The 57,671-nt window shown below is 51.5% G+C and carries 39 protein-coding genes, 17 tRNA genes and 2 rRNA genes (1 of these 58 running past the window's edge); 14 read left to right on the top strand and 44 right to left on the bottom strand.

Translation table 11 applies throughout. The annotated features are described in order from the left end of the window. The 8 genes from EYB31_RS36060 to EYB31_RS36025 all read left to right on the top strand — a co-directional run. A protein-coding gene (locus tag EYB31_RS36060) for an ATP-binding protein (RefSeq protein ID WP_165452796.1) crosses the window boundary here: on the top strand, positions 1 to 72 show its end. 996 nt of this gene lie to the left of the window's left edge; the window shows 72 of its 1,068 coding nt (coding positions 997–1,068); its start codon lies beyond the left edge, outside the window; it ends in the stop codon at positions 70 to 72. A 49-nt stretch (positions 73 to 121) separates the two neighbouring features. Next, the gene (locus tag EYB31_RS36055; protein WP_131018409.1) at positions 122 to 1,483 is read left to right on the top strand and encodes a glutamate-1-semialdehyde 2,1-aminomutase; all 1,362 of its coding nucleotides are present in this window, start codon (positions 122 to 124) and stop codon (positions 1,481 to 1,483) included. A 436-nt stretch (positions 1,484 to 1,919) separates the two neighbouring features. Further along, on the top strand, positions 1,920 to 6,473 hold the full coding sequence (locus EYB31_RS36050) for a glutamate synthase-related protein (protein WP_240763186.1): 4,554 nt from the start codon (positions 1,920 to 1,922) through the stop codon (positions 6,471 to 6,473). A 156-nt stretch (positions 6,474 to 6,629) separates the two neighbouring features. After that, positions 6,630 to 8,885, top strand: a complete 2,256-nt coding sequence (locus EYB31_RS36045) for a helix-turn-helix domain-containing protein (RefSeq protein WP_131018408.1) — start codon at positions 6,630 to 6,632, stop codon at positions 8,883 to 8,885. Positions 8,886 to 9,068: 183 nt separating this feature from the next. Further along, the gene (locus EYB31_RS36040; RefSeq protein WP_131018407.1) at positions 9,069 to 10,019 is read left to right on the top strand and encodes an ABC transporter permease; all 951 of its coding nucleotides are present in this window, start codon (positions 9,069 to 9,071) and stop codon (positions 10,017 to 10,019) included. Between the two features lie 22 nt (positions 10,020 to 10,041). Then, positions 10,042 to 10,917, top strand: coding sequence for a carbohydrate ABC transporter permease (locus EYB31_RS36035; RefSeq protein ID WP_131018406.1), 876 nt, complete (start codon positions 10,042 to 10,044; stop codon positions 10,915 to 10,917). Positions 10,918 to 10,947: 30 nt separating this feature from the next. Then, on the top strand, positions 10,948 to 12,594 hold the full coding sequence (locus EYB31_RS36030) for an extracellular solute-binding protein (protein ID WP_131018405.1): 1,647 nt from the start codon (positions 10,948 to 10,950) through the stop codon (positions 12,592 to 12,594). A 16-nt stretch (positions 12,595 to 12,610) separates the two neighbouring features. After that, complete coding sequence (locus tag EYB31_RS36025; RefSeq protein WP_131018404.1) at positions 12,611 to 13,696, top strand: CapA family protein; 1,086 nt, start codon at positions 12,611 to 12,613, stop codon at positions 13,694 to 13,696. A gap of 169 nt (positions 13,697 to 13,865) precedes the next feature. Here EYB31_RS36025 and EYB31_RS36020 read toward each other — a convergent pair whose 3' ends face one another. The 10 genes from EYB31_RS36020 to kduD form a co-directional block, all read right to left on the bottom strand. Next, positions 13,866 to 15,134 (bottom strand): beta/alpha barrel domain-containing protein, encoded by a 1,269-nt coding sequence (locus EYB31_RS36020; protein WP_131018403.1) that lies wholly within the window; start codon positions 15,132 to 15,134, stop codon positions 13,866 to 13,868. Positions 15,135 to 15,146: 12 nt separating this feature from the next. After that, entirely contained in the window at positions 15,147 to 16,604 is a 1,458-nt protein-coding gene (locus EYB31_RS36015; protein WP_131018402.1) for a response regulator transcription factor, read from the bottom strand. Between the two features lie 65 nt (positions 16,605 to 16,669). Further along, complete coding sequence (locus tag EYB31_RS36010) at positions 16,670 to 17,959, bottom strand: hypothetical protein (RefSeq protein ID WP_131018401.1); 1,290 nt, start codon at positions 17,957 to 17,959, stop codon at positions 16,670 to 16,672. 57 nt (positions 17,960 to 18,016) lie between these two features. Next, positions 18,017 to 19,564, bottom strand: coding sequence for a type 2 periplasmic-binding domain-containing protein (locus tag EYB31_RS36005; RefSeq protein ID WP_131018400.1), 1,548 nt, complete (start codon positions 19,562 to 19,564; stop codon positions 18,017 to 18,019). 38 nt (positions 19,565 to 19,602) lie between these two features. After that, positions 19,603 to 20,472 (bottom strand): carbohydrate ABC transporter permease, encoded by an 870-nt coding sequence (locus tag EYB31_RS36000; RefSeq protein ID WP_165452795.1) that lies wholly within the window; start codon positions 20,470 to 20,472, stop codon positions 19,603 to 19,605. A gap of 31 nt (positions 20,473 to 20,503) precedes the next feature. Then, entirely contained in the window at positions 20,504 to 21,535 is a 1,032-nt protein-coding gene (locus tag EYB31_RS35995; protein WP_240763185.1) for an ABC transporter permease, read from the bottom strand. A 53-nt stretch (positions 21,536 to 21,588) separates the two neighbouring features. Then, on the bottom strand, positions 21,589 to 23,367 hold the full coding sequence (locus tag EYB31_RS35990) for a cache domain-containing sensor histidine kinase (protein WP_131018397.1): 1,779 nt from the start codon (positions 23,365 to 23,367) through the stop codon (positions 21,589 to 21,591). Between the two features lie 113 nt (positions 23,368 to 23,480). Next, a complete protein-coding gene (locus EYB31_RS35985) occupies positions 23,481 to 24,146 on the bottom strand; it encodes a bifunctional 2-keto-4-hydroxyglutarate aldolase/2-keto-3-deoxy-6-phosphogluconate aldolase (protein ID WP_131018396.1) in 666 nt (221 codons plus the stop codon). A 31-nt stretch (positions 24,147 to 24,177) separates the two neighbouring features. Continuing rightward, a complete protein-coding gene (locus EYB31_RS35980; protein ID WP_131018395.1) occupies positions 24,178 to 25,152 on the bottom strand; it encodes a sugar kinase in 975 nt (324 codons plus the stop codon). Positions 25,153 to 25,450: 298 nt separating this feature from the next. After that, positions 25,451 to 26,206, bottom strand: coding sequence for a 2-dehydro-3-deoxy-D-gluconate 5-dehydrogenase KduD (gene kduD / locus EYB31_RS35975; RefSeq protein WP_131018394.1), 756 nt, complete (start codon positions 26,204 to 26,206; stop codon positions 25,451 to 25,453). Positions 26,207 to 26,449: 243 nt separating this feature from the next. Here kduD and EYB31_RS35970 point away from each other — a divergent pair, with 243 nt between their 5' ends. Together EYB31_RS35970 and EYB31_RS35965 are read left to right on the top strand one after the other, a co-directional pair. Then, positions 26,450 to 28,015 carry an extracellular solute-binding protein gene (locus EYB31_RS35970; RefSeq protein WP_131018393.1) on the top strand — a complete coding sequence of 522 codons (1,566 nt, stop codon included), beginning with the start codon at positions 26,450 to 26,452 and terminating at the stop codon, positions 28,013 to 28,015. A gap of 97 nt (positions 28,016 to 28,112) precedes the next feature. Beyond that, a complete protein-coding gene (locus EYB31_RS35965) occupies positions 28,113 to 30,440 on the top strand; it encodes a glycoside hydrolase family 95 protein (RefSeq protein WP_131018392.1) in 2,328 nt (775 codons plus the stop codon). An 83-nt stretch (positions 30,441 to 30,523) separates the two neighbouring features. Here EYB31_RS35965 and EYB31_RS35960 read toward each other — a convergent pair whose 3' ends face one another. Both EYB31_RS35960 and EYB31_RS35955 read right to left on the bottom strand, forming a co-directional pair. After that, entirely contained in the window at positions 30,524 to 32,347 is a 1,824-nt protein-coding gene (locus EYB31_RS35960) for a cache domain-containing sensor histidine kinase (protein ID WP_131018391.1), read from the bottom strand. Then, positions 32,344 to 33,360: a response regulator gene (locus EYB31_RS35955; RefSeq protein ID WP_131018390.1), complete on the bottom strand. Its 1,017-nt coding sequence runs from the start codon at positions 33,358 to 33,360 to the stop codon at positions 32,344 to 32,346. The genes EYB31_RS35960 and EYB31_RS35955 overlap by 4 nt, the downstream gene beginning before the upstream one ends. A 265-nt stretch (positions 33,361 to 33,625) precedes the next feature. Here EYB31_RS35955 and EYB31_RS35950 point away from each other — a divergent pair, with 265 nt between their 5' ends. Next, complete coding sequence (locus EYB31_RS35950; protein ID WP_131018389.1) at positions 33,626 to 34,582, top strand: ABC transporter permease; 957 nt, start codon at positions 33,626 to 33,628, stop codon at positions 34,580 to 34,582. Between the two features lie 65 nt (positions 34,583 to 34,647). Beyond that, entirely contained in the window at positions 34,648 to 35,475 is an 828-nt protein-coding gene (locus EYB31_RS35945) for a carbohydrate ABC transporter permease (protein ID WP_131018432.1), read from the top strand. A 139-nt stretch (positions 35,476 to 35,614) separates the two neighbouring features. Here EYB31_RS35945 and EYB31_RS35940 read toward each other — a convergent pair whose 3' ends face one another. The 12 genes from EYB31_RS35940 to EYB31_RS35885 form a co-directional block, all read right to left on the bottom strand. Beyond that, positions 35,615 to 37,315, bottom strand: coding sequence for a methyl-accepting chemotaxis protein (locus EYB31_RS35940; RefSeq protein ID WP_131018388.1), 1,701 nt, complete (start codon positions 37,313 to 37,315; stop codon positions 35,615 to 35,617). A gap of 40 nt (positions 37,316 to 37,355) precedes the next feature. Continuing rightward, entirely contained in the window at positions 37,356 to 38,321 is a 966-nt protein-coding gene (gene pyrF / locus EYB31_RS35935) for an orotidine-5'-phosphate decarboxylase (protein ID WP_131018387.1), read from the bottom strand. After that, a complete protein-coding gene (locus EYB31_RS35930; RefSeq protein ID WP_131018386.1) occupies positions 38,312 to 39,253 on the bottom strand; it encodes a dihydroorotate dehydrogenase in 942 nt (313 codons plus the stop codon). Before EYB31_RS35930 ends, pyrF begins: the two co-directional genes overlap by 10 nt. Further along, on the bottom strand, positions 39,250 to 40,038 hold the full coding sequence (locus tag EYB31_RS35925) for a dihydroorotate dehydrogenase electron transfer subunit (protein WP_240763184.1): 789 nt from the start codon (positions 40,036 to 40,038) through the stop codon (positions 39,250 to 39,252). The genes EYB31_RS35930 and EYB31_RS35925 overlap by 4 nt, the downstream gene beginning before the upstream one ends. Continuing rightward, positions 40,007 to 41,320 (bottom strand): Zn-dependent hydrolase, encoded by a 1,314-nt coding sequence (locus EYB31_RS35920; RefSeq protein WP_131018385.1) that lies wholly within the window; start codon positions 41,318 to 41,320, stop codon positions 40,007 to 40,009. Before EYB31_RS35920 ends, EYB31_RS35925 begins: the two co-directional genes overlap by 32 nt. 204 nt (positions 41,321 to 41,524) lie before the next feature. Further along, entirely contained in the window at positions 41,525 to 42,298 is a 774-nt protein-coding gene (locus tag EYB31_RS35915) for an ABC transporter permease (RefSeq protein ID WP_131018384.1), read from the bottom strand. Between the two features lie 15 nt (positions 42,299 to 42,313). After that, positions 42,314 to 43,348 (bottom strand): ABC transporter substrate-binding protein, encoded by a 1,035-nt coding sequence (locus EYB31_RS35910; RefSeq protein ID WP_131018383.1) that lies wholly within the window; start codon positions 43,346 to 43,348, stop codon positions 42,314 to 42,316. Between the two features lies 1 nt (position 43,349). Next, a complete protein-coding gene (locus EYB31_RS35905; protein WP_131018382.1) occupies positions 43,350 to 44,138 on the bottom strand; it encodes a nucleoside phosphorylase in 789 nt (262 codons plus the stop codon). A 35-nt stretch (positions 44,139 to 44,173) separates the two neighbouring features. Next, positions 44,174 to 44,944 (bottom strand): ABC transporter permease, encoded by a 771-nt coding sequence (locus EYB31_RS35900; RefSeq protein ID WP_131018381.1) that lies wholly within the window; start codon positions 44,942 to 44,944, stop codon positions 44,174 to 44,176. Next, positions 44,944 to 45,717 carry an ABC transporter ATP-binding protein gene (locus tag EYB31_RS35895; RefSeq protein ID WP_170318297.1) on the bottom strand — a complete coding sequence of 258 codons (774 nt, stop codon included), beginning with the start codon at positions 45,715 to 45,717 and terminating at the stop codon, positions 44,944 to 44,946. Before EYB31_RS35895 ends, EYB31_RS35900 begins: the two co-directional genes overlap by 1 nt. A 248-nt stretch (positions 45,718 to 45,965) precedes the next feature. Then, positions 45,966 to 47,243, bottom strand: coding sequence for a dihydroorotase (locus tag EYB31_RS35890; protein ID WP_131018380.1), 1,278 nt, complete (start codon positions 47,241 to 47,243; stop codon positions 45,966 to 45,968). 113 nt (positions 47,244 to 47,356) lie between these two features. After that, positions 47,357 to 49,027, bottom strand: a complete 1,671-nt coding sequence (locus EYB31_RS35885; protein WP_131018379.1) for a PucR family transcriptional regulator — start codon at positions 49,025 to 49,027, stop codon at positions 47,357 to 47,359. Between the two features lie 248 nt (positions 49,028 to 49,275). Here EYB31_RS35885 and EYB31_RS35880 point away from each other — a divergent pair, with 248 nt between their 5' ends. Beyond that, positions 49,276 to 50,469: a carbamoyl phosphate synthase small subunit gene (locus EYB31_RS35880; RefSeq protein WP_131018378.1), complete on the top strand. Its 1,194-nt coding sequence runs from the start codon at positions 49,276 to 49,278 to the stop codon at positions 50,467 to 50,469. Beyond that, positions 50,456 to 53,647 carry a carbamoyl-phosphate synthase large subunit gene (carB, locus tag EYB31_RS35875; protein WP_131018377.1) on the top strand — a complete coding sequence of 1,064 codons (3,192 nt, stop codon included), beginning with the start codon at positions 50,456 to 50,458 and terminating at the stop codon, positions 53,645 to 53,647. The genes EYB31_RS35880 and carB overlap by 14 nt, the downstream gene beginning before the upstream one ends. Positions 53,648 to 53,762: 115 nt before the next feature. Here the strand turns inward: carB and EYB31_RS35870 are convergent, their stop codons facing one another. From EYB31_RS35870 to EYB31_RS35775, 20 genes are all read right to left on the bottom strand, one after another. After that, a complete protein-coding gene (locus EYB31_RS35870; RefSeq protein ID WP_131018376.1) occupies positions 53,763 to 55,208 on the bottom strand; it encodes a stalk domain-containing protein in 1,446 nt (481 codons plus the stop codon). Between the two features lie 99 nt (positions 55,209 to 55,307). Then, positions 55,308 to 55,381: transfer RNA gene (locus tag EYB31_RS35865), tRNA-Arg, on the bottom strand. A gap of 6 nt (positions 55,382 to 55,387) precedes the next feature. Then, positions 55,388 to 55,461, bottom strand: a tRNA-Gly gene (locus EYB31_RS35860). 52 nt (positions 55,462 to 55,513) lie between these two features. Further along, positions 55,514 to 55,590, bottom strand: a tRNA-Pro gene (locus tag EYB31_RS35855). Positions 55,591 to 55,600: 10 nt separating this feature from the next. Further along, positions 55,601 to 55,683 (bottom strand) — tRNA-Leu (locus tag EYB31_RS35850). A gap of 20 nt (positions 55,684 to 55,703) precedes the next feature. Continuing rightward, positions 55,704 to 55,780: transfer RNA gene (locus tag EYB31_RS35845), tRNA-Arg, on the bottom strand. Between the two features lie 3 nt (positions 55,781 to 55,783). Continuing rightward, positions 55,784 to 55,858, bottom strand: a tRNA-Gly gene (locus tag EYB31_RS35840). Between the two features lie 82 nt (positions 55,859 to 55,940). Then, positions 55,941 to 56,015: transfer RNA gene (locus EYB31_RS35835), tRNA-Gly, on the bottom strand. 17 nt (positions 56,016 to 56,032) lie between these two features. Beyond that, positions 56,033 to 56,105, bottom strand: a tRNA-Lys gene (locus tag EYB31_RS35830). Positions 56,106 to 56,116: 11 nt separating this feature from the next. Beyond that, positions 56,117 to 56,188 (bottom strand) — tRNA-Gln (locus EYB31_RS35825). A gap of 16 nt (positions 56,189 to 56,204) precedes the next feature. Beyond that, positions 56,205 to 56,280, bottom strand: a tRNA-His gene (locus tag EYB31_RS35820). An 8-nt stretch (positions 56,281 to 56,288) separates the two neighbouring features. Then, positions 56,289 to 56,374: transfer RNA gene (locus EYB31_RS35815), tRNA-Tyr, on the bottom strand. A 9-nt stretch (positions 56,375 to 56,383) separates the two neighbouring features. Continuing rightward, positions 56,384 to 56,458, bottom strand: a tRNA-Thr gene (locus EYB31_RS35810). A 164-nt stretch (positions 56,459 to 56,622) separates the two neighbouring features. Next, a tRNA-Asp gene (locus EYB31_RS35805) sits at positions 56,623 to 56,699 on the bottom strand. A 17-nt stretch (positions 56,700 to 56,716) separates the two neighbouring features. Further along, positions 56,717 to 56,793, bottom strand: a tRNA-Met gene (locus EYB31_RS35800). A 17-nt stretch (positions 56,794 to 56,810) separates the two neighbouring features. Beyond that, positions 56,811 to 56,886: transfer RNA gene (locus EYB31_RS35795), tRNA-Val, on the bottom strand. 46 nt (positions 56,887 to 56,932) lie between these two features. Beyond that, positions 56,933 to 57,021, bottom strand: a tRNA-Ser gene (locus EYB31_RS35790). Positions 57,022 to 57,060: 39 nt separating this feature from the next. After that, positions 57,061 to 57,136 (bottom strand) — tRNA-Asn (locus EYB31_RS35785). Positions 57,137 to 57,181: 45 nt separating this feature from the next. After that, positions 57,182 to 57,298: ribosomal RNA gene (gene rrf, locus EYB31_RS35780) — 5S ribosomal RNA — on the bottom strand. Positions 57,299 to 57,443: 145 nt separating this feature from the next. After that, a 23S ribosomal RNA gene (locus tag EYB31_RS35775) occupies positions 57,444 to 57,671 on the bottom strand; the annotation flags it as partial.

Genomic DNA, 57,671 nt, shown 5'->3' with positions numbered 1-57,671 from the left:
CACAACGGCAAACTGTACATCACCAGCGAAGCCGATTCCGGTGCCACTGTACATATTGAGCTGCCGGAGTAAAAATCGGCATCCTCCCGCATGTCCGGCAGCAATTGATGGAGGTCCACACATGGATAAATTACATACGCATAACCGCAAGCGCTCCGAGCAGCTTTATGGAGAAGCGCTTGAACATATCGTCGGAGGGGTCAACAGCCCCTCCCGTTCTTTTAAGGCGGTCGGCGGCGGCGCGCCTGTTTTTATGAGCAGAGGGCAAGGCGCTTATTTCTGGGACACGGACGGCAACCGCTATATCGATTATTTGGCGGCTTATGGGCCGATCATCCTCGGCCATGCGCATCCGCATGTCACCGAAGCGATCTGCCGGGCGGCACAAACCGGTACGTTGTACGGGACGCCGACCGAGCTGGAAATTCATTTTGCCCGCATGCTGAAGGAAGCGATTCCGTCGCTGGATAAAGTGCGGTTCGTCAACAGCGGCACCGAAGCCGTCATGACGACCATTCGGGTTGCCAGAGCGTTCACCGGACGAAGCAAAATCATTAAATTCGCCGGCTGTTATCACGGCCACTCGGATCTGGTGCTCGTAGCGGCCGGTTCCGGCCCGTCTACGCTGGGCATTCCCGACAGCGCGGGCATTCCGGTATCGATCGCGCACGAGGTCATCACCGTGCCGTTCAACGATCCGGCGGCCCTGCAAGAAGCGCTGAACCGCTGGGGCAGCGATGTCGCAGCGGTTATGATCGAGCCGATCGTCGGCAATTTTGGCATGGTGATGCCGCAGCCGGGTTACTTGCAGGAGCTGTGCGCGGCCGCCCGCCGGAACGGCTCGCTGGTGATCTACGACGAAGTCATTACCGGCTTCCGCTTCCATTATGGAGCCGCGCAAACCTTCGCCGGACTGGCCGAGCAGGAAGCCGGGGAAGCAAGCAAGTTGTATCGCGAGATCGAACCCGATTTGACGGCGCTTGGCAAAATTATCGGCGGCGGCCTGCCGATCGGAGCTTATGGCGGCCGCAAGGAAGTGATGGAGCAGGTCGCTCCGCTGGGTCCGGCTTACCAAGCCGGTACGATGGCGGGCAATCCCGCCTCCATCGCCGCAGGCATCGCTTGTCTCGAAGCGCTCCGCGAGCCCGGTCTCTACGACCGGATGGACCGGATGGCCGCACGTCTGGCGGGCGGCCTTGGCGAGAGCGCGGCGCATTATGGAATTCCGCTGACGGTCAACCGGATCAAGGGTGCGTTCTCCACCCATTTTTGCCAGCACCCTGTCACCAATTACGATGAAGCCCAAGATACCGACGGCGAACAATTCGCCCGGTTTTTCCGCTTGATGCTGGACCGCGGCATCTGCCTCGCCCCTTCCAAATATGAAGCATGGTTCTTAACTTCCGCGCATACCGATCAGGATATCGACCTGACATTAGACGCCGCAAGGGACGCTTTTCGCGAAATGAACGAAAACAGATAAATAGGTTTTATCAGGATAATCACGAACTATTATCAGCCATTGATAATAGTTCGTTCGTCTTTCTAGAGCAGAAAATTTCGCCAATTTTCTACCTTTATTCACCAATATACACAAAAGATAGCGCTTACATGCGTGATAAATCCGTAAACTTCTATTGTATCCATGAGTTTTTCATGGTATTCTATATTTACTTTACACTTTTTTGAAAATCGGTATTTTATAAGGATTTCACGAAAAGACGGTCATGCCGTTCGCTTTTTACGGCAGAGGCCGCGTTATTTTTTTGTCTCCGATCCTGGGATGGACTGCAGGTAATATTCAGCGATAATGTATAATTATTCAATGTTTTCCTGTGTTGTAATTGAGTCCGTTTATACCCAAAAAGGACTGTTATAAATATTATAGGAGGTGACGGTCAGCCCGCTGACCAAACAAAATGAATGACGTAATGCGCAATGAAGGCCGTTTTCAACACTTGCTGTCCACTGAGCATGACAGCTGCGGAATCGTATGTATTATTGAAAAAGACGGATTCCCGTCCCGCGACAACATTCAAAAAACGATCGATGCCCTTGTGAAAATGGAACATCGTTCCGGTTTTATCAACGGCGAAGGCGACGGATGCGGAATTTTAACCGATATACCTAGAGCGCTTTGGGAAAGCAAGCTGACTGCAGCGGGCCTTGACGGCAAACTCGCGTACGATGGTCGGTTTTCGGTAGCACACATCTTCGTGCCGCGTAAGCTTGAACTGACCGTTGCTGAAATTCAACAGCACATTCGCGACATGTTCAAGCAGCAAGATGTTACTATTTTAATGGAACAGGAAAATCAAACCGACAGCAGCGTTCTCGGACCAAACGGTCTGAACGACGAGCCAACCTTCTGGCAGATCGCAGGCCTCTGCGAAAGACCGGACGTGAATGTCGCAGACCACTTATTCGAACTTCATATCGCTATCGAATCTCGCTTTTACGTGCACGTCGCTTCCTTAAGTAATGTCACAGCCGCTTATAAAGTGATGGGTGCAGCCTCGATCCTGCCCAAATATTTCAACGACACCCGCGACCCGCTATTCCAAGCTCAAGTCACGATCGGTCACAACCGTTACTCTACTAATACACAATCCAGTTTCTTCCGCGTTCAACCTTTCTCTCTGCTAGGACACAACGGCGAAATCAATACCGTCAAAAAGATGCGTTTGGAAGCCGATATGGTGGGCGTACCGCTTGTAGACGGCGGATCCGACTCCCAAGACATGAACCGCACCATTGAGACATTCATTCACCGCTTCGGCCTCAGCTTGTTTGAAGCAATGGAACTTGTATTTCCGCCGATTATTAATGAAATGAAGCAATTCCGTCCGGAACTTCAGGACTTATACGTTTATTTCCGTCAAATTTGGGGCCATTATGCTCAAGGTCCGGCCGGTATCGTCTCCCGATACGGCAATGAGTGCATTTTCAGCGTTGATGCGCTTGGTTTGCGTCCCGTATGGATGGTCGAAAGCGAAACTTCGCTGTATTTCTCCTCCGAGCAAGGCGTTATTACCGCCTCGGAAATGGTGGCCGATCCGAAACCGATCGCACCGGGCGAAAAAATCGGCATATTGCTGACACCAGGCGAGCATATTCAAGTGCTCCCGTACACCCGTGTACAAGAGCTTGCTCTTGAGCGCGCCAGCTCGCGTATCGATTTCCAAGGCATGCGCAAGCATTTGGCCGGCGACAAAAGCGGCTTGACCGACGTTGCCGTTCGCGAGGACGCGAAAATGGCCGACAATGTGTACAGCGCATTTGGCTGGGACCGCGACGGGATCACGATGATCGAAACAATGGCCGAAACCGGCGCGGAGCCGATCCGCTCGCTTGGACACGACAGCCCGCATGCCGCGCTGAACGTGGAACGCATCAACATTCCGGACTTTATTAAGGAAAGCGTTGCTGTCGTAACGAACCCGGCGATCGACCGCGACCGCGAGATGGAGCATTTCTCGACCCGGATCATTGTCGGACAGCGCCCTGTTATTTACGGCCAGCCTTCCGTCGGTCAACGTTTGGAGCTGCTCGGACCGCTTGTGCTTGAAGGTTCCAACGGGATCGACTCGGAACAAGAGATTGGCCAGATGTCCTTTGACCAATTGGTCGCATATTATTCCAATATAAGCGAGCAATCCGCCGCTGTGCTTTCGACGACGTATGCCCGCGGCACTTCCTTAGCGGCGGCGCTGGATAAACTGGCAGCCGATGCGATTGCGGCTGTTGAACAAGGCGCTCAACTGCTTGTGCTGGACGATGCCGGCGCTCACGAGAACGACCGCCTGTGGCTGGATCCGCATTTGGCCGTATCCAAGGTGGACATCGCGCTTCGCGGCGTGAAGCTTGGCTCGGGCGACAACCTGCGCCGCCACGCTTCCGTTGTACTTCGCAGCGCATCGATCCGCAGCCTGCATGATATCGCTGTCGCTTGCGGACTGGGCGCTGACATTATTTCGCCGTACGCGCTGTTTACCACCGCCGCTTCGGCACATGGCGCTTCAGCTGCACGTAAAGTACACTCCGCGCTCAGCAAAGGTTTGGAAAAAGTCATTTCGACGATCGGTACTCATGAGCTGCGCGGTTACACCCGTTTCTTCTCCGCGATCGGCCTGAAGCCGGAAGTGGCGGAAGTGCTTGATATCGTTAACTATTTAGGCAGCGAAAAAGGCGGCACCGGCTTTGCCGAGCTGGAAGCCGGCGCAGAAGCCCGTTACAACGATTTCACCAATGCCAAAGCCAAGGCGTCCCGCAACTTCCGCTTCTTCCAGCGTATGTGGAAGGCGCTCGGCGACGCAGCTTCAGGAACGGCGCCATACAGCGACTACCGCGATAAACTGCGCGAAGAAGAGAAGAAAAATCCGATTTCCATCCGTCACGTTGCGGATTTCAATTTTGCAAAAGCGTTGTCCGACGGACGTAAGCCGCTGGATCCGTCCCAAGTGGATATTGGAATCGACGGTTACTCCTTGCCGACGCTGATCTCCTCGATGTCGTTTGGCTCGCAGAACGAAACGGCTTTCCGCGCTTATGCCGAAGCCGGCGAACGCCTTAACATGGTATCGATGAACGGCGAAGGCGGCGAAATCAAAGACATGCTCGGCCGCTACAAACGGACCCGCGGCGCGCAAGTCGCATCCGGACGTTTCGGGGTCAATGTCGAGCTGGCGAACGCTGTCGCATTCCTTGAAATCAAAATCGGCCAAGGCGCAAAGCCGGGCGAAGGCGGTCACCTGCCTGGTTCGAAAGTTACGGCAAAAATCGCCGCGGCGCGTAATGCGACGATTGGCTCCGACTTGATCTCGCCATCCAACAACCACGATATTTATTCGATCGAGGACTTGGCGCAAATCATCTCCGAGCTGAAAGAAGCAAGCGGCCGTAAAGCGAAAATTATCGTTAAAGTGCCTATCGTACCGGGTATCGGCACCATCGCTGTCGGTGTTGCTAAAGCCGGCGCGGATGTCATCACCCTCTCCGGTTTCGACGGCGGTACGGGCGCTGCGCGGATTCATTCCATTACACATGTCGGCCTGCCGACGGAAATCGGCACCAAGCTCGCTCACGTCGCTTTGATCGAAGCCGGCCTGCGCCACAAAGTGGAATTGTGGTCCGACGGCGGTATGAAATCCGGCGCTGACGTTGTGAAAATGATTATGCTTGGGGCCAACCGTGTTGGTTTCGGCAGTATCGCAATGCAATCGATCGGCTGTACCACTTGCCGCGGCTGTCACCTTGACACCTGTCACGTAGGTATCGCTACGCAAATCGACTCGATGGAAGAAGCCGAAGAAAAAGGATTGCGCCGTTTCGTGCCTCGCGTGTACGACACTGCTGTTGAAAGCCTTGTTCGTTTGTTCTCCGGCATCGGCGAAGAAACCCGTGAAATCGTGGCGCAGCTTGGCTTTAAACAACTTCAAGAGCTGGTCGGACGTTCCGATCTGCTGGAGCAAACGAGCCACCTTGAAAAAATCGATCTTTCCGATATTTTGCGTCCGGCTCCGCTTGAGTTTGTTTCTAAGGAGCAATCGCTGGCCGAAAGCGAAGCAGCCGTCGCCTCCTCTGATATCAAAATCGCTGCAGGCGCGGAAGGACAACAGTTCTTCCCGGATTCGCTTGATTGGAACAGCGCCGTTGAGCGCAACTGGACAAAAGTCGATGCCGAATCGCGCATTATCGGCAGCCGCTTCTCCAGCCATCGCGTACGCGACCGTTTCGACGGCAGCTACGACAGCTTGCCTGAAGCTCGCCTGACGCTTAACGATTCCGTTCCGGGCAACGGCCTTGGGGCCTTCAACGCCAGAGGCGTGAACATTACCGTTCACGGCGGCGCAGAGGACGGCGTAGGCAAGATGTCGCTCGGCGGTAAAGTCGCCATCTTGAAAGCACCGGGCAAAAACAAACAGTACATCAACGGTTCCGTTGGTAAATCGTTTGGTTACGGCGCGCAAAAAGGCTTGTTCCTGATTCAAGGCGGCGCAGACTCCCGCGCATGCATTCGTTTCTCCGGCGCCGATGTCGTATTCGGCGGCGAAGTAACGACACCGCTGCGCGACGAGCTCGGCAGTATTGCCAGCCGCGCTAACCTGAAGGGCTTTGCTTTCGAATACATGACAAACGGCCGTGCCGTCGTTATGGGCGATCCGGGCCCATGGATTTGCGCGGGTATGACCGGCGGCGTTATTTACCAACGCATTGCTCCTGAGATGGGGCTTGACGAAGCGGCTATCAACCGCCGTATCGCCAAAGGCGCTAAAGTCAAAGTCGAGAAAATCGGGCAATCCAGTATTCGCGACTTGAACGAGCTGCTTGGCGCATACCGCGACGAGCTTGCTATCTCCGGTCAATCGGAAGCAGCGGCTAAGATCGAGCACCTGCTCTCCGATCTGGAAAGCAACTTTGTGCGGATCGCACCGGTTCATCTGCAAGCCGATCAATCGGTAGCTACCGAATAATCGAATACGTCATATGGACTATAACCCCTTGAGAGCTCGTAACCGAGCTCCAGGGGTTTTTTTCATGCGAAATTTGTCACTTTAAGGCAGGAAACCGGACATCAGGAACCGAACACATTAAAGACGAGTACGTCAATGCCTCTTAAGGAGAAATAAATGAAGACCAACCGCTGGTTTTATCGAATGCTCTTATCGTATTTGCCGGTGTTCCTTGTCTCCATTACGCTTGTCATGGTGCTGTCTTTAGCGTCGCTTGGGATTGTCTCCAAAAGAATGGCTCTGAAGATGAACGAAGCTTATACCAACTATGCCATGGAAGTAATAGACGGTACCCTGCATTCCATTGAACAGCTGATCTACAAGGAGATCGAAACCAACTCCAAGCTGAAGCAGTTTTTTTACCACTCCCAATGGGATAATACTTACTATACGATCCGCGAGCCCTCCCAGAAAATGCTGGAAATCATTACAACTATTCCAATGATCGATTCCATCTATTTAATTCGCATCGACGACAACACCGTGTTAAGTCAGAACATGTCCTCCTCCCTGGATCAGTTCGGGGATAAAGCATTTATAGAATCGATGATCGGGCGAAATTTCCCTGAGCTATGGACTTCCCGCAGAACGTTCTCCGAATTCCCCGGACAGGAGAAGCAGAAAACCGTCGTTTCCCTTGTCAAACGGGTTCCGCAAATATCCGGCGGTCAAGGAATGGTCGTCGTGAATGTCAACACGGATGAAATTGAGAAAATCATTGCCGGACTGACGCATTCGGACACCGTGTATTTCAAACTGGCCGATGGAGACGGCCATCTTCTGAACAGCAGCGGAGCCGCCGGAGATCTGCCTGCGGAAACCGCCGAAGCAGCCAAGACGCTTTCCAAAGTGAAGTCCGATTATACGGGCTGGGAAATATACAGCGGTCTCAAAAATGCAGGGCAGTTCGACTTTGTCATTCGATCGACCTACATATCGGGATTGGCCGGCATCGCCGCTCTGGTCATCGGTATGGTCTGGATTATTATCGTAACCAGGCGCAATTACAAGCCAATCGAGTCGATAACTGCGCGTATCCAGGCTTATATCGATGAAAAAAACGGCTCGCCGCTGGAATCGCCGCAAAAAGACGAATTTCAGTTTATCGAATCGACAATGGACCGGATGATCGAACAATCCCACCGCCATATGGCGGAACAGCAAAAATATATGTCGCTGAAAAGACAAAGCGATATCCGTCACTTGTTTGAAGGTGGCGAGCGGCTTCCTATTGAAGAATGGCGCACATCCGGCATATGGAACCCGGCTTGGGAACAAGGAAGCTCCATTGTTGCGTTAGTCGAAATCGACCATGCGTATACGTTTAACCGCACTTATTCGGGGCAGGACAAGCTGCTTTTCAAATTCGCCTTAGCAAATGTACTGAAAGAGATCGCCGAAACCCGCTTCAGCGAAGTATGGGCGGAATGGATTACGGACCGGTGCTTAGGGGCCGTCTATTTCGGGCCAAACGGAAACGGCAGCACGATCTTCTCGGAGCAATGCGCGGCCATGCAGGAACAATTGCGCGAGTGGACGGCGAACAACCTGCCATTCACTGTTACAATTGCGATCGGCGAAGCCGTATCTTCCCTCTCTGAGATTCCAGCTTCCTATTCCGCGGCGCAAAAAGCACTGAGCTACAAAGCGTCGTTAGGCTGTAATCGCCTCATTAACCACGGGGTCAACAACGGAAATACGGCCGGAGAGGTTTACGAGCATCTGCAGACGATCCGTACCATAGCCCGCTCCTTTATGCTCGGAGAAGCTTGGCGAGACGATCTGACACGATTGTTCGAGCAGCTTGGCGGCGGCATGTTCTCCAATGAAGATTTCCGCAGCTTGGCCGATTATTTTCAGTATCACATCCGCATGGAAGTCATGAAGCTGCCGGAAGAATATCAAGCCGTCTGGCAGCAGGTATACAGTGCGCAGCTCACCGAGCTGCTGGAGCAAAGCGAATCGTTTGGCGAGCTGCTGCCCACACTCGAGTCGCTTCTGGAAGCCGCTCACCAGGAACTGGCGCTCTTACGAGAAAGCCGCGGCAAATTTGCCTTGAGCCGTAAAATGCGCGCGTATATTGACGAACATTTCAGCAATCCCGATTTGTCACTTGTGCATTTAAGCGAAGCGTTTGGCGTATCCTCAAAATATGTGAGCCAGCTGTTTAAGGAGGAAAACGGCGAGAACTTCGTCGATTACTTGGCCTACGTCCGGATGGAGAAAGCCAAACGCCTCCTAGTGGAAACGGACATGAAGGTGCAGGATATCTCCGCCGAGGTCGGTTATATGCATACATTTTCCTTCACCCGTGTCTTCAAGAAAACGGTGGGTATGACTCCCGGCGAATATCGCAAGCAGCGGGAAGGATAAGTGTGCCTTGCGGAAAAAGGTGCTTCGGGAGGGGGTTGCCCTCCCTTTTTGCTGTTTATAGGAAAATGGTGCGGCGCCGGATTCATGTGCGTTGACCACACGCCCTGCCGTCCTGTACATTGAAAACGAATCGGGCCCGAATTTTTATTACCCCTGAACGAATGGAGGCTGAAACGCGAGTAGATGAATACGGCTCAGCAAGTTCAACATGCCCTGCAAACAAGTCATCGCATCTCGGCTCGCAGGCGGAGATTCCGTCAAAACCTGCCCCTGCTGCTGCTTTTCCTGCCGGTCGCCGCCTATTTTATCATCTTTAAATATTTGCCGATGACCGGTCTCATCATTGCTTTCAAAAACTACAACTTCGCCGACGGAATATGGGGAAGCCCTTGGGCGGGCACCGCTCATTTCGACCAGCTGTTCAGCACGCCGAAAACATTGGATGTAATCAAGAATACTCTGATGCTCAGCTTACTGAACATCTTTGTCAGCTTCCCCTTTCCGGTTATCCTGGCCATTTTGCTTTACGAGGTCAAACAGCTGTGGTTCAAAAAAACGGTGCAGACACTCGTCTACCTCCCCCATTTCCTTTCCTGGGTGATCATCGGGGGCATGGTGATGACGATTTTCTCCCAACAGTCCAGCTTTCTGAATTATTGGATTGAACGATGGGCGGGCAGCCCTTATCCATTCTTGTACAAAGAACTGTCCTGGATCGGCATATATCTCGGGTCCGGAATCTGGAAGGAAGCCGGATGGAGCGCCATCATTTATTTAGCGGCATTAACCTCCATTGATCCCAGTTTATATGAAGCCGCGAGCATCGACGGGGCCGGCAAGTTTAAAAAGATATGGCATATTACCCTTCCCGGCATCAGCTCGGTCATCGTGCTCATGTTTATTTTATCCATCGGCAAATTGATGGATGTCGGATTCGATCATATCTTCGTGCTGCAAAACAAAAGTGTGATGAATGTCGCCGATGTCATTAGCACCTACATCTATCGGACCGGCTTGCTTGGAGCCAAGTTCAGCCAAACGACAGCGCTCGGATTGTTCGAATCCGTTGTGGGACTTATTCTCGTATTGGCCGCCAACAAGATTGCCAGAATGTTTGACCGCGGGCTTTGGTGAGTAACAAGAAGGAGCGTATCCGATGAAAGACACAAAAGGCGAGAAGCTGTTTTTTGTATTCAATTACTTCATGTTATGTATCGTCGGTTTGAGCTGTCTGCTGCCGCTGATTCATACCTTATCCGTATCATTAAGCGATGCGCACGCCGTCCGATCGGGATTTGTCTCTTTATGGCCGTCGGGTTTCTCGCTTGAATCGTATAAATCGCTGATCAGCGGCACTCCGGTTGTGCGTGCGTTCCAGAACAGCCTCCTGATCACCGTTGTCGGGGTCGTGCTGAGCATGGTGTTCACCGTGATGGCAGCTTATCCGCTGGCCCGCAAAAGTTTTTATCTCCGGCGTTTTTTGACGCTGGCCATCGTATTTACGATGTTGTTCTCCGGAGGGATCATCCCGACCTTCCTGCTCATTAAGGAATTGGGGCTGATCAATTCGTATTGGTCGATTTGGCTGCCGGGACTGGTCAGCGCCTACAACATGCTTGTACTGAAAAGCTTTCTAGAGAACATACCGGCCGAGATCGAAGAGGCCGCCCGGATCGACGGCTGCAGCGAGCTGGGGCTGTTGACCCGCATCGTACTCCCTTTATCCTTGCCGGTTATTGCGGCGCTGACTTTATTTTACGGCGTTCATTATTGGAACATCTTTATGTCCGTCCTGCTTTATATTCAGAACGTGGAAATGCACAATTTAACCGTTATGGTACAGCAGATGGTGAACAGCCAGTCGCTGCTCATCGAAATCAACAAGCAGCAGCCGGACGACTTAAGCGACATCACGCCGGAAGGGATCAAATCGGCCGGAATTATCGTTATGGTGCTGCCTATGCTGATCGTATACCCTTTGCTGCAGAAGTATTTTGTCAAAGGCGTCATGATCGGAGCGATCAAAGGTTAATCGGTACCGCAATCACAAGGAGGGGTTCATATGAGAAAAAACATCGCCATCAAGTGGGTGCCGTCGGCGCTGACCGTTGGTGTCGCCATCGGTCTTGTTGTTACCGGCTGCTCGCAAGCCGGGCCGGGCAGTCCGAAAGCGGGCGAAACCTCAGGGAAAAATGAGCAGAAGGCGGAAGCGAAACGCGGCAAGCTCAGCGTCTCGATTTACGATCAAGGGCAAATTCCCGCCGAGGAAGGAACACCGCAAAAAAACCGCTGGGCGACCTGGGTGAATGAAAAAGGGCCGGTTGATGTATCGTATGTGCCTGTCGCCCGCCGGGAATCGACGCAAATTTTCAATACGATGTTTGCTTCGGGCACCGCGCCGGATCTGGTTATCGAATACGATGATATATACCGCAACAGCCTGTACACGCAGAAGCAGTTGATGCCGCTGGACGACGTGATTGACAAATACAGCACCGAATACAAAAAGCTGATGCAGGAATATCCGATGCTGAAAAAACTCGGGACCAAACCGGACGGCAAAATATACGAAATCGGCCGTGTGCAAAAAATGGTCACCAACCACGTCATGTTCATCCGCACGGATTGGCTGAAAAAGCTGAACCTGGAAATCCCGAAGACAACCGATGACTTTTATAAAGTAGCCAAAGCGTTCGCCGAGCAAGATCCCGACGGCAACGGCAAAAAGGATACCTTCGGGACAAGCCTGAGCTTCATGAGCGGTGAGAACATCCGGGAAATGTTCGGCGACGTCGGCTGGGTCGTCAAAGACGGCCAGCTGGTGCGCGATTGGGAACGGATCAAGGAGCATACCGCGTTCCGCAAAAAGTTGTACGATGAAGGCCTTGTCGACAAAGACTTTCTGGCCGACAAAAACGGCGCCAAAACGGAAAAGGACTGGGTGAACGGCAAGCTGGGCATTTTCGGCATCCAGAACGGCGTCAAAAGCACGGGCTACAAAGTATTCGAAGCGTTCAAGAAAAACAATCCCGAGGCGTCAATCATCCCTATCGAGCTGCCGAAAAGCCCGTTTGGCCAGTTCAGTCCGTATTTGGAGCCTGCGGTTCGTATGGTCGCCGCGGTTAACGCGAAAGCAAAAGATCCCGAGGCCGTCATGAAATACATCGATTTCATGATCACTCCGTCCACGATGAATACGATCAAATACGGCATTGAAGGCACTCATTCCAAAAAAGGACCCGACGGCTGTTATGTGCCGATGGACGATGAGAAATATAAAAAAGAGGTCGTATGGAATCAGTATTTCCAAGGTTTCTTCCCTTCCGTCAGAGAAGGAGACTGCGGTTCTTTCGAGAAGTCGCTTGACCCGAACAAACCGATCAACAAAGAGTTCATCAGCTTCGTTCCAATTGCGGAGAAAGCTTATCTGTCCAAGGAGCGGCCGATTCCGGATGTTACCTCGAAATTTTACTGGCCGTCGGTTCCGCAGGACATCAGTACGGTGGAAACAACCTTGTCCGATGCCATCAGCGAATTAATGATCAAAGCGGTCGTCAGCGGCTCTTCCTACAGCGTGGAGCAGGCCATTCAGGAAGCCAAGACCAACTGGGAGAAAGGCGGCGGCAAAAAGGTCGAGGAATGGTACCAGAAGTGGTATGCGGACAACAAAAACACCGCATTATTTACTAAAGATTTGTACGAAAAATAACATCAAGGAGTTGTCCATGCTGCAGCAACCGTTTCTATTTGCGGCCGCGGGCCAATCTCTGATCAAGAAGGATATGCGGGAGCATATGTCCGCAGTCGATTGCAAAGAAATCATCAGCATGTTACAAGCAGCAGATTTGTCCTTTACCAATTTTGAAGGAACGATTCAAGGCAGCTATGGCGGGTGGCCGACCAAAACCTCCGCTTTTGCCGCCTCGTCCCCTTCTGTGCTGGACACGCTGCAGGCATTCGGCTTCAACATGCTTTCCCTTTGCAATAACCATTCCTTCGATTTGGGGCCTGGCGGCATATTATCGACATTGGAAGAAATGCACAAACACCCGTTCCTTCACGCGGGCATCGGCGTCAATATGGCTGAAGCCTCGCGTGTGCGGCACAAATCGTTCGGCAAGGGCCGTGTCGCCCTTGCCGCAATCGATTTCGGCCCGCAGGCCGAGTATGTTTATGCCTTTGACGGGAACGGAGCGATCCCCTCCCGTCCCGGCAATAACAGGCAGCTTATAGCGATGAGCAGCGGGCGTCCGCTTCCCGACGCACAGGATATGCAGCGCCATTTGGACGGCATTCGGAAGGCTTCCGGGCAAGCGGACTTTGTGGCCGTTTACGCGCACAGCCATCACTGGGAGCAGGAGATGGAGATGACTCCCGACTGGATGCAAGCTTACGCGCACAGTTGTATAGATGCCGGCGCAAACATCTTTATATGTCACGGCACCCCGGTGCTTCAAGGAATGGAAGTATATAAAGAGAGGCCGATTTTTTACGGCCTGGGCAATTTTATCTTCCATACGTATCAACCGGCACGATGGCTTGAGCGAACGGGCACGAAAGCATGGGAAAGCGTTATTGTGCAATGCCGGTTTCATGCCGACGGCAATTTGCTTGGTATCACTTGCTTGCCGATCGCTGTAGGAGGCTTACCTGCCGAAGCTGCGGACGCCGCTTATTCCTATAGCGCCCCTCCCCGGCTTATGTCCGGCAGCGCAGCCGAACGGACGTTGGAGCGTTTTTCCGCCTTATCCGCCAAGTTCGGCGTCCAGGTGGAGCCCATTGACGGTAAAGCTGAAGTGCGTTGGTCGTAGCGTATGTAACTGCAAGAGGCCACTGAAAAAAGCAGCGGAGTGAGCGAAATCATGCTGGAGAAGCGCCAGCGTTCGCTTTTGTCCCCGAATTTCATCTGCCGCAAGCAGGTAAATTCAAAGAAATTCGGGGACAATTGGCGATCGGAAGCATGATTCGCTCACGCAGCGTTCACTTTTTCAGTGGCCGCAGTTCAATCTCGCACGCCTCCATACCCTCCCGGATCGCATTCAGCCGCTCCATCGTCGCCCCGTCATAGAAGCCGTAGGCCAACCCGTCAGCACCGCCTAAAGCGACAACGCGAATGCCTTTCTTGATCAAATCCGGGGTCGCCTTGGCTCTGGGCGCGATGCTGTCGATAATCGTTTTTTCTTCGCCGACCTGTCTGCGCACATTGGCCAGCCACTTGCCTTTTTGCAGCACCCGCTCCTCGTCGCCGGTCTGCTCCGCGTAATCCATAATCCGAATCGAATCGACATGACGGCCGATGTCCTTCAAGTTTTGGCCGATCAGCTCGGCCTCCTGCCAACATGTGTTGAAGCGGAAATCGACCTTGGCATTGGCCGCATGAATCGCTTCGGACAACTCCCTGAAATATCTGGTGATGGAATCGCAGCGGAATTTCAACCACTCATACAGCTCGGGATGCTCGATCAGGAACATCACCGGTGTCGAGTTGCCTCTTTGCAGCAGGTGCCAATCTTCGTTTGCTTCCAGCGTAGCCCGCTTCATAATGTCGGCGTAATGCCGCACCGTCTTGCGGATCAAGTCCCAATCCAGCCCGGCTTTACGGGCCTCCTTCTCGCAGTTTTGGCAGAAGCAGCCTCCCAGCGTTACGCCAAGGAACGGATGAAGGTTCAACTGCCCCTGGTTCAGCAGAAAGGAGCAGGTTTGAATCATATCGATGTCGTAATGCGTCACCAAATCGGTTGCGATCGCGCACATGTACGCTCTTGCATCGGGACTGTTCCAGCACAGCTGCTGGTTCGTGAAATAACCGTGCGCCGGCGGGTTGCCATAAATGTCGCGTTGGATGCAGTCGGCAAATTCGCCCCCGCCTCTGACCGAATCCAGCGGCGTATGGGAAATTTCCGCACCTGGGCTCATGCCCCGCTGGCGCAGCGAACGAGTGAACAGCTCCAGCCAGTCGACGCCCTTCAGAAACTCCCGGTCGCTGGGCAGCGGCTTGATCCGGGAATTCTTGTAAGATTCGGGATGAATCGTGAAATAACAACGGCTGTCTTCAGCCAAATACCGTTTGCGCACCGGATTATGATGGTAGTAATTATCGTGCAGCGGCCGCTTCTCATGATGCATGATCGCCAGCATATAAGCGGCGTTGTTGCCCGCATGCTGCTGCAAATTGTCCAGGATGCTTTCAATTCCCTCATCATGCATGTCCCAAGGATAAATGCCTGTCGTCAGTTCTTTCCAATACATAACGGCTGCCTCCTAAGAGCTGCGTACCCCTCTTCCCGCCAGTTGGGACGGCGGTACGCCATGAAATTTTTTAAATATTTTGCTGAAGTAATAATAATCGTTGTACCCGGTCATCCGGCACACATAATCCGCGCTATGCTCCCCGGTGCGTATGAGCTCCGCCGCCGCTTCCATCCGCAGCCTTGTCACGTAGTCGCTGAACGTATAACCCGTCACCTTCTTAAACAGCTCGCTGCAATAGCTCATATTCAGATAAAACCGTTCCGCAAGCTCGCCCAAAGCAAGCTCCTTGTTGTAGTTTTGGTTGACATACTCCAGCAGCGCCATGAAATTGCCGTTGTAATGCTGCGATTTGCCAAGCCCGCCGCTTCCCGCGCAGCACATTTGTTGCAGAACCTGCTTCATGGTGCGGCATAACGAGGGAAGACTATCGAACTTGGCGAGCATTTCTTCATAATCGAGGAAATCAAGCCGGATGGCAGACGCATCGCTCTCCAGCCTTTTTCGAATCAGGACGGCCACCTCATTCCATAAGGCAACTGCATGAGGAATGCCCAGCCGATGCTCCGCAAACAGCTCGGGGATGCCATCTACCAGATCGCTAATCTCTGCAAAGTCTTTCAACATCAGCAGTTTCTCCAGCTGCTTGGCAAAACGTTCTGCCGCCGCGCAAGCTTTAGCATTAAACTGCGCAATGCCGGGCTGACCCGTTATAAAATGTTGGGCCGCCGCCATCTCCGCTTCCTTGATCAGCGCAGGAAGCCGCTCGGCGTCTTGCGTCATGCTGCTGATACCCGTGCTGGCCCCGGGACCGCAGCGCCCGCTGTTCAGCTCGCGCCATACCTCGGCTTCCAGCATCGGGCCGCCGTTAAGCAGCAGCACCGCCTTTCCTTCTCCGATCCGAAACGTAAAGTGGTTCATTCCGCCTGGCAGACGATCTGCCGCGGAAATATCGTCTGCATCGCTCCCTTCAACAATGGCAACCTGCCAGTGTGCCCCGTCGGGATGAAAATGCAGATGATCCGACAGCTCCGCTGCACTCATGCGGCCCAGACTTAACTGTTTCAGCAGTTCCATGTGCTCAGCGGATTTCTTTTTGGCCAAATGTGACTTCAGCCTCGCCAGCAAATTTCCCGCCGCGCTTCGTTCAATCGGCTTCAGCTGATAATCAAAAGCGCCGTGCCGCAGCGCCTCCTGGGCGTACTGAAATTCCGCAAAACCGCTGATAATGATAAATTCGCAATCCATGCCCTCCCGGCGCGATTGATGCAGCAGTTCGATACCGGACATTTCGGGCATGCGGATATCCGTGACAACGACGTCCGGGTTCGTGCTGACAATCAGCTCATAAGCTTCGGCGGCATCCGTCACCTGGGCCGTAACGGCAAACCCCATCTCCTCCCATTCAAACAATTTTCTAATGCCTTCGAGGGACCAAATTTCATCGTCGACCAATATGACCTTATACATAGGCGCCCTCCGTCATGATCGCAGCCCCGGCTGAACGAACGGTCAGCCGGGGCCTATCATATCAGCTATTTTCTTATTTCCAGCCCCGCTTCGCGCATCCCCGTCTTCACCGCGTCCAGCAGTTCAAACGTCGCGCCGTCGTAGTGTCCCAGCGACAAGCCGTCCACGCCAAGCGTGCTCAGCACCTTGATGCTTTCGCGGATCAATTCCGGCGTGGCGTTCGGACGCGGCGCAAAGGCGGCGATCAAATCTTTGTCATATCCGATGCCGCGGCGTATTTTCAAAATCGTGTTTCTTTTTCTCTTAAATTTGTCGGGAGCGCCGAGCTGCTCGGTGTAGTCGGAATCCCGGACCGAGTCCAGGTAATCCTTGACCGAAGCGAAGTCCAAGCCCGCAAGCTCAGGATATCTCAAGTAGTTGTTGTACCGGAAATCCGCCTTAGGATTCGCCGATTTGATCGATACCTGAATTTCCTTAAACAGCACAGCGATCGATTTCATGCGGAACTCAAGGAACTGGTACAGGGACGGATATTCAAGCAACAGCCCGGTTTCCAGCAAGTCGCTGCCCATCAGCACATGATTATCCATCACAGAATCGAGGTTATGATAAGCCGTCGCGTAGACAAGCTGCTCCAGACCTTTCAAATCGCTGACGATGCGGTCCCAATCGTATCCCATGCCGATCGCTTTCTCCCGGCAATGCGAGCAGAAGCAGCCTCCCTTAAGCACGCCAAGCAGCGCGCCTACCTTGTTCTCCGGATCGTTTTCCATAAACCAAGGGGCTTTAACCGGTTCGCCGATGGCAAACAACATCATGCACGTTTGTACAAAATCGACGTCGTGATTTTTTACGGTATCGTAAAAAATCGCCTTCATGTATTCCTTTACATGATCGTTGTTGCAGCAGAAATGGCGTTCGATAATGCCGCCGTGAATGTTTTTTTGCAGCACGTCGGGAAACTCCTTCTTGGCCACTTCACAGTCAAAAAACGTATGGGAGATTTCTGCGCCCGTCTTCAAATTCTTTTTTCTGCCGTATTCCGTCAGTTGGTCCAGCCAGTCCGTCCCTTTCAGAAAATCGCGGTCGGAATACATCGGCTTCAGCGGCGTATTGGCGAAATTCGCTTCATCCATGCGGTAATAAATGCGGCTGTCTTCCGGCAAGTAAAACTTGCGTTTCGGATTGTGCGTGTAAAACAAACTGGTCAGCGGTCTTTTTTCCTTATGCATGATACCGACCAAATACACACTGTTCACCAAGCTGTGCTCGACCACATTGTCGACACACGTCTCCACTCCCTCATCGGCCAAATCCCAAGGATACAAGCTGGATGCGACTTCTTTGATATACATGGTTCAGTTCTCCCGTCTCTTAGTAAGATTTGATTTATAATTGAACAGCGCGGCGATTTACTTTTTGCCGAAAAATTCCTCATAGCTCTTGGCAAATTCGCCGGCCGACTTGACCACATCCGGATTATCCAGCAGTTTCTTCTGATAAGCTTTAAAATCGTCGATCGAGATCGCTCCTGTAATCGCTTTGGCTTCCATCGACGCAAACTCATCTTTTACTTTGGACCATGCGCTGCTCCATGCATCGGATTGCAGAACGTTAAACAGCTCGATTTTGGCGTCAATCTTGTAAAGCGCCTTCATTTCTTCCCTGACCTGCAGGTTGTAGGACATCGGCGCAAGCGGGCTGTCCACCTTGGCGAATTCGGCCGTCGAGAAAATAAACGGTGCGTTAAATGAGCTGTTGACTTCTTTTTTGCCTGCATCGGTCAGTGACGGGAAGCCGTCCTTCAGCGTATAATGGACGCCTTCGATGCCGAAGTTGACGAAGTTATAGTATTTCTCATCCGTAGTGGCATGAAGGAAATCGAGAATGCGCAGCATTTTTTTCTCGTCGACCTTCTTGGAAATCGCCATCCCGCCGAAATAACCCAAATCGTAAATATGGGAATACCCCTTAGGCCCCTTCAAATAAGGCAAAATCGTTACTTTGGCGCCCGGCTGCGTCTTCTGGTTTTCCTGCTCCATCCGGTATTTGTGCCATGCGTTTTTGACCAGAGTAGCGGAACGTCCCGTCATAAACATCTCTTCCTGCTGCGTGCCGTTAATCAAGGCGAATTCCTTCGGAATCGCGCCGGCCTTGTACAAGTCCCTCATATATTGCACGTAATCGGCATAATTGGTTGTTAAGTTGGCGTGAATAATGCCCCCGTTGCTGTCGCGCACCGGATCCCGGGTACCGAAACCCGCGGCGAAAAAGCCGGCGTTCGGCAGTACGCCGATCGTATCGATTTTGCCGTTGCCGTCCGGGTCGCTTTGGGCGATAACCTTCATCACCTCGGCGAATTCTTCCAGCGTCGTAGGCGCCTTCAGCTTTAACTTGTCCAGCCAGTCCTGGCGGATAAAAATCGCGGAATCCAGATTGCCGCGCGTTCTCGGCACAAAATAATTTTTTCCGCCGACCTTGCTGAGCACCCAGGCATTTTGGTTCGTATATTTTTTGAAATTGGGGTACTTGCTGAAATCCCCCAGGTACGGCGTTAAATCCCAGAAAGCGCCGGCTTTGACCGCTTTTAATATGCTTGGCGCCGTTGTGTTCGTAATTTGCATCAGGTCGGGAATGTCACCCGACGCAAGCACAAGGTCCAGCTTCTGCTGGTAATTGTCCGCAGGCACCCAATCCACTGTGTAGTTGACGTTAAACTCGCTCTCCATCTTCTTCCAGAACTCACTATCCTTAGCCGGTGCCTGGCTGTACAAGTTAGCCATGCCGCGGATAACGGCCGGATCGGGCTTCTTGCTTTCCGCCGCCGGGGCGCTTGGAGTGCCTGGGGTACTCGGGGCTCTTGGCGCATTGGTGCTCGTAGCATTACATGCCGAGAGTAACGCTGCGGCGACGGTAAGCACTGCTGCGTTGTAAAAAACCTTTCTGGCTTTTTGGTGCATAACGTAACATACCTCCCTTGGATTGGTTTATTTCAACCTCAGCCCTTGATGGAGCCGAGCATGACGCCTTTAATAAAATATCTTTGGACAAAAGGGTACACCGCCATGATCGGCAGCATTGCAAGAACAACCGTAGCCATACGCACCGTTTCGGAAGGCAGGTTGAGCAGATCGACATTGCCCGTGGTTCCAGCGCCGTTAGTCGATGCGTCGACCAGCAGCGATTTGACGTATACCTGTAGGGTCCGCTTGCTGGAGTCGGTCAAATAAATCAAAGCGTTGAAGTATGTATTCCAGTGGCCGACGGCGAAAAAAAGCGTGAGCGTAGCGATCGAAGCTTTGGATAAAGGGATAATGATCCGGAAGAAGGTGCCCAGCTCGGTGCAGCCGTCGATTTTGGCCGATTCCTCCAGTTCCTCCGGCAGCGAATCAATGAAGCTTTTGGCTACGATCAGACTCCACGAATTGGTTAGCACCGGAAGAATGAGCGACCACAGGCTATTGATGAGGCCAAGGTTTTTCACCAGCAAATAATTCGGCACAATGCCGGCGTTAAAGATCAGAGCAAAAATGACAACCCCCATAAACACGTTGCGGTGCGGCATGTTCTTTTTGGTCAAGGCGTAAGCCATCGTATAGGTAAACGCGATATTTAATGCGGTGCCGATGACCGTAACAAACAGCGTATTTTTGACCGCACTGATGAAATTCGAGTTGGAGAGGATGTACGCGTAGGAGGCAAACGACATCTTATCCGGCACGATATATAACTTAAACGGCACATACACCGCTGGGTCCGTTAACGACACGCTGACGATATAGAAAAAGGGGGCGATGCAAATAAACGAAATCAATCCGGCGGTGGTATAGATCAGCATATCGGCGACCGAAGCTTTTTTTGAATGCATAGGCATGCGCTCCTTCCTTGCGTAAGTGAGATCAATAAATGCCGCTGTGGCCCATTCGTTTGACGAGACGGTCGGACAACACAACCATAATCAGGCCCACGATGCTTTTGAAAATACCAACGGTAATCGCAATGCTGAAATTGCCTTGGTTAATGCCCTGGTTGTACGAATACGTGTCGAATACTTCGGCCACGTCCCTGACGTAAGGATTGGTCATCAGCAGCACCTGTTCGAAACCGACGTCCATAATATGGCCCAGCCTTAAAATGAACAACACGATGATGGTCGGCAATATGGAGGGAATCGTCACATGAGTAATTTTTTGCATGCGTGTAGCTCCATCTATCGTGGCGGCTTCGTACAACATGGGATCGATTTGCGTCATGGCCGCGAGAAACAAAATCGTGCCCCAGCCGATTTCCTTCCACGTATTTTGCAGAAGTATGACCCACCAGAACAGCTTCGGATTGGATAAGAAGGCGACCGGTTGACCCCCTATACTGACGATCACCTTATTTACAAACCCGACGTCCGAGGACAACATAAAAAACGTAATACCCGCAATAACGACCCAGGATAAAAAATGCGGCATATAAATGATCGTCTGGTTCAGCCGCTTGAATCTCTCGACCCGGATCTCGTTAATGAGCAGCGCGAGCAGAATGGGCGCGGGGAAGTAAAAAATGAGATTCATCAGGCTGATGACAATCGTATTTCGCAGCATTAAATAAAAATATTCATTTGCGAAAAACTCTGCAAAATATTTGAAGCCGACCCACTCGCTGCCCCAAAAGCCGGCAAACGGGCTGAAGTCTTTAAACGCGATCAGCAGCCCCCACATCGGCGCTAGCTTAAACACAACAAAATAAATAAATCCGGGAATGACCAGCAAATATGCATAGCGGTATGTGTAATACAGCTTGCGCCTGGTATTCCACTTTCGTAGAAGGGTCAGTTTTTCGCCGGTGATCGCGCTTCTCTCCGCCTGCATTCGGCTTCCTCCTTGAGCTTGTTGGCTTCGGCTTAAGTCCCTGCCGCCTTGCTTGTTTGTATTGTAATCCATCTTGCAAGCGCTTTAAAATGTACTGTTTTCGGAATTTTTAGACTAATTTCGGTTTATGTAATGGCGGGCAGCACAATCACCACTTTGGTCCCCTCATCCCGGCTGCTGTTAACCGTAACGCCAAACTTGCCGCCATATAGCAGTTTGATTCTTCTGTCGATATTAATTAGCCCGATACCGTTGCTTCCCCGCCCGACCGGCTGGCCCTCCGAGACGTCCCAAGCCGCAAAACTCGCGGCCAGCCGGGAAAGCGTCTCCGCAGGCATCCCCTTACCGTCATCTTCGATCTCAAACATCAACTTGCCACCGCTGTCATACCCGCGGACCGTCAGCACACCCGGCCCTTTCTTTTGCTCCAATCCATGGAACACCGCATTTTCCACAATCGGTTGAAGAATCATTTTGGGGATAAGGCAGTTCATAACCTGCGGTTCGACTTCACACACCAAAGCAAACCGGTTGCTCTGGCGAATCTGAATAATGCTGAAGTAGTCCTGAATGCACTCCAACTCGTCCCCTACTTTGACATCGGTATTTTCCTTAATGCTGTACCGGAAAATTTTGGCCATCGAAGTTGTGATTTCGAAAATTTCAGGCACCTCTCTGGCTAATGCGATGCTGCGGATGCAGTCCAGCGTGTTATACAAGAAGTGAGGGTTGACTTGGCTTTGAAAAGCGGCGAACTGCGCTTGTTTTTTGGCGATTTCCGCCTGGTACAGCTTCTCTTGCGAGGCTACCACCTCGCTGGTCATCGTGTCGATGTTGTCGAGCATTTTATTCATCGTCCTGGCCAGCAAGCTGATTTCATTGCGGCTATAAATCGCAAATCTCCGGGTGCTGTAATTCGAACCGAGCGAATTCATGAAATGAGCCATATGGGTAATCGGCGCGGTCATGCTTTTGTTAATTGTATAGCCGAATCCGAGCAGCACCAGAATGACGATACCGCCCATGAGCGCGCCAAAACGCTTAAGCTCCGATAAATCCTTGGTCACCTCCACATCCGGCGTAATCCCGATGATCCGCCAATTTAACGTCTCCACGGGGATTTCATAAGCCAGCGGCTTCTTGCCTCCGATAAAAGCCGCGATCGACGGCTGCTCTTTGCCTTGAACGAATCCGTCATTAATCTGCTGCACATCGGCTGGCCCGAGCCCTGCACGGTTCGAGGCGATCACGTTGTCGTGGCTGTCGGCAATAAGGAACAGCGAGTTATCGTTAGGCTTGATGCCCGATACCGTGCTCACGAAGCTGTCGGCGTTGTAGACGACAACGGTAATGAAATCTTTGCCTGACTGGTAAGAACTAAACGATTTATTCACACAGACGTAAAACGGCTTCCCGCTTTCATGACCCTCAAATATGTAATGAGTCGGCTGATTCCTCGGTATGCTGCCCTCACGGTACAATTTGGCCACTTCATTAAGTACCCAAAAGTCCTCTCTTTTGTAAGCGCCGATATTGATCATGTCGAGATCGCTAATAATAATGCCGTTGATGCTTTTATTGGACAGCAAAATGGAATCGATCATCACCTGCATATTATTTTTCAGCCGTAGCCGGTCGTCGATGTCCTGCGAATTGACAAATTGAAACGTCAGCTCGTTAAACGAGGTGATGTTGATAATATTGTTGATGTCTTTCGAATATGTTACCGCTTTCATTTCTAGCTGCTTTAAATTGTCTTTGAGGAATTGCGAATAGTTGCGCGTATTGATGCTTTCAAACCAGCTGAAATAAATGATCTGAAGCAAGATGATAATGCCGATCGACAGGCAGATGAGCAGGAGCAGTTGAGATTTCAGCTTGATGTTCTCCATCATTTTCAACATCGGTTAAGCCACTCTCCTTTGGGGGGATATTTGGTGAAAAAAAGGGCCCGCTGCAACAAGTGTGCATGCGAACCCTTCGTATCCATGTGCTGCAGCCGTGTCTGACGCCGGAGTTACGCTTTGGCTGCTTTGTATGCTTCGATGTATTGAGCGGCCTTCTTGGCGACTAACGAGTAGTCTCCGGTTTTTACCGCTTCGCTGGTCAAATCGGAACCGATGCCGACGGCGACCGCGCCCGCCTTGATCCATTCGCCAAGATTGGAGAGCGATACGCCTCCGGTCGGCATAATGTTGGCTTGCGGCAGCGGGCCTTTAACGGCCTTAATCATCGCCGGCGAGAACAGGTTGCCCGGGAACAACTTGACGATGTCTACGCCAAGCTCCAGCGCATGCTGGATTTCCTGGATCGTCATGCAGCCCGGCAGTACGGGAATCCGGTATCTGTTGCACAACGTGACCGTAGCGGGGTTCAACGAAGGGCCTACCACAAATTCGGCTCCGCTCAAAATCGCCGCACGCGCCGTTTCCGGATCAAGCGCCGTGCCTACACCGATAATCGCGTATTTGTCCGAGTCTGCAGGGGCCGAGCTGGAATATTCTTTCGCCAGCTGTTCGATCGCCCTCAGCGCAAACGGAACGGTCATCGTTACTTCGATTACTTTAATTCCGCCTGCGATCGATTGTTTCGCCATTTCGACGACTTCTTCGGGAGTTTCGCCGCGCAGTACCGCAACGACGCCTTCTCTGACCATTTGCTGTGTGATTTGCAGTTTTTTCATCGCTTATCTACCATTCTTTCCTTAAGTAATATTAACGCTCGACATGAGCTTTATTGGTCAGAAACGCTTCGACCTGCTCCCAGGTCGGAATGCCTTCCCAGTCGCCTTCCGTCTGCACGACCAGACAGCCGATCAAGTTGCCCAGACGCACCGCTTCGGCCAAGCTGTATTGCTTGAGCAAACCAACGATAAAACCCGCGCAGAAACCGTCACCCGCGCCTACCGTATCGACCACTTTTTCCGCTTTAAAATACGGAACGGCTGTCACGCCGCTTTTCTCGACGACATACGTTTCATCGTTGCCGCCTTTGACGATCGAGACGGCGTCCAACTCATTAAGACGGCTAACAATTTCGTCGAAATTGTCCGTTTGATACAAAAGCTTCAGCTCATCCAGACCGGGAAGGAAATAATCGGCTTCCTTCGCCCAATCAAGCAGCACTTCGCGCGCTTCGTCCAGCGACCACAACTTCAGCCGCAGGTTAGGGTCAAAGCAAACTTTGACGCCCGCCGCTTTGGCGATACGGATCGCTTCTCTCGCAGCAGCCCGGCTTGTCGCGCTTAATGCGGGAGTGATGCCGGTCACGTGCAAAATTTGCGCTTGACCGATGTAGTCCGCATCCAGATGCTGCGGAGCCAGCGTGCTGGCCGCAGAACCTTTGCGGTAATAATACACCGACGTCTTGCCGTTGACCACTTCGCGGAACATCAGGCCTGTCGGCGCTTCCGTCGTCTGCTCGACACGGGATACATCGACGCCTTCGCCGCGGATTTTTTTCAAAATATAATTGCCCAGCGGATCTTTGCCAAGGCGGCTGAACCAGCCCACACGGTGCCCAAGGCGCGCCACGCCAATCGCTACGTTGCTCTCCGCCCCGCCGAACAAGCTTTGAAACTGCGGTGAATATTCAATCCCTTTGGAACCGTTCGGCATCATAAGCGCCATCGTTTCGCCGAAGGTGATCATCTCCGGCCGGAACATTTGCTGTGCGTTGCGTTGCTCCATCGTTATACCCCCCTTAAACCAGGCCCCCTGCGCCTGGTTAATATTTTATCTTTTTTATTATTTACCCAGCCGTAAGGAGTTTGTCCAACGGATCGCTGCTGCGAATATTTATCCATGAGATATACAGAGGAAAGGGAATTGCTGCGGAAAGTTTACGTCCGCTTTTGAAAACCGTGTTTTTACCGCAAGGTAAATTAAAGAAACACGGTTTTCATTGGCGGTGGAGCAGCAATCTCTTTCCGTCGTATATCATTTCATGAATAAATATTCTCATATTTCCAATCGCCGGATAAACTCCTTATCGCGTCATCCACCCGCCGTCCACGCACAATACGTGACCGCTCATGTAGTCGGAAGCTTTGGAAGCCAGGAATACGACAGGACCTTGCATATCTTCCGGTGTACCCCAACGGGCAGCCGGGATGCGCACCAAAATTTGCGCGCTGCGCTCTTCGTCCGCACGTAATGCCGTTGTGTTGTCAGTCGCCATGTAGCCTGGCGCAATAGCATTGACCTGGATGTTTTTGGAAGCCCACTCGTTGGCCAGCGCTTTGGTTACGCCGGCAATCGCATGTTTCGATGCAGTATAGCCGGGAACGTTAATGCCGCCTTGGAAAGACAACATCGAAGCGATGTTGATGATTTTGCCCGAGCCTTGTTTGATCATCTCGCGGCCTACGAGCTGAGACAGGAAAAATGCCGAATTCAGGTTCAAGTTAAGCACATCGTACCAATCCTGTGCAGCGTGGTCCGCAGCAGGGGTACGGCGAATGATGCCGGCGTTATTCACAAGGATGTCGATTTTGCCCATCGCCTGCAGCGCCTGCTCAACGACGCCGGGAAGAGCCTGCTCGTCCATCAGGTTAGCGACGATCGTATGTGCTTTGCAGCCCATAGCTTCGATTTGATTTTGCGTTTCGCGGTTTCTGTCGTTGCTGGTAACGATCACGACGTCCGCTCCGGCCTGCGCCAGTCCAAGCGAAATGCCCCCGCCCAAACCAACGGCTCCGCCCGTTACTAATGCCACTTTGCCGCTCAAATCAAAAAAACTCATCTTTAGCACCTCTTGTATGTTTAATATTTAAGATAACGTTCTTTAAGGAAAGTCCCTACAACATTATAAAATAATTTCAAACATTATGCCAGACAAGCAGGCGTCAAAAAGGCGTCCTCTCAGGTCAAAATCAAAAATGAACACAACACCAGTGTAAAAAAATACATTCTCGTTGCTTGGGATACGATATAAGATATGGATAACCAAGCGAGGTTAATTCTTAAGTTAAATGGAGCGTATGAGATGAAAAAAGTGATCGGGTTGACATTGACCAGTGCACTAACGGTCAGTCTAATAGCGGGTTGCAGCAGTGGAGCGACGCCAAACGCAACATCCGGTGATGCTTCCAAAAAAAATGAAAAATTAAAGTTTTCCATGTCCATGGCAACAAGCGGAAGCAGGCTTGCCGAGAAATCGACCGATGTGAATAATGAAAAATGGGTAAAGAAATTAGAGGAACTTACGAACACGGATATTGACATGCGTATGATCCCTTTAAAAGATTTCGATCAAAAAATGTCGCTGATGTTTGCCTCAAATGACCTTCCTGACGTTGTACAGAATGTTGGAGGCGCTACCACAAAAGGGATGTCCGGCTCCGTGGAATCCGGCGTATTTATGCCGCTGGACGATCTGCTGAAGGAATATGCTCCCAACCTTATGAAATTGGTGCCGAAGGATGCCTGGCAGGAAACAAGCTTAAACGGAAAAATGTACGGCATCCCCATGTGGATGTCCACACCTTCCCGGCGCGCTTTATATATCCGAACAGACCTGCTCGAAAAAACCGGGCTTTCCGCTCCGAAGACAGTGGATGAATTCTTGAATGTGATGCGCGCCCTTAAAAAGCAAGGAGTGGCCAACCCTTATCAGATGCGGGAAAACTTCAAATACGCGGATACGCTGCTTGGGGCCTACGATGTTCTTCCTGCGCAATTTGAAATTCAAGGAGATCAAGTTGTACCGAAGTTTTTTGATTCCGAGAATATGATGAAAGCACTGCAGACGTTTAAGACGATGTTTGATGAAGGCTTGATTCCCAAAGACTTCGCTTCGATCTCCCAAACGGATTATGCGAAAAACATTGAAGCAGGCAAAGCCGGCATGTGGTCGGCGAATGCAAAAGATTTGGGCAGCTATCGCGACAAATACAAAAGTGCCATTCCGGATGCCAAAATTGAAATCGTTGCATCGCCGCGCGGACCGGAGAACTATGGAGGTCACCTCCTCTATTCGAGCGTCAATACGTCCTTTTACATCAATAACAAAGTACCCAAAGATAAAGCGATTCAGATTATTAAGTTTTTTGAATGGATGACGACACCTGAAGCAGAAAGATACTTTTCCTTCGGTATCGAAGGCGAAACGTACACCATGGAAAACGGCAAAGTTAATTTTAAACAGCCAACGACGCCGGATGCGGTTGACGATGACATATTCCGCGGCATCTTCTGGCTTGTCCACGATGGCGCGTACAATAAAGCCAAAGAAGAATTGACGGAAAACGGACGTGAGATGATTAAGGCATTGGATACGGTTGTCTCGAAGGAAGGACTCGGTTCAGTACGTTTTGTGCCTGCGCTGCAATCGACCGCCAAATTTCCGGATGTAGCGCCTCAAGCCGACGATGTGGGGCCGAAATTGATCATCGATCATATGATCAAGATGATCTATGGCAAGGAACCTATCTCCGATTGGCCGAAGGTGATTGAGGAGTATAAAAATAAAGGTGGCAATGAGATTTTGAAAGAAGCGACAGAGCGCTATAAACAAGGTACTGGCGTTATTGTTTCGAAAAATATAAATTAATTGCAACGATCATAGAAAGTATTTGTTCCTGCCCAGGCAGTCGGACAAATACTTTTCCTTCATTATTGCTCATTTTATATGAAAGAGAGGGAACACAATGACTGAATTAGGTAAGGGACGCCCCCCTTTAAAACTATGGTATGAGAAATGGACAGCCAAATGGGACGAGGCGCTGCCGATCGGCAACGGGCGCTTGGGCGGGATGATTCACGGAGCGCCTGCACAAGAGAAAATTCAAATGAATGAAGATACCATTTGGTATGGCGGACCCAAGCAAGCGAATAATCCGGACGCACAGTCGCATTTAGCGGAGATTCGCCGGATGCTCATGCAAGGCAAGCAGGAAGAAGCCGAGCATCTAAGCCGGATGGCGTTAATGTCAGGCCCTAAGTATTACAGCCCGTATCAGCCGTTAGGCGATTTGCTTGTCTGGTTTCTTCATCATCAGCTGCCTGCGGAGGCCTATGTCCGCGAGCTGGATTTGGAAACAGCGGTCGCCACGGTCAGTTATCGGATCGGCACAACCAGCTACCGGCGTGAGTATTTCAGCAGCGCGGCCGATCAAGTGATGGTCGTACGTGTAACATGCGACCATCCGGGAGGGCTGACTTGCAGCGCGAATCTGATGCGGCGGCCGTTTGACGGAGGCAGCCGGGCGATTGCGGCGGATACGATACTTATGGAAGGTGAAAGCGGCACGGACGGCATCCGATTCACCTGCGCAGTGAAAGCTGTCGCCGAAGAGGGTTTTGTCCGAACGATTGGCGATTCCCTGTCGGTCGAAGGTGCGAATGCCGTGACCTTCTTGATTGCTGCGGAATCGACTTTCCGTTCAGCGAAGCCGGAAGATGCATGTCTCGCGCGGGTAGAAGCTGCAGCGGCGGAGCGGTACGAGCAGCTAAAACGCAGCCATATCGAGGAGTATGCGGAGAAATTCAACCGGGTTTTGCTGAATATTTCAGCAGAAACCGCTGAAGTTCAGGCCAAACTGCCGACGGACCGGAGGCTGGAGCTCGTCAAAGCCGGCCATGAGGACAACAGCTTGGTCGAGCTTTTTTTTCAGTATGGGCGGTACTTGCTTATATCTTGCTCGCGTCCGGGCAGCATGGCGGCTAACCTGCAGGGCATATGGAACGACAGCTATACGCCGCCCTGGGAATCCAAATATACGATCAATATCAACACGGAAATGAATTATTGGCCTGCGGAGTCGTGCGGACTTGCCGAATGCCATGAACCGTTGTTTGATCTCATCGAACGCATGCGGCCGCATGGCCGGAAGACAGCGCAAGACCTTTATGGCTGCGAAGGATTTGTCGCGCATCATAATACGAATATTTGGGGAGAAACACGCATCGAAGGCATGCTTATTTCTTCCTCCATCTGGCCGCTAGGCGCTGCTTGGCTATCTCTGCACCTGTGGGAGCATTACCGGTACAGCATGGATGTAACGTTCCTTGCAGAACAAGCCTATCCGGTAATGGCGGAGGCGGCGGAATTTCTGCTCGCGTATATGGTCGATGACGGCCAAGGTCATCTCGTAACGGGACCGTCCATTTCTCCTGAGAACAAGTTTGTTCTTCCGGACGGGACTCGCGGAAATTTATGCATGGGACCTGCGATGGATATGCAAATTGTTCATACGTTATTCCATGCTTGTATGGAGGCGTCACATATCATCCAAGCGGATGGAACGCTTCGCCGCCGCTTGGAAGCAGCGATCAAACGGCTGCCGGACATTAGAATCGGCAAGCACGGACAGATCATGGAGTGGCTGGAAGATTACGAAGAAGCCGAACCCGGACACCGCCACATTTCCCAATTATTCGCTCTGCACCCTGGAGAAATGATTGACAAGCACCAGACGCCGGAGCTGGCGGAAGCCGCTAAGCAAACCTTACAGCGGCGACTCGCGAACGGAGGCGGCCATACGGGCTGGAGCCGGGCTTGGATCATTAACTTCTGGGCAAGGCTTGGGGACGGAGCTGCTGCATACGAGCATATCCGTAAACTGATAGCTGCGTCCACGTATCCGAATCTGCTCGACTGCCATCCTCCGTTTCAAATTGACGGCAACTTTGGCGCAACTGCGGGTATTGCGGAGATGCTGCTCCAGTCCCATGGCGGCGTTATTGAATTGCTGCCTGCCCTGCCCAAAGCAGCGTGGCAGGATGGAGAAATTAAGGGATTGCGCGCCCGCGGGGCATTTGGCATCAACATCCGCTGGCGAGCAGGGCAACTTCAGGAAGCGCAAATACGTGCCGGTCAAACGGGAACATGCCGCATTCGCTATGAACAACAGCTTTTTGTGCAATGTGAAGATGGAGCGGCAGTTGCGTTCACCAATAATGGCGCCATTGTCGAGTTTGCTGCACAGGCAGGACAAACTTATCGGGTACTCCTTGCCGAAGGAAGCTGCGATTAGATCATGGTTATACTCATATTCTGAAAAAAGGAAGGATTGCTTCAACACGAAGCTTCCTTCCTTTTTTCTTCCATGAACCCTATTTAGTCTCCGATGCTTCTCCCATCCGCCGGCATAATCATCGTTAGCTTTGTTCCTTTATCCAGCTCACTCTCAATCTTCAATCCATACTGTTCGCCGAATACCATTTGAATTCGCCTGTGAACATTGACAACACCAATCCCGCCGATTCCGTCAGGAGATTTGCTTTCCCGATCTGCCAGCCGGTTCGCATCAAGCTTTTCCCGCAGCTCCTCAAGCCTAGCTTCGCTTATGCCTGCCCCATTATCTTCGACGGTGACCCAAAAGATATGCTCATCTTCGCCCGCATTAACGCGCACATAATGGTAATCCTCCACACCATCCGGAAAGGCGTGCTTAAACACATTTTCCACAAGCGGCTGAAGTGTTAAGCGCACCATGTTCCGCAGCAAAAACTCAGGCGGAATAGCTACGTCAACCTCAAACTCCCTGCCGATTCGATGCTGCAGCACCACAAGAAAATGCAGCATATGCTTAAGTTCGTTGGCGACCGTAATTTCTTCCAAATTCGTTCGTACGGAATAACGCAGCATATACGATAACGCTTTGACGATCTCGGAGATTTCCTTTGAATCGCGGATGACCGCATAACACACGATGGTTTCCAGCGTATTGTACAGAAAGTGCGGGTTGATCTGCAGCTGCATCGACTGAAATTCCGCCTTCTGCCGTTCCATTCGGCTTTCCTTATCGCTGAGCTCAGCCTGATACACCTTGTCGACCAGCTCCGAAAGCCGGTTCACCATCAAATTGTAACGGCTCATTAGCTCAACGATTTCATCGCGATGCTCCGGGATCGGAATCGTCGCCCAGTTCCCTTGTTCCGTTTGACGCATCGCGCTTTTTAATATGCGAATGGGTCCCGTAATTGTTTTACTGAAACGGAAAGCAAGCCATAACACCAAGATTAACGTGAACAAACCGACAACAATCGTTGTGGTTCGAATCGTATTTACCGGTTTGTGCAATTCATCAACCGACATGGAGACGACCAGCCGCCAATTGCCATAGTTGGAACTCCGGCTCATAAACATCATCTCTTTACCGTCAATCTGTGCGGTAAAAGCATGAGGACCGGCTTGGAGGACCTGCTGCTTGATGGTTTCAGGCAAAGTACTGCCGACCTGCTTCACATCCGGAAGGTAAACATACCGGCCATTCTCATCAGCTATGAAAAAGTAACCGTTCTTTCCAAGCTCGATGCCTTTCCATAATTCCGCCAGTTCCGATGCGCGTAATTCAATCGCCAGAATACCCATAGGTTCCGTAGATGAAAGCCCGCGTATGCGCCGTACTAGCGTCAGCATCAAATTATTTTGATTCGGCAGGATACTGTGGTTCAGAACGCTAAGTTTGCCTTCCGGATTCGTGTTTTCTACGTAAAACTTCAGTTGCTGGCGAGTCTGCTCTTTGCTAAACGATTCGCCATTCGAATCGTTATAGAAATACATCGCATTATCGTTAAAGCTGAGCAGAAAGATGTCGGCAATTTCCGGATTGCGAATAAATGCCGGTTCAATGCCAAGCTCCTTGATCACCTTACGCAGCTCATAGTAAGGATAGCCGATTTCCCCCTGAGGGAGGTCAATGAATCGCTTTACGTCATTGCTGTTCAAAAGTGATACCATCGCCCGCTCGTAAGCGCGAATGTAAAGATCCGTATGGTGCACTGCATTTTCAACTACCTGCGACAGCTGGCTTTCCACAAGCTGGTCCAGCTCCCCTGAGGAAGTCCAGTAAGAAAAAACACCTACGCTAGCCAACGAGAGCAAAATGACGATCAGATAAGAGAGAAACAGTTTTTGAAATAAATTGAGATTTTTCATTTAATACCGATCGATAAGCGATATTCCGAAGGGGAAATACCGAATATTTTCTTAAACGTTTTCGTAAAATGCGGATAGTCGTCGTAGCCCACTTCAGATGCCACATCAACGGTGCGCATATGCGGAATAGAAAGCAGCTCGCGCGCTTTCTCCATGCGGCGATGAATTCGGTAGCTAACAAACGTTTCATTGGTCAATTTTTTGAATAAGGCACTGAAATAGGTTGGCGTGATCCCAACGATATCGGCCACTTCCTTCAAGGAAACTTCAACAGACAAGTGTGTGTCGATATAAGCCTTCGCTTCCTCCATCGGGTCTTTGAAATTACCGCGACGGGCGGTCTGAAGATCGTTTGTAAGTGTGTCCAGCCTATCTTCAAATTCGCGGAATAACTCCGCTTTGGTCGCCGCTTGAAACGGTTCGGTTACGCCGGAATGAAACGGACGTTTTTTCTCTAGGAAATTTTTCTGCAGCAGCGCCGTCACATCATGCAGTAACTCTTTTAATTGCTGAGCAGACACTTGAGCGCAGTGGTCGCGCCATTCTGCCTGCAGTTGGAGTCGTTCATCCTCCTGCAGCGACCAGATGCTTTGCTCCAGCCGCAGAGTCCACTCGACATATTTGGAAACAGGGATGTAACCGGGCGTCCGCGATTTCATTATCTGGTCAAACAGCTCGTGTAGATCGGGCGGCGTTACCGGCTTCAACAAATAATGCTTGACCCCGTAAGACAAACACTTTTGTGCATATTCGAAATCGCTATATCCGGAAATGACAACTACCTGAATATGCGGATAATGTTCGTGAATTTTCTGGCAAAGCTCCAGGCCGTCCATTTTCGGCATACGGATATCCGTAAGCACCAAGTCGGGCTCCGTTTGAATAATTCTCTCCATGGCTTCCAAGCCGTTAGTCGCCATTTCGAGGGTTTCGAACTGCTGCGAATAATCATTCGCCATCTTTGTTAATCCATTGCGAATAATGGGTTCGTCGTCTACGATCAGTAATCTCATGTTCTATCCCCCCTTCACGGATTGCTTATAACGAGTTCAAAAGCGGCTCTTGGAACAATCTTTGACATAAAAAAAGCCGTCTATTTGAGCTTACTACGTATGCACGGAGTGAGCAATAGATGAACCTTTCCTAAAGCCCATGCAGCTGCGCATAGCCTGCAACCATAAAAAAACACATGTGTCTTCAAAGTTTTCACATGGATGCCTCTCCATCGCCATAGTATGATGAATTCATGGTTCGCAGTATGGGAAGGAGAAAATGAACATGGCTTCAAAAACGGATACGTCGGGACAAGTGATATATCAGTTTACTTCTAAAAAAACCAAAAGGGCGTTTATCTTGAAATATTGGCCTCTGTATTTAATTTCCATTCCGGGGCTTTTGTATTTTATGGTCTTTAAGTACATTCCCTTGTCAGGTTCGATCATTGCGTTTCAGGATTACAACATTTTCAAAGGAATCTCGGACAGCCCTTGGGTTGGCTTTGCCCATTTCGAGCGGATGTTTGCTTATGACGAGTTTCTTATTATTTTAAAAAATACGCTTCTGATTGGTATTTACGACCTCATATTCGCCTTTCCAATCCCCATCGTATTAGCCATTTTGCTGAATGAAATCCGTATCCATGTGTACAAAAGGATTATGCAAACGGTCATCTACATGCCGCATTTCCTTTCATGGGTCATCGTCGGAGGTATGATTGTCAGCATGTTGTCTCCGACAAACGGCGTCGTAAATCATGTGCTTGGCTGGTTTCATATCGAACCGATTTATTTCCTTGGGGAAAATACTTACATTCGTTCGCTTCTTATCGGATCCGGCATTTGGAAAGATAGCGGTTGGGGTACAATTATTTATCTGGCTGCAATCGCAGGCATCAATCCCGACTTATACGAAGCCGCCGACCTCGATGGGGCGGGCAAATTTCGCCAAGTCATCTCCATCACCATTCCGTCGATCCTGCCTGTTATTGTCATTTTGTTTTTACTGCACATCGGACGATTTATGGACTTCGGTTTTGAACGCGTATTTGTGTTTCTGAATTCGCTCAACAGTGAAAATGGAGAGATTTTAGACACCTACGTCTATCGCGCAGGACTTATCGATCGGCAGTATAGCTATACTACGGCAATCGGTATTTTCAAATCGCTTGTTGGTCTGGTTATGATTATGATTGGCAACATACTTAGCAAAAAAATGACCGGCGACGGACTTTATTAATTGTAGCCGAGGAGGTTTGAGTTGTGATTATAACGAAAGGCCAGCGTGCATTCCAGCTGTTTAACATGCTTTTTCTATTGCTCATCGGACTCACGATGGTGCTCCCGATTCTGAATGTTCTCGCCCAGTCGTTCAGTAACGCCGATGCGATCAATAGCGGAGCGATCGGGATATGGCCGGTTGGATTTACGCTCGAGAATTATCATTTGATTTTGAAAGACCCGTCCATCTGGGTTGCCTTCCGCAACAGTGTGATTATTACGGTTGGCGGTACTTTGATCAACTTGGCGGCAACCGCAAGCTTAGCATATCCATTATCCAGACCGGAGTATCTTTATAGAAAACCAGCGCTCATCATGGTGCTGATTACGATGATTTTTCACGCACCGCTCATTCCGAACTACCTGCTTCTAAAAAACCTGCATATGCTGAATACCCTATGGGCGCTGATGATTCCTGCCGCCATTAGTGCTTACAATTTGTTCGTGATGCGCTCATTTTTCATGAATTTGCCAAATGAATTGCTGGATTCGGCCAGAATCGATGGCTGCGGCGAATTTCGCATGATCTGGAACATTGTGCTGCCCATGTCGAAGCCGGTCATGGCGACGATGGGCATAATGTATGCCGTTGCCAACTGGAATATGTACTCGCAGGCCATATACTACATCGACAAACGCTCGCTTATTACACTTCAAGTGCGGCTGAGAGAAATCGTCATTACGGATAATATGGGTTCGTCGGACGTCACTTCTGATATGATGACGCTCATTTCACCGGAAGGCTTGAAAATGGCGGTTATCATTATTGCAACGATCCCGATCATGCTGGTGTATCCGTTCCTGCAAAAGCATTTCATCAAAGGAATGCTGGTCGGGTCCATCAAAACATAACAATAGGTAAAAGCTTAAATCAAGCAAAGAAATTACCGCTTGTTTAAGCTTTTTTTGTTATGCTGAGAACGAAAAAAGGAGACCCTATGTACAAGAGGTCTCCTTTTGCTGAACTATGTATACTGCTTATACCGCGTCGTTACAGCTTGAAGCTGTGCAGCGATTCTTGAAGTTCCTCGGAAAGCTTAGCCAGCGATTCGGCCGAGTGACGGATTTCCTCCATGCTCGAAAATTGCTCCTGGCTTGATGCGCTGCCCTGCTCGCTGACGGCCATGCCTTCCTTGGCGACATGGCTGACCACTTCCATCGCTGCGGCGATACGCTCGCTGCCCGAGATCAAGTGGTCAATCGTGCCCTTCACGCCGGCGACTCCTGAATAGACATGATCGACCGCCGTGTCGATGTGCTCGAAGGCGACCTGCGTTTCGACCGTCTTTTGCAAACCTTGCTCCGCTTCGTACAGCCCTTTCTGCATGGTGCTGCCGATACGTTTCATTTCGCCTTGAAGCGCCGCGATCAGCTTGCCGATCTCAACCGAGGAGGCTGCCGACTGATCCGCCAGCTTCCGCACTTCATCCGCCACGACGGTGAACCCTTGTCCCGCTTCTCCCGCCCTTGCCGCTTCAATGGCGGCATTTAAAGAAAGCAGGTTAGTTTGCGTTGAAATTTCTCGAATGATGTCGATAAATTTAGTGATTTCCGACGTATTTCTGCCAAGCATGTCCACCAGCGAATCCATATCCTGAACGGCGCCGTAAATGGATTTCATCTGCTCGGACACGGCCGATACCGTAGTTGCCCCTTCCTTGGAAGCGGAAGCCGCCTGCACGACGGATTCGTATACTTTGCCGCTGTTGCGCCCGATCGAATCGATGTTTTGCCGGATATCCAACACAGCCCCGGCCGCTTGCTCCAAGCTGCTCATCTGTTTGTCCAGCTCCTGGGCCAGATGTTCGCTGGACGCAGCGATCTGCTCCGACGCCCGGGTTCCTTGCTCCGTACTGGCCAACAGCTGCTGCGCACTGGCCGAGATGGTCATCGCATGGTCCGCCACTTGGAGGACAAGCCCCCGAAGCCCTTGCAGCATCTTGTTAAACGAGCCGGTCAGACGGCCTACCTCGTCTTGGTACGGGTAGTCCCCGCTCACGGAAAGATTGCCGGCTTCCGCCTCGTTCATCAGCGCCTGCAGCGCTACTAACGGTCCGGTGATGACACGGCTGATCAGCATGCCAATGGCGATAAACAAAGCGATAGACGCCAAAGTCGACACCAGCGCAATGATCTGTGCAGTGCTCGATTCACTTTCCGTTTTTTGATGCAGCCGGTCGGCCACCTGCTCGTTGTAAGCCGCCAAATCGGCCAAGCTGGCGTTAATTTGATTGCCGATCACACTTGCCTGATTAAACATGTCATAGGCCGCCGCTTCTTTGCCCGCAGCCGCCAGCTCGATGATTTTGCCCACACTGTCCCTATACCCGGGAAGCGCGTCCTTATACTGCTGGAACAGCTTCAGCTCCTCCGCGTCCGCCGCCTGCTTTTCATAAAGCCCGACCGCTTCATTAATAGCCTCATCTTGCTTGGCCATTTTCGTCTTCAGCAGCTCGTCTTTGGTCAGCATAAACTCCAGCATATTCGCTTCATAGACGCGCATGCTCGTTTGGATCGAACCGACCCATTTGATCGGCAGCAGCCGATTTTCGTAAACTTCCCGTGTATTTGCAGCCATGCTTGTCATGTAGTAGTATCCGATAAGTGAAATAAGCACGATGAAACATACGGCAGTTACATTTAAAAGCAAAATTTTGTACCGGATATTCAAGTTGCGAATCAGGTTCATCATGCTTTTCGTAACCCCCCGTTAAAAAAGTGTCGTTATTTTCCTATAAATTGTTCATGTCGCTGCGAATTTCCTCAAGCCAACGGCGTGCAAGCTCTTCGCCTTCAGCGACCGAAGAAATATTGCTGAGCAGGCATCTGCCGTCATTATAAATGTGAATGATGTTTTTGCCTTTGCGGAGCAAGATGCCACCGTCATGATGGAGCGTCAGCCCGATGCGGCGGCTTTGGCAATAACCGATAAACCGCTTCAGAATCTCACGTATTTCCCGGGCCGGCTCCACGCGCAGCGTGTACGATTCCGTCTCCGAGCAGTATCTCACCACGCTGACGTCCTTGACAACGTCGGGTTCCTCGGCGCACGAACGTGCGAGCGACATTGCCGCTTCACGCGGATCATCGGCCTCGTAGATGCTTCTGCCGATGATGCCGAAGTCGGCTCCGGCCTCAATAGCCGCTTGCAGCGTGCCGCCTTGAGCGCCGATACCGCAGGCGATAATCTTCATATCCGGTCCAACCGTTTCCCGCATAACGCGAATTTGCTCCGGTCTTGTGCCCGGAGCTTGGATGCCGTAACAGCCTAAATAAGCCGCCATCTCGGCAAATTGTTTGGCGTGCGGCCGGGTGAACTCCAGCCCGCCCGGATGAGTCAACTCGGTGACAACAAACACGCCCATATCGTCGCCCGCCACTTCCTTAACTTCCATGATTGCGTCAGGACCGATAAACCCGTGCACCATGACCGCATCGACACCGGCATTTTTGGCGAGCCGCACGATCCGGTTGTTTGTTACGGGGACGTCGGCGATTTTGAAGTCGGCGATAATCGGCAAATCATACTTTTTCTTTAATTCCCCAATAAAAGAGAGACCCTCTTGCAGCACAAGAGGATAATTCAGTTTGATTGCATCGACAGCGTCCCGGCATTGGTCCATCACATGCAAGCTTTGCTCACGGTCCGGCGTGTCCAAGGCCAAAATAATGCGTGATTTCGGGGACTTTAAGAACATGGATACCCCACCTCTACCTTCCCGATCAGATCGTGAATATCGGTGATCTTATGGCTAATCATGTAGTTTTTCATATCGCGCAGGATGTCATTCATAGCCGTAGGATTGATGAAGCTGGCCGTACCGACCTGTACGGCGGTAGCCCCTGCCAGCATCATTTCAATCGCGTCTTCGCCGTTCATCACGCCGCCGCAGCCGATAATCGGCAGATGCGACACTTGGCTGACCTGATAAATCATACGCACGATAACCGGCTTCACCGCAGGGCCGGACAAACCGCCCATGACGTTGCCGATTTTTGGCCGGCGCGAATGGATATCGATCGCCATCGCCAGTATCGTGTTGGCTACGTTTAAGCCGTCCGCCCCGCCGTCTTGAGCAGCGATCGCGATCTCCTGAATGCTTGTGACATTCGGGGACAACTTGGCGATCACCGGCTTATCCGTCACTTCCTTCACCTTGCGGACCAGGCTGCGCGTCGCTTCCGGGTCCATGCCGAAGGCAAGACCGTTGCCCTTCAGATTGGGGCAGGAGATGTTCAACTCCAGCGCTTCTACTCCTTGCTCCCTGCTGATGATTTCCGCCATTTCCGCAAATTCATCGACCGAGTCGGCGGATATGCTGGAGATTAACGGAATGTCGTATTTCCGGTAATACGGAAGCGTGTTGGCCAAATAATACTCGATCCCTTTGCTTTGAATGCCGATCGAGTTGATCATGCCTGCCGGCACTTCGCAAACCCTTGGCGTCGCATTGCCTTTACGGGGTTCCTTGGTAATGCTTTTCGGCACAAAAGCCGCCAGCTGCCGGAAATCAACGATGTCCTCCATCTCTTCGCCAAAAGCGCCGGAAGCCGGCATAATCGGATTTTGCAGACGGAGGCTGCCGATACGGACCTCCAGGTTTAATTTCGGTTCCTTGAATTCACTCATGACAGCACCACCTGTTCCAGCGGAAACACGGGACCTTCCTTACAGACGCGAACCGTCCGCGCTACGCCTTCAGCATCGTGAATATCGCAAACGCAGGCAAAGCAGACGCCCATCGCGCAGCCCATATTTTCCTCAAGCGCAATCTCCGCAAAAATATGTTTCTCCGCAGTCATCTCCTGCAGCAGTCGGGACAAGCGCCGCGAGCCGCACGTATACGCCGCGCTGATCTCACGTTCGCTCATGATGCGTTCCAGCAAAGCGCGCACGTGCTCCACGCCGCTGGTTCCTTCCTCTTCCGTCACCACGTAGATCTGCGCCCCAAAACCTTGCAGCGTTTCGGCCGCAAGCAGATCGTTGCGTGTTCTCGCGCTGAGAATCGCCACGCTTTGAATGCCGCGCTCGGCCGCTTCCTGCGCAAGAGCCGCCAAGGTGGCGATCCCGACGCCACGGGCCAACATAAGAATCGTCCCGCTTTGGACGTTGAACGAAAAACCTTGACCGAGCGGTCCGAAAATATCCGCCTGGCCGCCCGCTTTCAGTTCAGTCAGGCGTTGTGTCCCGATTCCTTTGACTAGATATAGAAACTCCAACGTTTGGTTATCCTTATTAATGCGATAAATGCTGAAAGGCCTTCTGAGCAAGGGGAAATATTCATCGGCGCAGCGAACGTTAAAAAATTGACCCGGCCGCACTTCTTCCTGCAGTTCGGAAGCGTCGACGATCATATGCCAATAACGCTCGCTCACCTGCCGGTTAGACAATATGTTTAGCTTTGCCGCTTTCATCTTGGTTGCTCCTGTTCAGATTAGTAAAATAAGAAAGCGATTCGCCGCTGACAGCCTCGGCATATCCGAGCACCGCTTTCTCCAGCAGCTTGGCGCCGCACGCGATGTGTTCCAGCGAGCTGTATTCGTCCGGATGGTGGCTTAAACCGTCCCGGGACGGTATAAAAATCAAGCCCGTCGGACAGAGGCCCGCCATATTCATCGCGTCGTGGCCCGCTCCGCTGACCATACGAGTAAATGCGGTTCCGTCCTCCTCGCAGCATGCCGCCAAATAACCGGCCACCGCTTCGTCAAGGAGCACCGGGTCTTCGTCGCTGAGCACCCGAGTCGTTAACTTCAAACCCCTGCTGGCCACAAGCGAACGAAAAATATCGAGCAGCCGGTTATGAACCGCTTGTCGCGATTCCTTATTGGTGCCGCGAATGTCCAGCTTCAAGTTAACCCAGTCGGGAATGACATTCATCGCCCCTGGATGCACATCGCACACACCCGCCGTAGCTACTGTGCCATACTTCGTTTCCGCCAGTGCAGCTCGCTCCAGACCTGTCACAATTTCCGCTGCGCCGAGCAGCGCATCCTTGCGCAAATTCATCGGCGTCGTCCCCGAATGCGAAGCTTTCCCTTCAATCGTGACATCCAGCCGCGTAGGAGCCGCAATTCCGGTTGCTATGCCGATCGACAACCCGCTGTTTTCCAGCACCGGCCCCTGCTCGATATGAAGCTCAAAAAATGCTTTGAGCTCCTTCCCGTTCCGCCTTGCCGATTCAATGCCCGCAAAGTCCAGGCCCACTCCCGTCAGCGCTTCCGAAAATGAAATCCCCTCTTTGTCCAGAAGCTTCTCCAGCCGCTTGGCGTCCAGCTTGCCGGCCATCGCCTTGCTGCCTACCGTCGAAACGCCAAACCGAGCCGACTCTTCGCAAGCGAATGAAATCAGCTCAATCGAATGCCGTGTGACGATCCCTTTCTCATTTAAGCTGCGCACTAATTCCAAACCGGCCGCAACGCCAAGAGCGCCGTCATATCGGCCTCCCTGATATACCGTATCCAGATGCGATCCGCATGCCACCGCCGGGAGATCCGGCTGGCTGCCTTCCCGGCGGGCGATTACATTGCCGCAGGCGTCGACACGGACCGCCATGCCTTCCGCTTTGCATGATCTAATCACATATTGCTGCGCTTGCCAATGCTCCTTGGAAAAGCCAAGCCTTGTAATCCCTTGCGCTTCCGTAGCGCCAATCTCGTTGATTTCCTGCAGCGTTTTCTCCAAACGAGCTATATTCACGGTTTTCACCCCAATAACCTACTTTTTCCCCATTATAAATGACAACAAAAAGACAGTCGTTGTAGCTGAAGCCGAAAGAATACCGCTTAATTTGTCTGCTTGGATAACCGGGTAGCCCGGTATTCGGAAAAGAAACACCCCGACGCTTTAGTTCTGCATCAGAACGCAAATACGCCGGGGTAGGTGAAATCGACTAGCTTGGTATTACATGATGACTTCCTGCGATTCATGCCAGCGCAGCAGCTTTTTCTCCGCATAACCGGACAGCAAATACAGCAGTAGTCCCATTACGCTGAGCAAAATAACCGCGGTCAAAATCATGTTGATATCGTACGTCTCGCTGCCCAATATGACGAGATAGCCGAGACCCGCTTTCGCGCCGATCATTTCGCCGATGACCGCACCGGTAATCGCATATGTGGTGGATACTTTCACCCCTGACAAAATCGACGGCAGCGAATATGGAATCTCCACGGAGTAAAACCGCTGCCAGGCGTTGGCTTTCAGGATGTGCAGCAAATCCTGCATGTTTTTCTCCACCGAACGAATGCCGATAATCGTATTAACCATGATCGGGAAAAACACAACAAGAATGACGAGCGCAACCTTCGACGTCGCTCCCAGACCAAACCACAGCAGAAACAACGGCGCTATGGAAATTTTCGGCGCGATCTGGGCCAATACGATATAAGGAGTGAAGAGCCGCTCCAGAAGCACGCTTTTGGCCAGCAAATAACCGAATACAAGACCCAGCAAACAGCCGATGACAAAACCTACAGCGATCTCATACAACGTCATCCCGATATGTGTGCCCATATCGCCCATCTGCAGGATGTTCAGAAATTTGGAGAAAAACAATGACGGACCCGGCAAAATCTGCACCGGCACATGAAAGACGGAAACATAGGCCTGCCACAACAATAGGAACACGATAAACGTAACGATGATGAGGGAGGTTTTACGTCCGTATTTACTCATGGAATATCACCTGCATTACTTCAAATTCGGAACAACCAGATCCTCAGCTTTTACGTCCGTTTTAATGATATCGTATTTTTTCTGAGTATCGATTGCCGCCTGCCATCTTGCCATGTCGGCAGCGCCGTAGCCGTCTTTTTTCGTCAAATCGCTTTGCCACAAGTAAGGGATAAACACATCGTTGAAAATTTTCTCGGTGATGTCTTGTTTGCCTTCGGACGATTGCGCATACTTCTTGATCGACATGTCGATCGCTTCTTTCGCGTGGCCGTTAATAATGTAATCCAGCGATTTGTTGAGTGCTTTATTAAAACCGGTCACCGTATCTTTGCTGGAGCTTAAAAATTTGTCGGATACAACAACGACGTTACCGAAGGAAGGCAAGAAGTCGTCGGAACGAATTTCTTCCACATCGACGCCGCTGTTTTTCAGCTCAACGGTTCTCAGCATGGAGAAGGTGATCGCGTCCACTTCATCGGCGACAAGTGCGTTGACGATCGCGCCGGTACCTACGATCTTCGTATTGATGTCCTTCACGTTAAAGCCGCTTTTCTCGGCCAATACTTGCAATTGAATGTAGTTCGGGCTGCCGAAGCTGGTTACGGCAACGGTTTTGCCTTTCAAATCTTGAGGGCCTTTAATGCCTTTGCTTTTCTTGAAGATCGTCGCGCCCAGACCGTGCTGGTACGTCGTATGCACCACTTTGATCGGAATACCTTGCGATTTAGCCGTAATGACAGCGTCCGCGTTCGGGAAACCGAACTGCACATTGTCCGCAGCTACGTTCTTCACGATGCTTGCCGCATCGGCATAAACAAAGTCGACATCAAGACCTTGCTCTTTAAAAAATCCTTGCTCCTTCGCAACATACAGAGGCGCATAATACGGAACGGCAGCTCCGTCGATTTGGATCGTTACTTTCTTAACTTCTTTTGGCTTTTCGCCGCCGGCCGCAGGTGCCGGAGCCGCTTCATTGCCCGGTTTGGAGCCGCAAGCTGCAAGCACGGTAATGAGCATGACTGCAAGAACAAGGCTTACCCATTTTTTCATCTTAAAATACCCCTTTTTTTGTTAGGATTTCGACTGCCAGCAAGGCCGTTTTGCACATCTTGAGTTGGCTTTCTTCATAATCGACCAGCCATTGATTGGTGACGCGGTTGGCATGAACGACAAGCAGCGTTCCCGCATACGCCCCAAGTACGGAAGAGATCGTCAGAATCGTCTCCGACTCCATCTCCAGATTAATGACTCCAAGTGCTTTCATTTCATCGATAATATTGGCGGAATAATTCATGGGGCTAACATTACGTCCCTGTCCGTGATAAAACGAAGACGTTGTTGCGCCAATGCCGAGATGATAACGGTGACCCAATCTTTCGCATGCTTCGATCAGCGCTTGCACAACATAATGGTTCGCAACGGCCGGGTATTCCGGTCGGGCGTAATGGGAAGTGGAACCGCCGAGCCGCACGCTGCCCGTATTGATAATGATGTCGCCGCAATCGATGCCTTCCTGAATCGCTGCAGTACCGCCGATACGCAGCAGGCATTTGGCTTTCAGACGCAGCAGCTCGAGCACCGCAATTTCGGTGGAAGGACCGCCGATGCCGGTCGAACATACGGATACGGGAGTGCCGTGATAGTCGCCCGTACCTACTTTAAATTCACGATTCGAGCTTAAGATCTGATAACTGTCGAACAAATCGCCGATCAGATCGACCCGCCCCGGGTCGCCCGGAAGCAATACGCAAGGAGCTACATCGCCTTCCGCAATCCGCAGATGAGGTACTTTGGTGCCTTCGTATAGAGGGAAATCCGCTTGAATGAATCTATTGCTCAATGTATCGTCACCTCCTCTCCAGATTGCCGTTTTGCTTACTTGCCTATTTGCTTGGATTCGTGCCAGAACAAGAAGCGGTCCTCCAGAAACCCGATAAGCGCGTAAAAAATAATGCCGACAACAATCGTGTAAATGATGCTCGCAAACAGCATCGGCGTATTATAGGTTGTGCTGTTGTACACCAGCAAATACCCAAGACCGCTTTCCCCTGAAATCCATTCGGCCACAATCGAGGCGATAACCGCCTGAACCATACCTACCTTGAGACCGGCAAAAATTTGCGGCAGCGAATAAGGCAGCTCAACTTGAACGATTTTTTGCCACCAGTTTAATCCGGTTATTTGCATCAGGCATTTCATATTATAGGTAATGCTTTTTAAGCCGAAGACGGCTCCCAGCATGACCGGGAAAAACACCATGGAGATGATAAGCACCAGCTTGGACGTAAATCCGAGACCAAACCAGATGACAAACAGCGGAGCAAGCGCAATTTTCGGAGCCGTTTGCGCCAGCAAAATGTAGGGCATCAGCGCTTCTTCAAGCACCTTGACCTTGCCGATCGAATATCCGATCACATAACCAAGCACAATGCCTAACACAAAGCCGGCCAGTACCTCGCCCGCCGTGACGGAGAAGTGGTGAAGCACATTCTGACTGGAGAACATCTCGATAAACGCTTTGCCGACTTCGGCAGGAAGCGGCAGAATGAATTCGGGAACTTCAAAAGCGACGACGTAGGCGTACCATACCAACACAAGGATAGCAATAGCAACGAAGTATTCTACTACGACTCTGATCTTAGCCATCAGCCCAGCACTTCCCTTAGCTTCTTCACGTAGCTTCCGAACTCGGCTGTTTCCTTAACATCCACCTCGCGCGGACGAGGCAGGTCGATATCGATGATTTCGTCAATTTTACCGGGACGCGGAGACATCACGATGACCCGGTCCGACAAGAAAGCAGCTTCCGAAATACTATGCGTGACGAATAAAATTGTCTTTTTGGTCTCATTCCAAATCCGCAGCAGCTCGATCCCCATTTTGTCGCGCGTTAGCGCGTCCAGCGCGCCGAACGGCTCGTCCATCAGCAGCACGTCCGGATTATAGGAAAGCGCCCGGACAATCGATACCCGCTGTCTCATACCGCCGGACAACTCACGGGGATATGCCTTCTCAAATCCTTTGAGCCCTGCAAGCTCAAGCAGCTTGTCGAGGTTGGCGATGTTTTCTTTGGTCGCCATTTTTTTCACTTCCAGCGGAAACATCACGTTTTGATAAACCGTTTTCCAAGGCAGCAGCGTAGCGTCCTGAAACACGAAACCGATATGATCGGCCGACGTCTCCCATTGAATGGAGCCGGACGACGGTGTGTCCAGATTGGCCAAGATGCGCAGCAAAGTCGATTTGCCGCAGCCGGAAGGTCCGATAATGGAAATGAACTCGCTCTTCTGAACATCCAGATTAATGTGGGTTAACGCTTGTACTTCGCGCCCGCCGCTGGATTTATATATTTTATTAACGTCTTCGATGCGAATCGCAGTTGTCGACACGTGGTAAGCACCTCTTTTAGTTTTCGTCATTCTTTATCTTCAACATGCAAAATATGACTTATTTTCAGACATACAAACAGTCTATTATTTTTAGATGTTAGGTGGTATGTCTTTACGGACAAAATTTAACGATCATTTTTATCCGTGCCAATAGTTCTTTTTTGAAAATTTTTTCATTTTTATTTTCGATGTAATATAATGTGACGTGATGCGCTTTCTTGTCTCTGAACGATTAGGGGGTTTTGCCGATTCGTGTCAGATAATGAAAGTTTTCCCCATTACAGATCATTGTAAACGACATTTCCGTCAACCATGGTCAGAACCGTTTTTCCTCGCAGCCTCATCCCTTTAAAAGGCGTGTTTTGCGACTTCGAATGGAACGCATCCGGGTCGACGATCCATTCTTTAACGGGATTAATCACCGTGATGTCCGCCGCTTGCCCGACCTGAAGTTTTCCGGCTGGAAGCCCCATAATATGAGCCGGGCGTACCGTCAGCTTGGCAATCGCCTCCATTAGCGACAGCTTTCCGCGATGTACGAGACAGGTGAACGTTAACCCGACTGCCGTTTCAAGCCCGACAAGGCCAAATGGAGCTTGCGCCAGCGGAAGCGACTTTTCGTCCAGCGTATGCGGCGCGTGATCGGTAGCTATCGCATCAAGCGTGCCGTCAGCCAATCCCCGAATGACGGCTTCGACATCCTGCGCCGTTCGCAGCGGCGGATTGACTTTAGCCAAGGTGCCGCTAACAAGCGCTTGCTCGTCCGTCAGCGAGAAATGGTGCGGCGCTCCTTCGCCGGTCACCCGAACCCCGCGAGCTTTGGCCTCGCGGATCAGTTGAACGCCGCGGGCTGTGGAAACGTGCTGGATATGCAGTCTTGCGCCCGTCTCCTCGGCGAACAAAATATCCCGGGCGATGATGAGCTCTTCGCCCAGCGCCGGTATGCCCGGATCCCCCAACTGCCTGCTGACCACTCCCCGATTCAGGGAGCCGCCGCTCACCAGCCGGTGATCCTCGCAATGCGAGCTGATCGGCACATCCAGCTCGGCGGCAATGCGGAACGCTTCATACACGAGATGAGGGTCCATCACCGTCCTGCCGTCATCCGTAAACGTGACGGCGCCGGCTTGATGAAGCTTCTTTAGCTCCGTGAGTTCTTCGCCTTTAATGCCATAAGTCATCGCAGCCGAGGAATACACTTTAACAGCCGCTTGTTCCTTCGCAGTCCGCAGCACATAATCAAGCGTCTCCACCGTATCGATGGCCGGTTTAGTGTTGGGCATACATACTACCGATGTAAACCCTCCCGCAGCGGCAGCCATCGATCCGGAACGTATCGTTTCTTTTTGCGGAAAACCCGGATCGCGAAAATGTACGTGGATGTCTACGAGCCCGGGTACAACAAGCAAGCCGGTAGCGTCGATCACTTGATCCGCCTCCACCATGGATGCATCCCCGATGGTCACAATTTTGCCGTCCTCTATGACCATATCGGCCGTCCGGCTAAACTCGGTGTCCGGGTTCATCACGGTCCCATTTTTGATAAGCGTTTTCACTGGGGGTCACTCCTTGGTGTAAGTTGTTGATCAAATCGTACCAATTTCGCGTATCCCGCCGATATGTTTCACAGGACAAAAAAATAAACCGACATTCGTCGGTTCGGATAAAACTATACGTTCTCAGCCTGTAATATTTGGTGGATTTTGAGCCCAACGTGAAGCAGCAGCCTTTTTTCCGCGTCATGAACACTGCAGCCGGTCAACTGCTCGATTTTTTGCAGCCGGTATTTCATCGTATTCACATGGACAAACAACTTCTCCGCGGTTTCCGACAACGCACAGTTGTTGGCGAAATATTCCGCCAGCGTAGCGACCAGGTTGGCATTGTTGCTCCAGTCGTAGTCGGCAAGTTTGCCGACCGTCTCCGCATAAAGGGACTCCAGCTCCTTCCAATCGTTAAATTGGCTCAAAATCCGGAAGATGCCTAAATCTTCGTAATGGATGCAGCCTTTTTGACCGAGTGCCGGCCTACCCAGCTTAATCGCTTTCGACGATTCCATGTAGCCCTTATGAATACCGTCAAAGCCCTGGTAAAACCGTCCGATGCCGATGGTAAACAGCAGCTCTTCAAACTCATTTCCCAGCTGCTGCCGGATGGACTCCGCCAGATGCATAACCGGCCCCTTCTGCGGATCGCTGGTGAGCGGAAATTCACGCTTGTCGACCTCATCTTCCCGCGGGTAAAGCACAACGATCAATTCCTTGCGGATCGCCACAATAACCTTATGCACGCCGAAGCGGAAAATATCGTTCACCTTGCGCAGCAGCTTTCTCCGTTGCTCCTGTACCCATAATGCTTCATGGTCGCGGTTTTCCGTCTCTCCGCCTTGAGTGGTATATGCAATAGAAAGAATCTGATAGTTTTTGGTTAAGTCCCAGCCGAACATCTTCCCTTTCTCCAGCGCTTCCATCTTGTCCTGTACATGCCCGAGCAGCACATCGGACAAAAAGTCGTCCTTAAACGTCTGTTCGACATCGGCCTTCGTAATCGCCTTCTGAAATTCCAGCGCCATCAGCAGCACCGTCCGGTTCAGCACTTGAAAATCGAGCTCGCGGAATTCGCGTTTTGTCTGCCAGCAGGTGACGTCCCCGTACAACTCATCGTTAAGCATCAGCGGGGTTACGATACACGGCGTCATCCGGTCGTCAAACATACGCTCCATCCGGATGGAACGTTTGGCCGATTTCAGTTCTCTTTTTTGCGCTCTGTTTAAGGGGGATATGTTTCTTCCTTTGCCCAGCCTCTCCAAAGAAGGAATTTCCGAGCCGACGGTGACCAGATTGTCCGTCATCTGTTGTACAGCTTCAATTAAAGCGGGAATGCCTTTGCCGCTCATGGCGAGCTCCGAAATCCATTGAAAAAAAGACTCCATCTGCTGTTTGTCGGGATCGGACTTCTTCAGCATGATCTCCATGAGCGGCGTCATGATGTCCAGGTAAGAAACTTCGTTTTCGATTTCAATGATCGGGAGCCCGAGCCGGTTGCCGGCTTCAATGATCGCTTCGGGAATTTCCTCCACGTACCGATGGGTCTTAATCGCCAGCGCGGAGCTTCCCACTTCGTTAAGCTGCTGCACAAGCCGTCCGATCGCTTCTTTGTCGTCTTTAATGGGATACAGACTCGTCAGCAGCAGATCGTTGCCTTTCAGCCAACGAATCACATCGGGTACTTCCATAACGGTGATATATTCGATTTGCCTGTCAAGACCGCTTTGCCCGGCAACGACTTTGCACCGCAGCAGTCCTCCGATTTGCATCGCTTCCCGAATTGTTACTCCCATCGGCTTCTCCCTTTCCATACGAACATTTATAAAAGTCCATTATACACGTTTTCATGTATTATAGCTAAATTCGCGACTTATACACGCTTTATTAATCCTTTGAATTTTTATATAAAATCGAGATAATGCGTGATATTCAGCATAAAACCAAGATAGACAAGGGACTTTTATGAAAAAAACATATTGAATATATATTCATACTGTTGTATATTTAATCAATCGTTTGGAATGCTGGGAGTGAAGCTGAAATGAAAGCCAGACTATTGCTTGAAGATGGAACACTTTTTGAGGGAACCGCATTCGGCAGCGAAGGCCGATCTGCAGGGGAAGTCGTTTTTAATACAGGTATCACCGGTTACCAGGAGGTCTTGTCAGACCCGTCCTATTGCGGACAAATCGTGACTATGACCTATCCGTTAATCGGCAACTACGGCGTCAACCGCGACGATTTCGAGGCGATTCGCCCTTGGGTCAGCGGGTTTGTCGTTCGCAAACATGAGAATACGCCTAGCAACTGGAGAGCCCTGAGCAATGTGGATCAATTGCTGAAGCAATACGGTATTCCCGGCATCAGCGGCATCGATACAAGAATGCTGACGCGCAAGCTGCGGCAGCATGGAACGATGAAAGGACTGCTGACGACAGGCGCAGAAACGCTGCCGGAGCTGCATGAACAGCTCGGCGTTACAAGGCTCGCACGGGATCATGTAGCCCGTGTGTCGACGCCCCACATCTACCGCAGCCCCGGGGCTAAGGAGCGTATCGTCGTGGTCGATTTCGGCGTGAAGCTGGGTATGGTCCGCGAGCTGACCAGCCGCGGCTGCGACGTCGTTGTTGTGCCGCATAACGCCACGGCCGAGCAGATCCGCAGCTTTGCTCCCGACGGCGTGTTGCTGTCCAACGGTCCCGGAGACCCGCAAGACGTGCCTTACGCAGTAGAGACGATTCGCGCGCTGCTTGGCGAAGTTCCGCTGTTCGGGATTTGTCTCGGGCATCAGCTGTTTGCTCTGGCCTGCGGCGCGGATACCGGTAAACTTGCTTTTGGCCATAGAGGTGCGAACCATCCGGTCAAGGAGCTTGCCACCGGACGCTGCATTATTACATCGCAAAATCACGGCTATACGGTCATTGAAGATACCATCGCTTCAACCGAACTTGAAGTGACTTATATCAACAACAACGACGGCACCGTTGAAGGCTTGCGTCATAAGTATGCACCCGCCTTCTCCGTGCAATTTCATCCGGAAGCGGCCCCCGGGCCGTATGACAGCAATCTTTTATTCGATCAATTTCTCGAACTCATTCATCAATTCCAAAGCGGCCGCGCCGCTGGTCAACGTTTCGCAGCTCCGGCCAAAATTACGGAGACTCCAGTAACGCCGCCGGCCCCTGCTGCAGCTTCCGCACCTAGAGAAGGAGAACTTGTTTATGCCCAAAAATAAAGACTTGCACAAAATTCTCATCATCGGTTCGGGACCCATCGTCATCGGGCAAGCAGCCGAGTTCGACTATGCCGGCACTCAAGCTTGCGAAGCATTAAAAGAAGAAGGACTGGAAGTCATTCTGATCAACAGCAACCCGGCGACCATTATGACCGACCAGACGTTCGCCAGCAAAGTATACATGGAGCCGATCACACTGGACTTCGTGAAACAAATTATTTTACAGGAGCGCCCCGACGGGGTGCTTGCGACGCTTGGCGGACAAACCGGACTGAATATGGCGCTGGAGCTGGATAAAGACGGTATTTTGCAAAGAGAAGACGTCAAGCTGCTCGGCACCAAGCTCGATTCGATCAAAATGGCGGAAGACCGCGAGTTGTTCCGCGAGCTGATGAACAAGCTGAACCAGCCGGTGCCGGAAAGCATCATTGTAACCGATGCGGAAGCCGCCCTGCAATTTGCCGCAGAAATCGGCTATCCCGTTATCGTTCGCCCGGCTTATACGCTTGGCGGCACCGGCGGCGGTATCGCCAGCAGCGAAGCCGAACTTGCGGAGATTATCCAATCCGGCCTGCGCAGCAGTCCGATCGGCCAATGCCTGGTGGAGAAAAGCATTGCCGGCATGAAAGAAATCGAATACGAAGTGATGCGTGATGCGGCCGACAACTGTATTGTTATATGCAATATGGAAAACGTGGATCCTGTCGGCGTTCATACGGGAGACAGCATCGTTGTCGCCCCCAGCCAGACGTTATCCGACCGCGAATACCAGATGCTGCGTTCCGCTTCGATCCGCATTGTCCGCGCGCTGGGCATCGAAGGCGGCTGTAATGTGCAATTTGCCCTCGACCCGGACAGCTACCAGTATTATGTCATCGAAGTGAATCCGCGCGTCAGTCGTTCTTCTGCGCTGGCCTCCAAAGCGACAGGTTATCCGATCGCCAAAATGGCGGCAAAAATCGCCGCCGGCTACACGCTGGACGAGATTGTGAATCCCGTCACAGGTAAAACGTATGCTTTCTTTGAGCCGACGCTGGACTATATTATCGCCAAAATTCCGCGTTGGCCGTTCGATAAATTCCCGCTGGCCAATCGTTCGCTTGGCACGCAAATGAAAGCGACCGGCGAAGTCATGGCAATCGGCCGCACATTTGAGGAATCGCTGCAAAAGGCGGTTCGCTCCCTGGAGATCGGGTTATCCCGGCTATACCTGCCGGAAGCACGCGAATTAGAGCAGGAGCTGCTTGAAACCCGGCTGCGTAAAGCCGACGATGAGCGGTTGTTTCTGGTGGCCGAGGCGTTTCGCCGCGGCTGCACGGTTGAGGCGGTTCACGCGTTAACCCGCATCGACCGCTGGTTTTTGGCAAGCATTGAAGGACTGATTCAATTCGAGGAGCTGCTGCTGCCGGAAGAACTGCCGCGGGAAACGCTTCTGGAGGCCAAACGGCTCGGTTTCAGCGATCAAGCGATCGCCGATGTACGCCGCGCCGCAAATCCTTCGTACCGCCTGACAACGGCTGCGGAACTTCAACAATACCGTTATGACGAAGGCATCATTCCGGTATATAAAATGGTCGACACTTGCTCCGCCGAATTTGAGGCGGCCACGTCCTATTATTATTCGACATACGAGACGGAAAATGAAACCCCTGTGCCGGTCAAGCCTAGAATCGTTGTGCTTGGCTCCGGTCCGATCCGGATCGGGCAAGGTATCGAATTTGACTACTCGACCGTACATGCCGTTAAAGCCATTCAGGAAATGGGTTATGAAGCGGTCATTATCAACAATAATCCGGAAACGGTCTCGACGGACTTCAATATCTCCGACAGACTGTACTTCGAGCCGCTGCACATCGAAGACGTGATGCACATTATCCGTCATGAGCGGCCTGAAGGCGTCATCGTTCAATTCGGAGGACAAACTGCGATTCGCCTAGCATCCGCGTTAGCTGCGCAAGGCGTCCCTATTCTCGGAACGCCGCTGGCCGGCATCGATATGGCCGAGGACCGCAAGCAGTTCGAAGCGCTGCTGCGCCGGCTGAACATTCCTCAGCCGCAAGGGGCTACTGCGTTTTCGGTTGAGGAGGCCGCCCGGCATGCCGCAAATATCGGTTATCCGGTGCTTGTACGCCCCTCTTATGTGCTGGGAGGCCGCGCAATGGAAATTGTCCGCTCGGAGGCCGAGCTGCTCATCTACATGGAGCGTGCGGTGCATGTCAATCCCGAGCATCCTGTGTTGATCGACCGGTATATGCCCGGAGTCGAAGTGGAGGTCGATGCGATTTACGACGGATCGACCATCCTCATTCCCGGCATTATGGAGCAAGTCGAGCGGACCGGTGTCCACTCCGGCGATTCCATTGCGGTATACCCGCCGCAAACGTTGTCCGCCGAGGTCAAAGACCAGATCACCGAGATGTCGCTGAAGCTCGCGCAGCATCTGCATGTCGTCGGATTGGTTAACATTCAATATCTCGTGTCCGACGGGCAAGTGTTCGTCATTGAGGTCAATCCGCGTGCATCACGGACCGTTCCTTTTATGAGCAAAATCACTCATGTGCCGATGGCCAACTGGGCAACCAAAGTCATCCTTGGACAAAACCTGGCCTCATTCGGACTTCCGTCCGGGCTGCTTCAAGAACCGGACCACGTGTTCGTCAAAGTGCCTGTATTCTCTTTTGCCAAATTAACGAATGTGGAAATTGCGCTCAGCCCGGAAATGAAATCGACCGGCGAAGTGATCGGCATGGACGCAAGCTACCACAGAGCGCTGTATAAAGGGCTTGTTGCCGCCGGCATGAAACTGCGTTCTCGCGGAACGGTTATTGCCTCCGTCTCAGACGCGCATAAGACGGCCGCTTTGGAGCCTTTACGAAAGCTGTATCGTCTTGGCTACCGTATCATCGCTACGCCGGGTACAGCGCGTATGCTGCAGCAGGAGCATATCGCAGCAACCAGTTGTCCTGTGGAAGAGCTGATTCATTCTCTGCGGACCTTTCAGGCCGATATTCTGATCAATACGGCCACAAACGGCAAGTTATCCTCTAGCCACGGATTCCGCTTGCGGCGTGAAGCCGTCGAACTTGGGCTTACCTGCCTGACTTCGATCGACACGGTGCGAGCTGCCGCCGACGTGCTGGAATCAGTTTATTTCACGCCGTTTAGTATTAACGTGTAACAACAATAAATTGACCCGATTCTCATATGAGAAATCGGGTCAATTATTGTGAGTTGCTAATAAGAGAACAACTAGTCGGAGCCTTCCTCCGGCTTTTTTTATATTAAAAATGAGTTTATTTGACGGAGATTGACAGATTCACTCTGTACAACTCACCATTCCATTCCACCGGAGCACCTAATGACTGAGCCACAAACCGCAGCGGCACAAAGATACGTCCGTTTATGATTTGCGGTTCCGCATCCATAGTCACTGCCTCTCCATTCACCTGAGCCGTTTGACTATGCAGCCTTAAATCGATTTGTTCTTTTCCTTTGGTAATATGAAGGCTGGAATCGTCCGCATTCCATTCATATTTAGCATTAAGCCGGTTAAGCAATATCCGAAAAGGAACCATCGTGATCCCGTTTTCTATGTACCCCGTCTTATCTCCTGTCACATGCCCGTTTACGCTGATTTGAACTTGGGGCCGATCCGTCTGCTGTACAATCAGCGCATTGCTTAACAGCCTTCCGGGACTGCGCAGCAGCGTGCCTTGATAATAAAGCGCCGAGCTGGCGCCGCCATCCAAGTTAATCGCGTCGGTCATTCCCGTCTCCAGCAGCACATTGGCCATTTGTTCAATTGTGCAATAAGAGATGATACCGAGCACTAGACGACCGTTGTCGTCCACCCCGGCAAAACTCCGCACGTTCGCCTCAGAAGTTACAAGCGGATCGTTAAAGCGGTCCCGTTCAAAATCGATATCTACCTGTCCGCCTGTAAGCAGCTTAGGTCCTGCACCAATGGCAAGCTGAAGCTGTTCAATAGGCGACACTTTCTTCGAATCCAGATTGCTCACCGTTTGGTTCATGACAAACTTGTCCCCGGGCTTAATCTGCTTGGACACCTGCTCGATAGGATGATCGGTCGACAGCAGGAGAACCTTGCCGCCTTCCGGAATTCTTACAGGCTCATCGGATATAGATATTACCTTCTGATCTTGACCGATGGAGACCTTCACTCCAGGTTCGTCCGCCACGTCGCCATAATCCTTTGTAAACACCCACGCTCCACGCTCTTGATCTCCGTAATACCGGTCAACCCCATTCAGCTTAAAACCGTAACGTCCTACGTTTACGCTGCTGTCGATGGCCAGACGCTGTACCGAGGCTTCTTTATCTGTAGAAACCGTTATGGAGGTCTCTTTGTCCCCGCCATAGAACAAATCGTTGTTGTTCACCAGTATGCCGTACGGCGTCCGGTAATCAATATCTTTGGTAAACGCATCGAAAAAAGTGCCGTTAATGCCAACAACCGCCTCATTTTCCTCCATCATCTCGGTGAACGGCTGCACGCTGCCTACTTGATGGTTGGCGGCTACCGCTTTTACCTGAATCGTCGGATCCTTCAGATCGATCCGAATCAAATCTACCGTATAAAGGCTCCCATTGTAGCTTATTTTCCGCTGTTCGCGAACAATCGCTTGATCTTCGGCAAATGCCGCAGCCGCTTCATAAAGCGGCAACAGCAGCAAGACCGACATGCATGCCGCGATTTTAAAAATACTGCTCTTTCTCATGATAGTTTCTCCTCCGGAACATCCCGCATAGAATTAAAAAGACCTCCTACGCATGTGCCGTAAGAGGTCGTATTCGCTAGATGTATTTGATTTATAAAGCGTCTCAGGAGGGACTCGAACCCCCGACAACTCGCTTAGAAGGCGAGTGCTCTATCCAGCTGAGCTACTGAGACATACATTGGAGCGGGTGATGGGAATCGAACCCACGCTACCAGCTTGGAAGGCTGGAGTTCTACCATTGAACTACACCCGCACATTACAAAAGTGATAGCTGCTATCAAATAAGCGCTCTCACTGTAGGAAAATGGTCGGGATGACACGATTTGAACATGCGACCCCCTGGTCCCAAACCAGGTGCTCTACCAAGCTGAGCTACATCCCGATATACTATTTGGTGCCGGTGAAGGGACTCGAACCCCCACGGTTTCCCTCACGATTTTGAGTCGCGCGCGTCTGCCAATTCCGCCACACCGGCATAATACTTGAGAAAATAAATGGCGTTCCCTGAGAGATTCGAACTCCCGACCTTTTGATTCGTAGTCAAACGCTCTATCCAGCTGAGCTAAGGGAACATATGGAGCGGAAGACGGGAATCGAACCCGCGACCCTCGCCTTGGCAAGGCGATGCTCTACCGCTGAGCCACTTCCGCATAAAAAGAGAACATATACTAATATAATGTAAAACCCTCAACGATGCAAGCAATTTTTTTAGCGATGTTTGTTGAATCGTCTTGGAGCGGAAGACGGGAATCGAACCCGCGACCCTCGCCTTGGCAAGGCGATGCTCTACCGCTGAGCCACTTCCGCATAATGTTTAGAAAAAGTGAGCCATGTAGGACTCGAACCTACGACACCCTGATTAAAAGTCAGGTGCTCTACCAACTGAGCTAATGGCTCGTACTAAAATACTGGGGATCTAGGATTCGAACCTAGGGATGACGGAGTCAAAGTCCGTTGCCTTACCGCTTGGCTAATCCCCAATGGATTGTTTAAGAATGGGGCGATCGAAGGGAATTGAACCCTCGAATGTCGGAGCCACAGACCGATGCGTTAGCCACTTCGCCACGACCGCCATAATAATGGTGGAGGATGATGGATTCGAACCACCGAACTCGTCAGAGAACAGATTTACAGTCTGCTGCGTTTGGCCACTTCGCTAATCCTCCGAAAGACACTGGTGCCGTCGAGAGGAATTGAACCTCCGGCCTACGCATTACGAGTGCGTTGCTCTACCCCTGAGCTACGACGGCATGATTTTAAAATTCATCCCTCACAAGAATGTTACATGGCGACTTGATGTTAAATGACAAATTCGACGAATACTCTCCGTTTCACTTCGAGACTGCGTTGTATTACAAACGAAACGTTGCTTCGATGATCCTAAAGTTTCTCATCCTTTGCATAAGGATGTAAATGGCGGAGCCGACGGGATTCGAACCCGCGGTCTCCTGCGTGACAGGCAGGCATGTTAGGCCTCTACACCACGGCTCCGCGATGAAAAAAGAATTTGGTTGCGGGGGCAGGATTTGAACCTGCGGCCTTCGGGTTATGAGCCCGACGAGCTACCGGGCTGCTCCACCCCGCGTCGTTAATAAATATATATGGTGGAGGCTGACGGGATCGAACCGCCGACCCTCTGCTTGTAAGGCAGATGCTCTCCCAGCTGAGCTAAGCCTCCATAAATCTTATGTATACGCCATTCCTATGCAATCCAGGTAAAACTACGGAGAGAGAGGGATTCGAACCCTCGAGACGCTTGTGACGCCTACACGATTTCCAATCGTGCTCCTTCGGCCAACTCGGACACCTCTCCACAAGTGTCATAGCCCTATCAAGCTTCTCGGAAAAAAAGTGGCTCCCCGAACAGGACTCGAACCTGTGACAACTCGATTAACAGTCGAGTGCTCTACCAACTGAGCTATCAGGGAACGTAACGCACATGAATCCGCATAACGGTTCCATGTGCATAATTCGCTTGGCAACGTCCTACTCTCCCGAGACCCTGCGGTCTAAGTACCATCGGCGCTGGAGGACTTAACGGTCGTGTTCGAGATGGGTACGCGTGGTTCCCCTCCGCCATCGTCACCAAACATGTTTTGCTTTACGCAAAACGGTTCAGGTCTTGATCCCTGAAAACTGGATGCGAATCAACTTCAGCATTTGCTTCTTGTCCTTTGGGCCCCGAGAAAGTATTAGGAATAAGCTTCATGGCGTTACTCCACTTTTTTGGGATGTTTGGTTAAGCCCTCGACCGATTAGTATTCGTCAGCTGCACACGTTACCGCGCTTCCACCCCGAACCTATCTACCTCGTCGTCTACAAGGGGTCTTACATACTGGGAAATCTCATCTTGAGGGGGGCTTCACGCTTAGATGCTTTCAGCGCTTATCCCTTCCGTACTTGGCTATCCAGCCGTGCCTCTGGCGAGACAACTGGTACACCAGCGGTACGTCCATCCCGGTC

The sequence above is a fragment of the Paenibacillus thalictri genome (assembly GCF_004307995.1).
In the GTDB taxonomy this organism is placed as follows: Bacteria; Bacillota; Bacilli; order Paenibacillales; family NBRC-103111; genus Paenibacillus_AF; species Paenibacillus_AF thalictri.
Note: the sequence above shows the minus strand (reverse complement) of the source record. Positions and strands in the feature narration are given on the sequence as shown.

What these genes read in the sequence shown, in the direction of transcription:
- EYB31_RS36055 (WP_131018409.1), top strand. Translation starts at nt 122, where the DNA reads ATGGATAAATTACATACGCATAACCGCAAGCGCTCCGAGCAGCTTTAT.
- EYB31_RS36050 (WP_240763186.1), top strand. Translation starts at nt 1,920, where the DNA reads ATGAATGACGTAATGCGCAATGAAGGCCGTTTTCAACACTTGCTGTCC.
- EYB31_RS36045 (WP_131018408.1), top strand. Translation starts at nt 6,630, where the DNA reads ATGAAGACCAACCGCTGGTTTTATCGAATGCTCTTATCGTATTTGCCG.
- EYB31_RS36040 (WP_131018407.1), top strand. Translation starts at nt 9,069, where the DNA reads ATGAATACGGCTCAGCAAGTTCAACATGCCCTGCAAACAAGTCATCGC.
- EYB31_RS36035 (WP_131018406.1), top strand. Translation starts at nt 10,042, where the DNA reads ATGAAAGACACAAAAGGCGAGAAGCTGTTTTTTGTATTCAATTACTTC.
- EYB31_RS36030 (WP_131018405.1), top strand. Translation starts at nt 10,948, where the DNA reads ATGAGAAAAAACATCGCCATCAAGTGGGTGCCGTCGGCGCTGACCGTT.
- EYB31_RS36025 (WP_131018404.1), top strand. Translation starts at nt 12,611, where the DNA reads ATGCTGCAGCAACCGTTTCTATTTGCGGCCGCGGGCCAATCTCTGATC.
- EYB31_RS36020 (WP_131018403.1), bottom strand. Translation starts at nt 15,134, where the DNA reads ATGTATTGGAAAGAACTGACGACAGGCATTTATCCTTGGGACATGCAT.
- EYB31_RS36015 (WP_131018402.1), bottom strand. Translation starts at nt 16,604, where the DNA reads ATGTATAAGGTCATATTGGTCGACGATGAAATTTGGTCCCTCGAAGGC.
- EYB31_RS36010 (WP_131018401.1), bottom strand. Translation starts at nt 17,959, where the DNA reads ATGTATATCAAAGAAGTCGCATCCAGCTTGTATCCTTGGGATTTGGCC.
- EYB31_RS36005 (WP_131018400.1), bottom strand. Translation starts at nt 19,564, where the DNA reads ATGCACCAAAAAGCCAGAAAGGTTTTTTACAACGCAGCAGTGCTTACC.
- EYB31_RS36000 (WP_165452795.1), bottom strand. Translation starts at nt 20,472, where the DNA reads ATGCATTCAAAAAAAGCTTCGGTCGCCGATATGCTGATCTATACCACC.
- EYB31_RS35995 (WP_240763185.1), bottom strand. Translation starts at nt 21,535, where the DNA reads ATGGATTACAATACAAACAAGCAAGGCGGCAGGGACTTAAGCCGAAGC.
- EYB31_RS35990 (WP_131018397.1), bottom strand. Translation starts at nt 23,367, where the DNA reads ATGTTGAAAATGATGGAGAACATCAAGCTGAAATCTCAACTGCTCCTG.
- EYB31_RS35985 (WP_131018396.1), bottom strand. Translation starts at nt 24,146, where the DNA reads ATGAAAAAACTGCAAATCACACAGCAAATGGTCAGAGAAGGCGTCGTT.
- EYB31_RS35980 (WP_131018395.1), bottom strand. Translation starts at nt 25,152, where the DNA reads ATGGAGCAACGCAACGCACAGCAAATGTTCCGGCCGGAGATGATCACC.
- kduD (WP_131018394.1), bottom strand. Translation starts at nt 26,206, where the DNA reads ATGAGTTTTTTTGATTTGAGCGGCAAAGTGGCATTAGTAACGGGCGGA.
- EYB31_RS35970 (WP_131018393.1), top strand. Translation starts at nt 26,450, where the DNA reads ATGAAAAAAGTGATCGGGTTGACATTGACCAGTGCACTAACGGTCAGT.
- EYB31_RS35965 (WP_131018392.1), top strand. Translation starts at nt 28,113, where the DNA reads ATGACTGAATTAGGTAAGGGACGCCCCCCTTTAAAACTATGGTATGAG.
- EYB31_RS35960 (WP_131018391.1), bottom strand. Translation starts at nt 32,347, where the DNA reads ATGAAAAATCTCAATTTATTTCAAAAACTGTTTCTCTCTTATCTGATC.
- EYB31_RS35955 (WP_131018390.1), bottom strand. Translation starts at nt 33,360, where the DNA reads ATGAGATTACTGATCGTAGACGACGAACCCATTATTCGCAATGGATTA.
- EYB31_RS35950 (WP_131018389.1), top strand. Translation starts at nt 33,626, where the DNA reads ATGGCTTCAAAAACGGATACGTCGGGACAAGTGATATATCAGTTTACT.
- EYB31_RS35945 (WP_131018432.1), top strand. Translation starts at nt 34,648, where the DNA reads ATGCTTTTTCTATTGCTCATCGGACTCACGATGGTGCTCCCGATTCTG.
- EYB31_RS35940 (WP_131018388.1), bottom strand. Translation starts at nt 37,315, where the DNA reads ATGATGAACCTGATTCGCAACTTGAATATCCGGTACAAAATTTTGCTT.
- pyrF (WP_131018387.1), bottom strand. Translation starts at nt 38,321, where the DNA reads ATGTTCTTAAAGTCCCCGAAATCACGCATTATTTTGGCCTTGGACACG.
- EYB31_RS35930 (WP_131018386.1), bottom strand. Translation starts at nt 39,253, where the DNA reads ATGAGTGAATTCAAGGAACCGAAATTAAACCTGGAGGTCCGTATCGGC.
- EYB31_RS35925 (WP_240763184.1), bottom strand. Translation starts at nt 40,038, where the DNA reads ATGAAAGCGGCAAAGCTAAACATATTGTCTAACCGGCAGGTGAGCGAG.
- EYB31_RS35915 (WP_131018384.1), bottom strand. Translation starts at nt 42,298, where the DNA reads ATGAGTAAATACGGACGTAAAACCTCCCTCATCATCGTTACGTTTATC.
- EYB31_RS35910 (WP_131018383.1), bottom strand. Translation starts at nt 43,348, where the DNA reads ATGAAAAAATGGGTAAGCCTTGTTCTTGCAGTCATGCTCATTACCGTG.
- EYB31_RS35900 (WP_131018381.1), bottom strand. Translation starts at nt 44,944, where the DNA reads ATGGCTAAGATCAGAGTCGTAGTAGAATACTTCGTTGCTATTGCTATC.
- EYB31_RS35895 (WP_170318297.1), bottom strand. Translation starts at nt 45,717, where the DNA reads ATGACGAAAACTAAAAGAGGTGCTTACCACGTGTCGACAACTGCGATT.
- EYB31_RS35885 (WP_131018379.1), bottom strand. Translation starts at nt 49,027, where the DNA reads ATGGGAGTAACAATTCGGGAAGCGATGCAAATCGGAGGACTGCTGCGG.
- EYB31_RS35880 (WP_131018378.1), top strand. Translation starts at nt 49,276, where the DNA reads ATGAAAGCCAGACTATTGCTTGAAGATGGAACACTTTTTGAGGGAACC.
- carB (WP_131018377.1), top strand. Translation starts at nt 50,456, where the DNA reads ATGCCCAAAAATAAAGACTTGCACAAAATTCTCATCATCGGTTCGGGA.
- EYB31_RS35870 (WP_131018376.1), bottom strand. Translation starts at nt 55,208, where the DNA reads ATGAGAAAGAGCAGTATTTTTAAAATCGCGGCATGCATGTCGGTCTTG.